The sequence below is a fragment of the Larkinella terrae genome (assembly GCF_009668025.1).
Taxonomy (GTDB): Bacteria; Bacteroidota; Bacteroidia; order Cytophagales; family Spirosomataceae; genus Larkinella; species Larkinella terrae.
On record NZ_WJXZ01000014.1, the window covers coordinates 1,450,440 to 1,506,822 of the forward strand.

Annotated in this window: 57 protein-coding genes and 1 tRNA gene (2 of these 58 only partly in view); 14 read left to right on the forward strand and 44 right to left on the reverse strand. The window is 51.1% G+C overall.

Annotated features, from left to right (window positions below; translation table 11 throughout):
- Positions 1-40 carry the end of an Ada metal-binding domain-containing protein gene (locus GJJ30_RS27560; RefSeq protein ID WP_154178367.1) on the forward strand. The gene continues 227 nt to the left of window position 1, outside the view, so the window shows 40 of its 267 coding nt (coding positions 228-267); the start codon falls outside the window, past its left edge; it ends in the stop codon at positions 38-40.
- 519 nt (positions 41-559) lie between these two features.
- On the opposite strand, the gene GJJ30_RS27565 is transcribed toward GJJ30_RS27560, so the two are convergent.
- Both GJJ30_RS27565 and GJJ30_RS27570 read right to left on the reverse strand, forming a co-directional pair.
- The gene (locus GJJ30_RS27565; protein ID WP_154178368.1) at positions 560-1,567 is read right to left on the reverse strand and encodes a c-type cytochrome; all 1,008 of its coding nucleotides are present in this window, start codon (positions 1,565-1,567) and stop codon (positions 560-562) included.
- 511 nt (positions 1,568-2,078) lie between these two features.
- Positions 2,079-2,384, reverse strand: coding sequence for a hypothetical protein (locus tag GJJ30_RS27570; protein WP_154178369.1), 306 nt, complete (start codon positions 2,382-2,384; stop codon positions 2,079-2,081).
- 206 nt (positions 2,385-2,590) lie between these two features.
- Between GJJ30_RS27570 and GJJ30_RS27575 the strand changes: the two genes are divergently transcribed.
- Positions 2,591-3,199 carry a DNA-3-methyladenine glycosylase family protein gene (locus tag GJJ30_RS27575; RefSeq protein ID WP_154178370.1) on the forward strand — a complete coding sequence of 203 codons (609 nt, stop codon included), beginning with the start codon at positions 2,591-2,593 and terminating at the stop codon, positions 3,197-3,199.
- A 142-nt stretch (positions 3,200-3,341) separates the two neighbouring features.
- On the opposite strand, the gene GJJ30_RS27580 is transcribed toward GJJ30_RS27575, so the two are convergent.
- The 9 genes from GJJ30_RS27580 to GJJ30_RS27620 all read right to left on the reverse strand — a co-directional run bounded on the left by GJJ30_RS27580 (position 3,342) and on the right by GJJ30_RS27620 (position 11,115).
- A complete protein-coding gene (locus tag GJJ30_RS27580) occupies positions 3,342-4,553 on the reverse strand; it encodes a metallophosphoesterase family protein (protein ID WP_154178371.1) in 1,212 nt (403 codons plus the stop codon).
- Between the two features lie 110 nt (positions 4,554-4,663).
- Positions 4,664-6,088: a DUF4403 family protein gene (locus tag GJJ30_RS27585; RefSeq protein ID WP_154178372.1), complete on the reverse strand. Its 1,425-nt coding sequence runs from the start codon at positions 6,086-6,088 to the stop codon at positions 4,664-4,666.
- Positions 6,089-6,114: 26 nt separating this feature from the next.
- Positions 6,115-6,288, reverse strand: a complete 174-nt coding sequence (locus GJJ30_RS27590; protein ID WP_154178373.1) for a FeoB-associated Cys-rich membrane protein — start codon at positions 6,286-6,288, stop codon at positions 6,115-6,117.
- Between the two features lie 253 nt (positions 6,289-6,541).
- Positions 6,542-7,078, reverse strand: a complete 537-nt coding sequence (locus GJJ30_RS27595) for a YfiT family bacillithiol transferase (protein ID WP_154178374.1) — start codon at positions 7,076-7,078, stop codon at positions 6,542-6,544.
- Positions 7,079-7,081: 3 nt separating this feature from the next.
- The gene (locus tag GJJ30_RS27600) at positions 7,082-8,065 is read right to left on the reverse strand and encodes a hypothetical protein (protein ID WP_154178375.1); all 984 of its coding nucleotides are present in this window, start codon (positions 8,063-8,065) and stop codon (positions 7,082-7,084) included.
- A 17-nt stretch (positions 8,066-8,082) separates the two neighbouring features.
- Entirely contained in the window at positions 8,083-8,943 is an 861-nt protein-coding gene (locus GJJ30_RS27605) for an inositol monophosphatase family protein (protein ID WP_154178376.1), read from the reverse strand.
- Positions 8,930-10,174, reverse strand: a complete 1,245-nt coding sequence (locus tag GJJ30_RS27610; RefSeq protein ID WP_170299291.1) for a lipoprotein N-acyltransferase Lnb domain-containing protein — start codon at positions 10,172-10,174, stop codon at positions 8,930-8,932. Before GJJ30_RS27610 ends, GJJ30_RS27605 begins: the two co-directional genes overlap by 14 nt.
- Complete coding sequence (rsmI, locus tag GJJ30_RS27615) at positions 10,143-10,808, reverse strand: 16S rRNA (cytidine(1402)-2'-O)-methyltransferase (RefSeq protein ID WP_154178378.1); 666 nt, start codon at positions 10,806-10,808, stop codon at positions 10,143-10,145. Before rsmI ends, GJJ30_RS27610 begins: the two co-directional genes overlap by 32 nt.
- A gap of 73 nt (positions 10,809-10,881) precedes the next feature.
- On the reverse strand, positions 10,882-11,115 hold the full coding sequence (locus tag GJJ30_RS27620; protein ID WP_154178379.1) for a 4a-hydroxytetrahydrobiopterin dehydratase: 234 nt from the start codon (positions 11,113-11,115) through the stop codon (positions 10,882-10,884).
- 139 nt (positions 11,116-11,254) lie between these two features.
- On the opposite strand from GJJ30_RS27620, the gene GJJ30_RS27625 reads away from it, so the two are divergent.
- Positions 11,255-11,339, forward strand: a tRNA-Ser gene (locus GJJ30_RS27625).
- A gap of 135 nt (positions 11,340-11,474) precedes the next feature.
- Here GJJ30_RS27625 and GJJ30_RS27630 read toward each other — a convergent pair.
- The gene (locus GJJ30_RS27630; RefSeq protein WP_154178380.1) at positions 11,475-12,461 is read right to left on the reverse strand and encodes a HEPN domain-containing protein; all 987 of its coding nucleotides are present in this window, start codon (positions 12,459-12,461) and stop codon (positions 11,475-11,477) included.
- 202 nt (positions 12,462-12,663) lie between these two features.
- Entirely contained in the window at positions 12,664-13,227 is a 564-nt protein-coding gene (locus GJJ30_RS27635; RefSeq protein WP_154178381.1) for a methyltransferase family protein, read from the reverse strand.
- Positions 13,228-13,327: 100 nt separating this feature from the next.
- Between GJJ30_RS27635 and GJJ30_RS27640 the strand changes: the two genes are divergently transcribed.
- Positions 13,328-13,756: a hypothetical protein gene (locus GJJ30_RS27640; protein WP_154178382.1), complete on the forward strand. Its 429-nt coding sequence runs from the start codon at positions 13,328-13,330 to the stop codon at positions 13,754-13,756.
- Here the strand turns inward: GJJ30_RS27640 and GJJ30_RS27645 are convergent, their stop codons facing one another.
- A complete protein-coding gene (locus tag GJJ30_RS27645; RefSeq protein ID WP_154178383.1) occupies positions 13,757-14,779 on the reverse strand; it encodes a DUF3828 domain-containing protein in 1,023 nt (340 codons plus the stop codon).
- A gap of 32 nt (positions 14,780-14,811) precedes the next feature.
- Positions 14,812-15,291, reverse strand: coding sequence for a DUF5675 family protein (locus GJJ30_RS27650; protein ID WP_154178384.1), 480 nt, complete (start codon positions 15,289-15,291; stop codon positions 14,812-14,814).
- Between the two features lie 228 nt (positions 15,292-15,519).
- On the opposite strand from GJJ30_RS27650, the gene GJJ30_RS27655 reads away from it, so the two are divergent.
- Entirely contained in the window at positions 15,520-16,074 is a 555-nt protein-coding gene (locus tag GJJ30_RS27655; protein WP_154178385.1) for a hypothetical protein, read from the forward strand.
- An 84-nt stretch (positions 16,075-16,158) separates the two neighbouring features.
- On the opposite strand, the gene GJJ30_RS27660 is transcribed toward GJJ30_RS27655, so the two are convergent.
- Positions 16,159-16,545, reverse strand: a complete 387-nt coding sequence (locus GJJ30_RS27660) for a winged helix-turn-helix transcriptional regulator (protein ID WP_154178386.1) — start codon at positions 16,543-16,545, stop codon at positions 16,159-16,161.
- A 98-nt stretch (positions 16,546-16,643) separates the two neighbouring features.
- Between GJJ30_RS27660 and GJJ30_RS27665 the strand changes: the two genes are divergently transcribed.
- Positions 16,644-17,537 (forward strand): NmrA family NAD(P)-binding protein, encoded by an 894-nt coding sequence (locus tag GJJ30_RS27665; protein ID WP_154178387.1) that lies wholly within the window; start codon positions 16,644-16,646, stop codon positions 17,535-17,537.
- Positions 17,538-17,544: 7 nt separating this feature from the next.
- Here the strand turns inward: GJJ30_RS27665 and GJJ30_RS27670 are convergent, their stop codons facing one another.
- The 9 genes from GJJ30_RS27670 to GJJ30_RS27710 form a co-directional block, all read right to left on the reverse strand.
- Positions 17,545-18,150: a hypothetical protein gene (locus GJJ30_RS27670; protein WP_154178388.1), complete on the reverse strand. Its 606-nt coding sequence runs from the start codon at positions 18,148-18,150 to the stop codon at positions 17,545-17,547.
- A 47-nt stretch (positions 18,151-18,197) separates the two neighbouring features.
- Positions 18,198-18,650: a hypothetical protein gene (locus GJJ30_RS27675; protein ID WP_154178389.1), complete on the reverse strand. Its 453-nt coding sequence runs from the start codon at positions 18,648-18,650 to the stop codon at positions 18,198-18,200.
- A gap of 121 nt (positions 18,651-18,771) precedes the next feature.
- A complete protein-coding gene (locus GJJ30_RS27680; RefSeq protein ID WP_154178390.1) occupies positions 18,772-19,407 on the reverse strand; it encodes a response regulator transcription factor in 636 nt (211 codons plus the stop codon).
- 209 nt (positions 19,408-19,616) lie between these two features.
- Complete coding sequence (locus tag GJJ30_RS27685) at positions 19,617-19,787, reverse strand: DUF1059 domain-containing protein (protein WP_154178391.1); 171 nt, start codon at positions 19,785-19,787, stop codon at positions 19,617-19,619.
- Between the two features lie 20 nt (positions 19,788-19,807).
- The gene (locus GJJ30_RS27690) at positions 19,808-20,257 is read right to left on the reverse strand and encodes a DsrE family protein (protein ID WP_154178392.1); all 450 of its coding nucleotides are present in this window, start codon (positions 20,255-20,257) and stop codon (positions 19,808-19,810) included.
- 80 nt (positions 20,258-20,337) lie between these two features.
- Complete coding sequence (locus GJJ30_RS27695) at positions 20,338-20,967, reverse strand: Crp/Fnr family transcriptional regulator (RefSeq protein WP_154178393.1); 630 nt, start codon at positions 20,965-20,967, stop codon at positions 20,338-20,340.
- Between the two features lie 180 nt (positions 20,968-21,147).
- Positions 21,148-22,227: a TolB family protein gene (locus GJJ30_RS27700; RefSeq protein ID WP_154178394.1), complete on the reverse strand. Its 1,080-nt coding sequence runs from the start codon at positions 22,225-22,227 to the stop codon at positions 21,148-21,150.
- Between the two features lie 96 nt (positions 22,228-22,323).
- Positions 22,324-23,154, reverse strand: coding sequence for a phosphatase PAP2 family protein (locus GJJ30_RS27705; protein WP_154178395.1), 831 nt, complete (start codon positions 23,152-23,154; stop codon positions 22,324-22,326).
- Positions 23,155-23,258: 104 nt separating this feature from the next.
- The gene (locus GJJ30_RS27710) at positions 23,259-24,158 is read right to left on the reverse strand and encodes a bestrophin family protein (RefSeq protein ID WP_154178396.1); all 900 of its coding nucleotides are present in this window, start codon (positions 24,156-24,158) and stop codon (positions 23,259-23,261) included.
- A 309-nt stretch (positions 24,159-24,467) separates the two neighbouring features.
- Here GJJ30_RS27710 and GJJ30_RS27715 point away from each other — a divergent pair, with 309 nt between their 5' ends.
- Positions 24,468-25,337, forward strand: a complete 870-nt coding sequence (locus GJJ30_RS27715) for a hypothetical protein (RefSeq protein WP_154178397.1) — start codon at positions 24,468-24,470, stop codon at positions 25,335-25,337.
- Between the two features lie 237 nt (positions 25,338-25,574).
- Here the strand turns inward: GJJ30_RS27715 and GJJ30_RS27720 are convergent, their stop codons facing one another.
- The 3 genes from GJJ30_RS27720 to GJJ30_RS27730 form a co-directional block, all read right to left on the reverse strand.
- Positions 25,575-25,784: a hypothetical protein gene (locus GJJ30_RS27720; protein WP_154178398.1), complete on the reverse strand. Its 210-nt coding sequence runs from the start codon at positions 25,782-25,784 to the stop codon at positions 25,575-25,577.
- Positions 25,785-25,859: 75 nt separating this feature from the next.
- Positions 25,860-26,243, reverse strand: a complete 384-nt coding sequence (locus tag GJJ30_RS27725; protein ID WP_154178399.1) for a DUF3037 domain-containing protein — start codon at positions 26,241-26,243, stop codon at positions 25,860-25,862.
- Positions 26,224-27,024 carry a HipA family kinase gene (locus GJJ30_RS27730; protein ID WP_154178400.1) on the reverse strand — a complete coding sequence of 267 codons (801 nt, stop codon included), beginning with the start codon at positions 27,022-27,024 and terminating at the stop codon, positions 26,224-26,226. The genes GJJ30_RS27725 and GJJ30_RS27730 overlap by 20 nt, the downstream gene beginning before the upstream one ends.
- Positions 27,025-27,203: 179 nt before the next feature.
- Between GJJ30_RS27730 and purL the strand changes: the two genes are divergently transcribed.
- From purL to GJJ30_RS27760, 6 genes are all read left to right on the forward strand, one after another.
- Positions 27,204-29,456 (forward strand): phosphoribosylformylglycinamidine synthase subunit PurL, encoded by a 2,253-nt coding sequence (gene purL, locus GJJ30_RS27735; RefSeq protein WP_154178401.1) that lies wholly within the window; start codon positions 27,204-27,206, stop codon positions 29,454-29,456.
- Between the two features lie 65 nt (positions 29,457-29,521).
- Entirely contained in the window at positions 29,522-30,124 is a 603-nt protein-coding gene (locus tag GJJ30_RS27740; RefSeq protein ID WP_154178402.1) for a Uma2 family endonuclease, read from the forward strand.
- Positions 30,121-30,888 (forward strand): tRNA pseudouridine(38-40) synthase TruA, encoded by a 768-nt coding sequence (gene truA / locus GJJ30_RS27745; RefSeq protein WP_154178403.1) that lies wholly within the window; start codon positions 30,121-30,123, stop codon positions 30,886-30,888. Before GJJ30_RS27740 ends, truA begins: the two co-directional genes overlap by 4 nt.
- Positions 30,889-30,961: 73 nt before the next feature.
- Positions 30,962-31,945: an XdhC family protein gene (locus tag GJJ30_RS27750; RefSeq protein ID WP_310588403.1), complete on the forward strand. Its 984-nt coding sequence runs from the start codon at positions 30,962-30,964 to the stop codon at positions 31,943-31,945.
- A gap of 13 nt (positions 31,946-31,958) precedes the next feature.
- Positions 31,959-32,546, forward strand: a complete 588-nt coding sequence (locus GJJ30_RS27755) for a nucleotidyltransferase family protein (protein WP_154178405.1) — start codon at positions 31,959-31,961, stop codon at positions 32,544-32,546.
- A 127-nt stretch (positions 32,547-32,673) separates the two neighbouring features.
- Positions 32,674-33,918, forward strand: a complete 1,245-nt coding sequence (locus GJJ30_RS27760) for a hypothetical protein (protein WP_154178406.1) — start codon at positions 32,674-32,676, stop codon at positions 33,916-33,918.
- A gap of 6 nt (positions 33,919-33,924) precedes the next feature.
- Here the strand turns inward: GJJ30_RS27760 and GJJ30_RS27765 are convergent, their stop codons facing one another.
- From GJJ30_RS27765 to GJJ30_RS27805, 9 genes are all read right to left on the reverse strand, one after another.
- Positions 33,925-35,217 (reverse strand): serine hydrolase, encoded by a 1,293-nt coding sequence (locus GJJ30_RS27765; protein ID WP_154178407.1) that lies wholly within the window; start codon positions 35,215-35,217, stop codon positions 33,925-33,927.
- Between the two features lie 108 nt (positions 35,218-35,325).
- Positions 35,326-37,776: a TonB-dependent receptor gene (locus GJJ30_RS27770; protein WP_154178408.1), complete on the reverse strand. Its 2,451-nt coding sequence runs from the start codon at positions 37,774-37,776 to the stop codon at positions 35,326-35,328.
- Positions 37,777-37,792: 16 nt separating this feature from the next.
- On the reverse strand, positions 37,793-38,566 hold the full coding sequence (locus GJJ30_RS27775; RefSeq protein ID WP_154178409.1) for a hypothetical protein: 774 nt from the start codon (positions 38,564-38,566) through the stop codon (positions 37,793-37,795).
- A gap of 240 nt (positions 38,567-38,806) precedes the next feature.
- Positions 38,807-39,772, reverse strand: coding sequence for an AAA family ATPase (locus tag GJJ30_RS27780; RefSeq protein ID WP_310588404.1), 966 nt, complete (start codon positions 39,770-39,772; stop codon positions 38,807-38,809).
- A 112-nt stretch (positions 39,773-39,884) separates the two neighbouring features.
- Entirely contained in the window at positions 39,885-41,246 is a 1,362-nt protein-coding gene (locus GJJ30_RS27785) for a peptidylprolyl isomerase (RefSeq protein WP_154178410.1), read from the reverse strand.
- A gap of 100 nt (positions 41,247-41,346) precedes the next feature.
- A complete protein-coding gene (locus GJJ30_RS27790) occupies positions 41,347-43,692 on the reverse strand; it encodes a peptidylprolyl isomerase (protein ID WP_229313458.1) in 2,346 nt (781 codons plus the stop codon).
- A gap of 121 nt (positions 43,693-43,813) precedes the next feature.
- Positions 43,814-44,494 (reverse strand): hypothetical protein, encoded by a 681-nt coding sequence (locus GJJ30_RS27795; protein ID WP_154178411.1) that lies wholly within the window; start codon positions 44,492-44,494, stop codon positions 43,814-43,816.
- A gap of 9 nt (positions 44,495-44,503) precedes the next feature.
- Positions 44,504-44,842, reverse strand: a complete 339-nt coding sequence (locus GJJ30_RS27800; RefSeq protein WP_154178412.1) for an avidin-fold protein — start codon at positions 44,840-44,842, stop codon at positions 44,504-44,506.
- Complete coding sequence (locus GJJ30_RS27805) at positions 44,839-45,921, reverse strand: agmatine deiminase family protein (protein WP_154178413.1); 1,083 nt, start codon at positions 45,919-45,921, stop codon at positions 44,839-44,841. The genes GJJ30_RS27800 and GJJ30_RS27805 overlap by 4 nt, the downstream gene beginning before the upstream one ends.
- A 35-nt stretch (positions 45,922-45,956) precedes the next feature.
- On the opposite strand from GJJ30_RS27805, the gene GJJ30_RS27810 reads away from it, so the two are divergent.
- Entirely contained in the window at positions 45,957-49,268 is a 3,312-nt protein-coding gene (locus GJJ30_RS27810) for a leucine-rich repeat domain-containing protein (protein WP_154178414.1), read from the forward strand.
- Here GJJ30_RS27810 and GJJ30_RS27815 read toward each other — a convergent pair.
- The 7 genes from GJJ30_RS27815 to GJJ30_RS27845 form a co-directional block, all read right to left on the reverse strand.
- Positions 49,265-49,768, reverse strand: a complete 504-nt coding sequence (locus GJJ30_RS27815) for a hypothetical protein (RefSeq protein ID WP_154178415.1) — start codon at positions 49,766-49,768, stop codon at positions 49,265-49,267. The genes GJJ30_RS27810 and GJJ30_RS27815 overlap by 4 nt on opposite strands.
- Before the next feature lie 113 nt (positions 49,769-49,881).
- Positions 49,882-50,919, reverse strand: a complete 1,038-nt coding sequence (locus GJJ30_RS27820) for an acetate and sugar kinases/Hsc70/actin family protein (RefSeq protein ID WP_154178416.1) — start codon at positions 50,917-50,919, stop codon at positions 49,882-49,884.
- 110 nt (positions 50,920-51,029) lie between these two features.
- Positions 51,030-52,055: a hypothetical protein gene (locus GJJ30_RS27825; RefSeq protein ID WP_154178417.1), complete on the reverse strand. Its 1,026-nt coding sequence runs from the start codon at positions 52,053-52,055 to the stop codon at positions 51,030-51,032.
- 162 nt (positions 52,056-52,217) lie between these two features.
- Positions 52,218-52,949, reverse strand: coding sequence for a vacuolar protein sorting family 37 protein (locus GJJ30_RS27830; protein WP_154178418.1), 732 nt, complete (start codon positions 52,947-52,949; stop codon positions 52,218-52,220).
- Positions 52,950-53,131: 182 nt separating this feature from the next.
- On the reverse strand, positions 53,132-54,760 hold the full coding sequence (locus tag GJJ30_RS27835) for a hypothetical protein (RefSeq protein WP_154178419.1): 1,629 nt from the start codon (positions 54,758-54,760) through the stop codon (positions 53,132-53,134).
- Positions 54,761-54,768: 8 nt separating this feature from the next.
- Positions 54,769-55,641 carry a carbon-nitrogen hydrolase gene (locus GJJ30_RS27840; protein ID WP_154178420.1) on the reverse strand — a complete coding sequence of 291 codons (873 nt, stop codon included), beginning with the start codon at positions 55,639-55,641 and terminating at the stop codon, positions 54,769-54,771.
- A 12-nt stretch (positions 55,642-55,653) separates the two neighbouring features.
- Positions 55,654-56,383, reverse strand: the 3' portion of a protein-coding gene (locus GJJ30_RS27845) for a glycosyltransferase family 9 protein (RefSeq protein WP_154178421.1). The gene runs 293 nt beyond the window's last position; the window shows 730 of its 1,023 coding nt (coding positions 294-1,023); the start codon falls outside the window, past its right edge; it ends in the stop codon at positions 55,654-55,656.

The window sequence follows — 56,383 nt, forward strand, 5'->3', positions numbered from 1 at the left end:
AAAATACCGGCAATGGAAATCGTCAGGCAACATAACCTGACTGCGAGCAAGGTCGTCTAATTATCCAATAAACCCTGTAAGGGTTGACTCTGGATAACCCCGGATGCAATCCGGGGCCAAAGATGCCCAACCACACAACAACCCTGAAAGGGTTGACCTTGGATAACCCCGGATGCAATCCGGGGCCAAAGCTGCCCAACCACGCAACAACCCTGCAAGGGTTGACCCTGGATAACCCCGGATGTAATCCGGGGCAATCGAGAGCTGATATAACCCCGAAAAGGTTGACCAATTGAGTCTTCCAGTTCTTTCAAGATTGCCGTAGTTTTGGCCGTCTCTATCCCCCGGATTTTATCCGGGGTTATCCAGGTTCAACCCTTGCAAGGTTGGATAAGCTTTTGCCAGCAGGTTGTTCCGGATTGCAAATAACGGCCAGGATGGTGAGGATAGCCAGTCCTTTTTTCATTAGGGTTGTTGGGGCAGCCCATCCCGAAAGTGGAAGTGGATGGGCTGGAATTTCGGGTGACGCTGGCGCTCGTCTGAAAACCGGTGACTGAACTTAGCGGCCAGCCGTTGCTTTCTGATTTTGGGTATTCTGCAATTCGAGTTCAGCGTTCCGCTTCGCGATGTCGTTCTGAATTTTCGGCACGGTTTTCAGGTATTCATAAATCGCCCCCAATTCACGGTTTGACAACATCGGCCGGGGCGACATCGGGCGCCGGAGGATGGTACCATCTGGCCGGACGCCGGTTTGTACCATGCGGATAAACTGCTCTTTCGTGTATTTTTTGGCAATACCGGTTTTTTCGTCGAATGTCAGGTTGGCCGTCACGATTGGTTTTCCACCATCACCAACCATTTCAATCCCACCCCCGTAATACCCCTTAGTTTTTTCCGGATGAATCTTATCCTGATCGATCAAATCCCCGGAGTGACAGCTGTAGCAATCGCCTATGGCGTCGGCGGTGTACCGTCCCAGTGCCACCGGGTCGGTGCTGTCCGGCAGAGAGACGAGTTCCGGCGAATAGGGCAGTGGTTTCATTAGCGTGTGCGTCAGAAGTTTAGAGACAAAACTGAGTTCCGACTCAGGACCTTCTTCTTTCGTTGCCTGAACCGGAAACCGGTCGGAACGCAACCAGGCTACCACGGATTTCAGGTCTTCGTCGGCCATGTGCGGATACTGGGGCATCACGGGGGCGTAGGAGCCATCGCGACGAATACCCGTGCGCAGAAAGTACATGATCTCGCCGTCGGTCCAGTTTCCGATGCCTTTTTCCTTATCCTGGGTGATGTTTTTAGAGTATAATTTGCCGAAAATGGCAGGGACCTCGTTCAGGAATTTTCCGGTTACCTGGTTCTGGTTGTTCGCGTGGCATTCCATGCACTGAATCTGCGCGATGACCTCGCCCCGGGCCACGCGGGCGGGCGTTTTTTCCACGGTAATTTCGGGGATGGTGGGAGGATCGTAAGTTGGTACGCCCACGGCGGCTACGTACGCACAAAAACCGGCCAGCAGCAAAAGAAGGCCGCCAAACACATAGCCGACAACTTTTAGGACTTTTTTCATAAGATGAACAGTAAAAATGGTGTGGAAGAATCTGTTTTAGTTAGCTGAAGCAAAATTGTAGCTCTTCTGCCTCCAACTCAATGACGGAGTGTCTGAAACGTCACAACTTTCAGATGAAGCGTCATTACCAGCTAATCATCTGATACGGAGCCGGTTTGGGATTTTTCGGCTGCGCATTCGGGTCGTGAATCGGAATGGAGAATTTGATTACTGCTGAATTAGGGGAAAATTCGTAATCGATATCGGGCTGATGATCAGTTCTTTTGCTGGTTTCGCGCAGTCAAAAACCAGTAAAGTATTGATGGCTTGCGGAGATAGAAAAGTTCTGCTGGTGGAATATCGAAGCGAGAAAGACATCATCAACCGGATCAAACCTGGATCGATCCGGTCAGTCTATTTATACGGTTTCCGAAAAAACTGGTGGGCGTATCACGTGCGGTTTCTGCACCCGGGCCACGCCCGCGCTTTTCCAACGCTTCAGGTTTACAAAGCGCGCTGGTTCAGGCCGAAATCAGGCCCGAACTATTTTGAGAGGAATATCTCCCGTTAGGTTTTTGAGCAGTTCCGCGAGGTGTGACACGGTTTGAGTCATTTCATCCTCCGATGGCGTGACGACATGCGGAATCGCTTCCAGTTTGGCAACCAGTTGCCCGCTTTCCTCAGCCAAAAAAAACTGAAAATCGCCGAGCGTCACCTCAATCTGGTGGTCGGGGGTCATTTCGACGGACTGAATAACCCGATGACCGGGATTTAACTCATACTCGTCGTTCCAGAATTGTCGAACTCTTTTATAAATCTTTTCGGCTATTGCATTCATTGGAAAATTGAAACGGATAAATCTGCGGATTGCTCCAAAACGGGACAGTGTCACGCAGGAGACTAACAGGTAGGGAACGCGCAAAGGCCCCTCTTTTGTTCTCAAATTTGGGATAGTTTTTATTTCCCAACGATCCTGATTTTTCGTAGTGCATTGAATATGAGTGTGTTGTTGAATTGCAAAATTCGCTAAAAAACCGTCTTGTTATGTCGTTGGCCCATCTCTCCAAGGATCTAATCCTGAAGAAAATTATCGAATCGACGCCCGAGCCGAAAATTGCGTTCGACTACGAAGAAGATCCCGCGAAAAACCGCATTTACCTGGCGCTGCTGGAGAGTATCGTCTCCCAACAGATTTCGGTCAAAGCCGCCGAGTCCATTTTTACCCGGTTTCTCGCCTTATTTCCGGACGGTTACCCGCATCCCGAGCAGTTGGTTGCCAAATCGGCGGAAGAGTTGCGGAGTGCCGGACTTTCGGGCCAGAAATCGGTCTACCTGCAAAGTGTGGCCGCTTTTGCCCTGGAAAATCCGATGTCCATCGCTCACCTGAGTGCGCTGACCGATGAAGAAATTGTGCAGTATTTGCTGCCCATCAAAGGCGTGGGGAGGTGGACGGTCGAGATGCTGCTGATGTTTGTTCTGAACCGCCCCGACGTGTTTCCGATCGACGATCTGGTGATCCGGCAGCGGATGATCAAAGCCTACGGCCTGACCGAAACCGGTCGTGCCCTCTACAAACGCCTTCACGAAATCGCCGAAACCTGGCGCCCCCACCGTACCCTCGCATCGCGGTATTTGTGGCGCTGGAAAGGGTGACTAGGATTGCGGTGAATTACGCTGATTTAAATGATAAAAGGATGATGAAAAAGAGAATAAAAGTGATGGCATGATTCTGTCCGGACAATCATTTTTCATCTTTCAAAACCACCTTAATCAAAGTCAATCACCGCAATCATAGTCAATACTTGGTCACTTCCGGGTGGATTTCCAGGAGTTCGGAGGATAAACCGCCGGTTTCGTCGACTTTCCAGCGTTCGGCAATGACGGTTTTGTTGGTCTGGTCGATGTAGTTGATGTCGATGGCGGGACCGTTTATCGTTAGGAGGGCGAAACCGTTGAAGCCGACATCCCGACGGCGGATGCGCTCCCGAACCCGCTGATCGTAAAACAGCAACTGCCCCAGGTGGCCGCGATCCGGCGGGTCGGTTTCGACGGGCATGCCACCGTGGCCCACACAACGCCCCCAGGCCTGGATGCCGTCCGAAAAACCGTATTTGTTGTAAAACGACAGCCGGTGTTCGTGGCCCCAAAACCACAAAACCGGTCGCTCGGCCGCGCCAAAAACCTCCTTCAATTGCCGCCCAACAACGGGATGATCGTCGCGGAACGAAGAGAAATAAGGGTGATGACTCAGGAGAATGATCCCGCGTTTATCGTCGGGATTGCCCAGTTTGACAACCTCTTTCAGCCAACTGATCTGTTCTTTCCGCAGATTGCAGTCGGGTTTGAACAACACTTCCAGAAAGGGGCGGTTCGTTGAGTTGTAGCCCGTATCGAGGCCAATGATGCGCCAGTGTTCGTTTTCCAGGCAGAAAAAACCGGCCTGCTGCGTCGCCACTTCGTGACCTTTACGGATTTTCATCTCGGGCAGCAGCTTCTTGAAATAAGCCGTTCCGTTGGAATACATCTCGTGGTTGCCCGACAGCGCCAGACTACCGTGTTTGCCGAAATGCCAGGAAGCGTCGGGATTGGTAAAATTGTCCGCAACTTCCTGCGGAGTTCCCACAAAATAGATGTCGCCGAGGTGAATGGTATAATCGGGATCGTAATCGCGGATCAAACCGCCGATCCGGTCGGATTCGGGCGTGTCGGTAGCCCAATCCGAAACCAGCGCGAGCGTTACGGTGTCGGTATAGGAATGAATCGGGTAAATTCCGTCGTCGCCGTTGCGGGGATAAAACTGGTATTCCGCTTTCGGACCAAACCGGCTTTTGAGGTAATGATAGGCAAATCCCAGCAGGTTGGTTGCAAAAAACGCGGCCACTTTGTTGGCTGCCGTGCCTTCCTTTAACCGTTTTTCGTAGAGCGCGACCTGCGTTTTTAGGTGGTTTTCAATATCGCTATGGCCTAAATCGACGTATTGCTCCGGTTCTCGTTTTTCAGATTTCATGGGTAAGGTTAGTCGGACATTGACGATCGATCAATGACCATTGACGATCGACCATTGACCATCGTCAGCCGTCAATGGTCAATGGTCAATCGTCTGTCGTCAATTTTCCTTCACAAGTTAACAACTTCAAGAATCATCGCTGCGTCAGCGTGGAGAAGAATGTATAATCCGTCGGGCCGAACGGCGATGGCTTTGGGACTCAACTGAAATTTCGGAATGTCGATCCGGGCTTTCTGACCCACTTTCGCCTTCGCAAATGCCTGTTCGATTTTAGTGGGAATCAGCGTGAAATACTCCTGAAGCGGCATTCGCATCGCGGCCTGAACCGTGTCTTTCAGCGTGTCGTGCAGCAGCCAGTCGGCCACTTTTGCCAGCGACTGTTCCGTGTGCATGTCGTAATCAATGTTCTGCATCACCAGTTCATTGCGGAGGGTGTCGAAGGCCGGTCGGCCCCGGAAATAAAGCGTCCCCGCAATGGCGCCTTTAATGTCGGTTTGCACAACCAGCGCATGATCGCTGCCATAAACATTCACTTTCTCGATGTCGACAAGGTGGTTGACAATATCAAATTTTTTGCCGGTAATGAACTGGTTCAACACCGCACTCATCTGACTGTACGGAATGCGACTCAATAAGTTGAGGTGGGAGATCATTGGCAGGAAAGCCACTTTTTGCAGGCGCGGTAGCCGGGCGTTCAAGGCGTAAACCGGTTTTGGGCCAAATATGGACTCAACGGCCAGTTTGATGCGCATGGGTATGATTATCGAAGTGGGATTCCCGCGAATGGGGCCGACCAGCACGGCAAACGGCCGGGGGCGGAGCCAGACTTCCTGGTAGGCGCGGTTGATGAGCAGCGGTTTCTGAATATCCCGCCAAATCTTTGCCAGCTCGCGATCCAGACGAAGTTCATTGAAAACCGCTTTATCGATCGCGTTTTCAATGCCGTTTTCCCGCTTTGTCAGAATGTGATTGGCCAGTTTGGTCACGGGAATGTTGATGCCCAGCACCCGGATGGCGGGTTCCGTGATCCAGCGGTAATTTTCCAGTTCGACATTGGTTTCCATGCGCCAGTCGTTGCGGACCGTCAGCGGGCTGCGAAAACGAACTTCCAGCGCACTGTAGACGCGATTGGACGTATCTTTCGGATTGTTGCTCAGGCGGAGGGGATTGCTGATCCAGATTTTCAGCGATGCGCCAAAGGTAAGCCGAGTTCCGTCAAACGCCAGCTTGATCGGGCCGGATCGTTCGATGTGAATGTGAATCGGGCGGGCAATTCCGTTTTTGATCGTGCCGTTTTCGACCAGAACGACGCCCAGCGCTTTGTTGATTTTTTCCTCTAGTTCCGTAATTTCAAACAGAACGGGCGCACTAACGTAGGAACTGTCGGCTTTCAGGGAGTCGTCGAAGTTTTCGGCAACGGGCGGTTCGGGCCTGACGCGTTTACAGGAAAACGCTCCCGCCAACAACATGGCGAGAAAGGCGGCACGAATTAAATAAAAGAAGAGATGGTTTCGTGTACTTACTTCACGCGTCATGTTAGGCCAGGAATACGTGTTATCAGTTAATTAACTGGTAACCGCCCTGATTTGTTGGCCGACGTCAATTTGGAATCCGCGCTGCACCCGCAACCCTTCGAACAACCGGCTTCTTTCCGGAACAAACTGTTCCAGGCCCGCCAGCCCAGATAAGCCAGCGCAGCGAGAAAAATGAGACCGATGATCAGTTGCTGAACCATTGAATTAAAAATTAAGAGACTGTCTAAAATTCAGATTTCCCCTTTCTTCGGTCTGCCTCCAACCCCCTAAAGGCCGGGCGGTTGGTGCCGGGCTTTAATCGGCGTCTCAAAGCCCGGCACCGGCCGCCCGGCCTTTAGGGGGTTGGGGGCAAAGCGGAAAAGGAAAATTATAAAATTTAGACAGCCTCCAAGAATTAAAAATTAAAAATAGCTCGGTATTGCCAACTTTTAACTTTTCATTTTTAACTTTTAATTACACCCAATGGTTCCGTAAAGCAAGCTGATACGCGTGCTGGTAGTGGTGTTCGCCGTGCCAGGCGTAATTGGCGATGGCTTCGGAGAGTGAAAACCGGAGTTGACTGGCCGGGTGGAAATACTGTCGCCGGAGTTCCGTTTCGGTCAGCGCGTTCAGTACCATCACCCAGCGTTGGTGTAAATTGCTCAGAATGACCAGGGAAGGTGCTACGGAAAGCGTATAGTCGGGCAGTTTGGCCCAATCCTGTTCTTCGTACGGCTTAATGGTTGGCACATCCTCGGTCAGCGCGAGTTTGGTGCGCGTGTAGGCGTTGATGTGGCTGTCGGCGACGTGGTGAATCAGCTGCCGGACCGTCCAGCCGCCGGGCCGGTAGGGTGTGTCGAGCCGACTATCTCCCCAGCGCCCGACGAGTTCAGTCAGGTTGTGGGGAAAAACCGCAATGGCCGCGATATGTTCCTGCGTCTGGTCGAACGTATACGTCTGGCCGTAGGTGAATTCGCCAATGGGGTAGCGGAGGTCGTCGTTTTCGGGCATAGCTCAGGTAGTTAAAAGACGCTTCAACCCATTTTTCAGGCGGTGAACGGATTTCAAAACTGGTGAAAACCGCTGCGCCAATTCCTGGCCGAGCCGGTGCAGCCGCAAATCGGTTCCCCGGTAATACCGGTGGATGAATTGCTTGCTCAAGCCCTGAAAATGGAGGGAGTTAAAGATACAATTTTGATTTAAAACCCGGTTATATCCTTCGTAATTCGATGACTTCCACGTCGCTTTTTTGAGGTTATTGTTATCCAGTTCAAACTCATCGGCCAGCCGATTGCTGGCAATACTAATGTTCAGATCGAAAACCTCCGGCGTCGAGTGTTCCGGTGTGGCCGACGGTTTCAGCAGATTAATCACCCGATCGGGATGGTCGGTGGCATAGAGATAGAGCAGCGCCATGTCGGAAACGCCACCGGCCTGCCTGTTTTGCTGGTGATACTGCCATTTTTCTTCCAGACGAGCCTGACTGTCGGTGGTCTGATACGTCGCCAGCAGGTAGTCGCAGAAATCGGCAATGCCCTGCCGGGTCCAGAACGAGGAATGGGCCGAAGCCAGCCAGCTATACGGATTCGCGGTCGGGTATTCGGCCAGGCAATACGCCGATTGCTGATTCGCGCTGCGGTTTTTCCAGGCGGCATATTGCCCTAGGTTCTTATACAGCATCACATCCGAATCAGCCACAAAAACCGCATCCAACTGGTGCTGTTCCATGAACGCCAGCACGTAAAACCACCGCACAAAACACAGCCGTTCGTACCATTCCGGATTGGTGGAGCGGTGGACATAGTGCCGGGAAAACCGGTCTGATTTTTCCGCATTCAGCGAAGCAATCGGCACGTGGGTGACAAACGGAAAGCGGTTTTTATTCGCATCATCCCCCAGCACATACACCGCCGACTCCGGGTTTGCCAACCGACATTGCCGCAGGCTATACTCCAGATATGACTGATAACCGGAATGGATGAAGACGATTGGGAGCATGAGAAAACCGAAAACCGTTAATAAACCGGCTGTGGGATGGGGAGGGTGCCTTCGTTGTTCCAGTATTCTTCGATGACGGCCAGGAGTTCGGGCTGCATGGCGCAACCCGCGAGAATATCACCCCGAAACAGAAACTCACCACCCCCGTTGAAGTCAGTGACAATGCCGCCCGCTTCCTGAACCAGCAACACCCCGGCAGCCATGTCCCAACTGTTCAGATTAAATTCGTAATACGCTTCAAACCGACCACAGGCCACGTAAGCCAGGTCAATGGCGGCCGAACCCATCCGGCGGATGCCGTGCGTGCTTTGAATCAGCTTGGCGAATATTGCCAGATACCGATCCAGGCGGTCGAGGATTCGGTAGGGAAAACCGGTAGCCACCATGCTTTCACTGAGGCTGGTTGCAGGCGATACCCGGATGCGTTCAGGGGTTCCACCCGTTCGCGAATACCAGGCACCACTGTCCAAACGGGCCGAAAAACATTCGTCGCGGCTAATGTCGTAGACCGCTCCGGCCAGTGGCGTTTTCCCTTCGGCCAACCCGATGCTCACCGAAAAAACCGGCAGGCCATGGATGAAATTGGCGGTTCCGTCGAGTGGATCAATGATCCAGTTCAATCCTGTTCGGTCGGCGGTTTGACCTATGGTTCCCTCTTCCGTGATAAAACCGGCTTCAGGTAGCAGCCGGTGCAGCGCGTCGACAATCTGCTTCTCGGCTTCCTTGTCGACGTACGAAACCAGGTTGTTAACATCCTTGTATTCAATTTTTTCGCGCGAAAAGAGCAGACTTTCCTGCCGGATAAACCCCCCAACGGTTCGGGCGATATCGTCGATTTTCTGACTGATTTGTGCTAAGTGGAGATCAGGACCTGGCATACGTTGTCTTTGCTGTTTGGGTGGAGGCCGAGCGATACTGGTAAAACGCGCGAAAGAGTAAGGTTAGTAAAAAGAAATTAAAACCGTAGAGGTAATCCTGGAAAAAGGCGTACAAAAAGAAGGCCACCAGGCCCACCATCGTCAACAAAAAATAGGTTCGGATGGTTTGGGAATTTCGCTGGCGCGTTACCCAGAAAATGAGCGGCAGGTGCAACGGCATGATGAACAGCAGGGCCGGGTTCCAGATCGTTACGCCGTGGTCGGTGCCGAACCAGAGGAACACCAGAAACCAGCCCCAGACGCCAACAAATCCAAACAGCAGCCGGTCGAGCCAGAAACCATTTTCCTTCCGTTTTCGCTGCCGCCGGGTAATCAGGAAAACCACCACCAGCAAAACCGCAAAGAAGAAATCCGGCGATAGCAGATACGTCAGAAATGCGTTGCTCTCGTCGGCGGTGGTGGCTCGAAACAGAAACAGGGAGTTGGCTACCAGGGGCGTTTCTTTGCCGTCGACGGTTCTGAGTCGGGCGCGTTCGGCTTCGTCGAACACGTTGTCGGGTAGGTACATCGCCTGCCAGCTGGACGCTTTCACATCCGCCGGATAGCCGATGCCGAGGTTCATGCCCATCCGCGCCCAGGTCTGGTTCGTCAGGTACTTGTTCATCCAGTCGCGGTAGGAGAGCGTAGAATCGATGACGTTCAGAAATCGCAGGCTGTCCCCGCAGGCTTTGACGAGCATGTCGCGCGGGCGGGTGGAGCAGTTGTCGTAGTAAAATTTGTAGCGGTATTCCCGGTTTTCGGGACGGTAATTGGTTTCGAGCAATTCAAAAATCCGTTGTTTCTGGGCCGCCGACAGGTTCAGAATCTGTTCTTTCACGGAGCGGTTTTCGAGCTGCGACGCGTACAGCATGTTCGGCATCGAATGCACGGAAAGGATATACGGCAGGGTGCCGCGCAGAAACTTGATGTAAAAATTACCGGTCCGGAAATCGAACGTACCGTAGTTGTAAACCCGGTCGAGACCGTATAGTGGGTCAGAAATCCAGAGCGCCGTATGGCCAAACGACGAGTACAATTCCGGCCCCGGCGAAACCGTGATCAGGCTGACTTTGGCCTGCGGGGAAAGGGTTTGGGCGGAGGTAAAATGAATAATGAATAATGAACAATGAATAATGAAAAGGGCTTTCAGGAGTCCTTTTCTATTTCCCTTGGACGACAATGACAATTTCACCTTTGATCGTTTTTTCGGCAAAGTACGTAATTATTTCCTGTATCGTACCGCGAACGGTTTCTTCAAACAGTTTTGTCAATTCGCGCGAGACGCTGGCGGGGCGGTCGGGGCCGAAGACTTCGCCAAACTGCGTCAGGGTTTTCAGCAGCCGGTGGGGCGATTCGTAGAAAATCATCGTGCGGGTTTCGTCCGCCAGTTCGCCGAGCCGGGTCTGTCGGCCTTTTTTGTGGGGCAGAAACCCCTCGAATGTAAACCGGTCGGCGGGCAAACCGGAGTTGACCAGCGCCGGAACAAAGGCCGTGGCGCCGGGTAGGCATTCGACCGGAATCTCGTTTTTAAGGCACTCGCGCACCAGCAGAAAACCGGGGTCCGAGATGGCGGGCGTTCCGGCGTCCGACACCAGCGCCAGCGTTTTGCCGGTTTTGAGCTGGGCAATCACGCGCTGCACGGTCTGGTGCTCATTAAAAATATGGTAGCTGTGGAGCGGTTTGCTGATCTGGAGGTGTTTGAGCAGCACGCCCGAGGTGCGCGTATCTTCCGCCAGAATGGCATCCACCGACCGCAGCACATTCACCGCCCGCAGCGTAATATCGTCTAAGTTACCAATCGGGGTCGGTACAAGGTAGAGCTTCATTTTTTATTGCGTGATTGAGCAGTTGGGTGATTGAGCGAAGGGCGCATAGCCACTCAATCGCTCAATCACTCATTCACTCAATGAGTTTATCGATCGCTTTCGCGAGGGTTCGGTCTTTGTCCGTCACCGTGTCGCCCGCGTCGTGGGTGCTGAGCCGGAACGTGACTTTGTTATAGGTGTTGGTCCACTCGGGATGGTGGTCCATTTTCTCGGCGATAAGGGCCACGCGGGTCATAAACCCGAAGGCTTCGCTGAAATCCCGGAACACAAAGGTTCGGGTGAGCTGGTTGTTTTCTTCTGTCCACATACCCGTACCAACGGGATTGCGCCCGTTTTGTTTGTGTGGCGGCAAGTTAGACGATCGCGCGGAAAAAAACCGGATTTTGGTGTCAGGTATTGGGAAAATAAAAAAACCGTCTTACTTTTGCACCCACATAAGTGACCAAAGAGGAATGGCGGAGTGGTCGATCGCGGCAGTCTTGAAAACTGTTGACTGTAACAGGTCCGGGGGTTCGAATCCCTCTTCCTCTGCTGAAGCCCCTGATGACGGAAGTTGTCAGGGGCTTTTTCTTGTTTACTCTCAGAAGGTTAGCTACTTGTAATACGTAATTCGATGAAGCATCCAACATTGTTGGTAAACATAAAGCAAAAGCTAGTTAGTAAGTTTTAGCATTTTTTTAAATCTAATATGAGCTTAGGCTCAATTAAAGAATGAATTAATGTCTTAGATAATAAATCATTTGCAAAGAGCTTAGCGGTGTAAACATTTTTTAAAGACTCAATTTTTGAATCTTTAAATTTAATAATATTTCCATGAGCAATATCACTTCTTAAGCTATACAGTTTTTCTATAAAAGTTTTGATTGGGGTTTCAGGGTTGTCAAAATACTTTTTTAAATCTATAGACTGGCTAAATCTATTATTTAATAAATGAATTTTAGCTGGAAGTTGTCTAGATATTGGATTACCCCTTCCATTCGTATCCTCAGTTAAAAGAAACTCAAATATAGACATAAATTCTAGGAACTTATATTGAGATTGGTTCGGAGTTTTGGAAGTATTGTAGTAGTTATAAATTGCCATTTTAATTAATTGATAACTTTCTCTTGAATTTGACATAAGGTCTTTTAGTCTTTTGTAAGAATCTCCAATGCCTTGCAACATACTCAAGGTTATTTCTATATTATATTTCATGATATCCAGCGATAAGAACTCATAATAACTTGCTAATACTAAGGGGTCAAAGTCAAAAAAAGGATTAGATATTTCTGAGCTTGTAAAACTAAATTCAGGTCCCATTAATAAGTTGTTATACAAATGACAACAAACTCTTAAGTCAAAACGCTGATCCAAATCCTTAATGTTTCTACTTGCTATAATATAATAATTCCAATTCTGGTTGTCTAATTCTTTGCCAAATCTAAAAGGATTCTCATTGTATTGATTAAGGGTAAATGATATTTCATGGAAAGCAATATACTGTTTAAAATAAGCGGTGTGTTCTATTAATTTCTCTTTTATTACATGAACTTGTTTTTCACTTGCACGTTCCAAATAATAATTTTCTGTAATTAAGAATGGAAGTTTTATGTCACTACTAATCCTGTAGGCATTTAATAAAAAAATAAAATCGTTTATTTCGACTGTTTCCATTGTTTGTTTTAGTTTGAATATTTTTCCTTAAAATGTGTTACTATTTTTGCTACTGTGAAATGTCTATTATTTTTAGTTTTTAAAGGGCTTATTACACATAAAAAGAGAGTATAGTCTTAATGAAACTTGTAATTATATGAAATTTTGATGAATATAAAATTACTATTTGAAACATTCATCATTTTGAAACATTTATCATTCTTCAAACCACAAACGGCAAAAACATCCAAGTCCGTTTTAGATATTCCCCATACTCATCCGGAAATAGCGCTAGCATCCGGTTTTCTTCTTTTCTGGCGCAGTACAGAAAATAACCGCTGTAGAGCAGCAGCCAGATCAGCCACATGAAACCGGCAGTGAGCAGGCAGCCGAACATCGCCAGCAGAATACCGGTGTAAATCGGGTGGCGAATCCGGCGGTACGGCCCCGTGGTGATCAGATCCGGTTTTTCTTTCACCGACATCGGCATGCCCCAGTTCCGGCCCAAGTGCATGCGGGCCCAGATGGCAAACGCCACCCCGGCCGCGCACAGCACGCAGCCGATGGATTGGAAAACCGGTGTGGGCGGAAAAACCGGGTAGTCGGCCAGCGGGCGATACGTAAAATGGACCGTCAGAAACAGAATAACCGCAATTGCCATGATCAACCGGGTCAGCGCGCGGTCGTCGGGATTCGTATCGTCGAGCGTCTTTTTGGCGGTCCGGCTGAAGATAAACCAGATGCTGAAAAAAATAAACCAGCAGAGGGAGATAAACAGATTATACATGTCGGGCGAAGGGTTGGACTTGCTGTAAAACGAATGGTAGAAGTCTGGGTTCCAACGCTCGTCGGCCAAACCGGGTCAATCTGAAAAAACTGCCAAGCCCGTGAAAACTGTTCTGCCCGTTGTCTGCCTGATTCTCCTGCTGTTCGGTTGCGAAAAAGCCGAAATTGGCACCGGCACCGACTGTACGGGTTACCTGACCAACCTCCTGCTGGCCGAAAATCAGATTCGGGGCGAGTGGCAACTGGCGAAAGTGATCGCTTTTATGCCGAATCAAACGGTGCCGGATGTCAGGCTCGTCATTGATCGAAACCGAATTACGGTTTGGGAAAACGGGACCCAAACGAATCGGTTTCGCTACATCATTCTGAAAAACCACTCCAAAGAGCTGCTTCTCGTGACGGATGCGCAACCCGGGAACAACGCCTGGCGGGTTCAAAGAGCCGGGTTGCAGTTATGCAAAAACCGCCTGCTTCTGGACACCGGTCGGGCATATGACGCGCCAGCGTATGATTTCCACCGCAGCCGGTAATCAGCGATTTGTTCGCTCAAAAACCAACTGGTCGGTCAGCACCCAGGTTTTGATAGTCGACGACTTTTTATCATCGGCGTCGGTTGACGTACTGATCGTGAGTTTGTTACCGGCTAAGGCCGAGTTGATCGTCTTCACGTATTCCACCTGGTCGGCGTAAAAAACCGGTTCCCGGAACTGAATTTTGGACGACGCGTCGTATTGCACCAGCCAGGCTTCGGTTTCGTTCCCGTTGTCGTAGGCCATCACCAGCACCGTCCCGCGTTCTGTTGCCAAAACCGTGTCGAGCAAACACACTTTGGCGTCGGGCGCATTCCGTTTATCTTCCGAAACGATGCTCGCCAGCCCCAGCCGCGCAATCTCGTCGGCGGAGAGGTTCGGACGGTTTTCCAGTTTCGCCATCACGTATTTCTCGTTCAGGGTGAGCGGTTTGAACGAGACGCCGGTGGTTGCGGGGCCAATGCCCATGTCGCACTCGATGCTGGTAATGAGCCATTTACCGTTTTCTTTTTTCAACGAGATGTTCCGTTCCATCGGGCTGTCGAACGATTTGCCAACGAGCGTGGCTACTACCCGATCGTCGCCCGCTTTCCGGAACCGGACGGGCGAAGTGGTCCAGAAAGCCGGTTCCCAGTCCTGCGCGCAGAAATACTTGTCGGCATCCAGACAAGACGGCACATCGTCGACGGCTTCCTTCTGCCACAACTGGCTGCATTGCTGGTAGAAAGCCAATTCCCCGGCAATGAATTCGTCGTTCACAAAACCGCTCTTTTTGAAATGCGCCAGATAGCGTTCCAGTTTCGGCTGAATGAGTTTGAGGTGGCTGCCCCGGTCGTCGGTGAAGTCGACTCGGTGGGTCGTATCCTGCGAAAATGCGGTGTACCATCGGTAAAAACCGTGCACGGCGTCGGCAATGGCGGCTGAATCGGAAGCGGTTTCGGTCGCAGCCGAGGTTGTGGAGGAGCTTTGCTGACAGGCAAACAAAATCGCGAACGCGAAAGGTAAAAGCAGGAGGGATTTCATGAGTTACGGTAATGGCAAATCCTTGAATTGGATCAGTGAACGGGTTTTTCGGCAGCCGCGAAGGCCGCAAATGTTTCCTCGTCCCGCAAAATGGTGATAAATACTTTTTCCTTCTTGATGACGGCCGAAATTTGTGAAAATAAAGCACTAAATGCCTTTCGCGAATTCAGTACCCGATCTTTCTGGCGTTCCGTACCCGGCAGGAGGCAACCCAGCGAATCGACTTCCGAATTGCCGGGATGAATGCGAATGCCGTCAAAACCGGGGACATTGACCAGCAGGGGCAGGAATTTCTTAAACTTGTTGCTGAAATTGACGGCAATCTCATACCGCCCGTTCGGAATTGCTGTTTTGCCAAACACTTTGAGCTGTTTGATTTGCGACAAGGGCATTTCCGTAGTTAATCCCCGGTCGCGGTCTTCCAGGATAAAACCGCTGACCACGCCGTTCACGGAATAGTCCGAGATTGTTGACTCTCCGGTGAAAACTTTCCGAATAACCGTTATTTCCATTGATTGATAGGGGTTTAGCTTACCAGGACCAAGGTACTGGTTTCGGTAATTGCTTTCCCTAACTTTTTAATGACCGGTTTTTGTTACCCGGCTGATCATCTGCCATAAAAACCGCCAGATTCAGAGTTCCTCAGCACGAGTAGAAAAACTTTATTTATAGGTGATTGGTTGTGCAATAAACCATAGTTTTGGGGCTTCTGTTTTATTCTATCCACCGGTTTAATTCGTATGAAAATGAAGTGTTACCTGGTCGTGACCGGCCTGTTGATGACAATGCTGCTCGGATGTTCCAAATCCGACAACACCGTAACTCCCTCCAATACCGCCGATCTGCTGGTTCGTAAATGGTCGATTAATGAACTCAATGTCAAAACCGACGCCAAATCGTATGCCATTCCTGCAACTGATGGCGGAACTTTTTTCGGCGACGACAATACCGCCACTTTTAAAAGCGACAATACCTATACGGTTGTTGAAAATGGCAAATCTGGGAATGGTGGCAGCTGGAAATTGTCGACCGACAACAAAACCCTGTCACTGACCGATATTGACAACGTAACGACTGTATTCACCGTGAACACCCTGACAAGTACGGCTATTGAATTGGCTACCAAGAGTGTGAACGTACTGAAAACCAATCCAACGGAAGAGGAGCAAAGTATTGCCTTAGCGGCCATGTTGCTGTTGTTTACGATCGATAAAGACAACGGCGGAACGATTGATTTCTCGAAGGAAACCGACCCGAAAACCGTTCAACTGATCCTGAAAGGGAAAGGTATTTAAGGAAATAGAAAATTTATTACCAATGTCGGATTTCCGGTCCGACACCTTTTTACGTTTAAACGAACGGGAAGCCGACTGCTTCTCTCAATTCTCAATTCCCAGGTTCTTGGCGTAATCCAGTCCCCACATAGCCATTGATTTCAAAATTGGTAAGGTCGCCCGGCCCCAATCCGTCAGGCTGTATTCGACGCGCGGTGGAATTTCGGCGAAGATTTTCCGGTTCAGGATCCCGTTGTGTTCCAGATCCCGCAACTCCTGCGTCAGCATTTTCTTGCTGACTCCCGGCATCGCCCGTTGCAATTCGCCAAAGCGATTGATACCCAGCGATACGTTGTGGATGATGATAGGTTTCCATTTTCCGCCAATAATCAGGTTCGTCAGCGTAACCGGACACTTCGTTAAGGCATAAGCTGATAAATCTTCTGGAAAATGTTTTTCAGTAACTAACTCATTATCAGTTTTGGTTTCCATTTTGAAACTAGGCAACTTAAAAGTGATTACTTGACAAATATAAACCATTGGCTCTAGTTTTGATCCGAATTAGTCAAAAAATAATCAGATCAACTGCCATGTACGTCATCACTGGAGCCAGCGGCAATACTGGAAAAATCATTGCCCATCAATTGTTGAATGCCGGAAAACCGGTCACCGTTATCGGTCGTTCTGCCGATCATCTGAAGGAGTTTGCCGACAAAGGCGCTGAAGTAGCCGTCGGTAATCTGGACGATGAGGCCTTTTTAACCCAAACCTTTCGGGGCGCGACGGCGGTTTACGCCATGATTCCGCCTAATTTTGTCGTCGACGATTTTCCAACTTACCAGAACCGGATCGCGGATGCGCTTTCTGCGGCTATTCGGGCGAACGGCATTCCGTACGTAGTTTCGCTAAGCAGTTTCGGGGCTCATTTGCCGGATCATTCCGGCGTGATCCTGGGAATGCACCGACTCGAACAGCAACTCGATGCGATTGAAGGAGTGAACGCCCTGCACCTGCGGGCCGGATTCTTTTACCACAATTTATTCAGCAGCGTTGGCTTGTTGAAAAATGCGGGAATTCTGGCCGGTTTTCCCATCGCTGGCGACAAGCGACTGGCATTCGTGCATCCCGCCGACATTGCGGAGGTGGCCGCCCGTCATTTACTGGCATTGAATTTTACGGGAAAGAATGTGCAGTTTGTGGCCGGACCCCGTGAACTGACGTTCGATGAAGTGGCCCGGGTGATTGGGCAGGCCATCGGCAAACCGGCATTGACCTGGACGGCGTTTCCCTACGATCAGGCGCGGGCGGGCATGATTCAGGCGGGTTTGCAACCCAGTCTGGCCGATAATTACGTCGAATTTTGCCAGTGCATCAATAACGACAGCCTGATGGCCGGTTTTGAACGAAACGCCGACAATACGACCCCGACGACGCTGGATGAATTTGTGACGAAGGAGTTTTTACCGGCTTATCAGAACGCCTGAAGGTAATTTAGCGTCCGATTCGGATGCCGTACGAAACGCCAAGCGACACCACACCACTTCCCCGGCCAAAACTCGTACAGTAGGAAGAGTTTACATCCAGAAACCGGCCCTGCGGCAGCGGTAATAGGTACCCAATACCCGGTTCGAAACGCAGGCTGGTGCGCATGACCTCGCTGGCACCCACATCGGCACCCACCAGCACGTCGGCGTGCAGCCGATTGGTCAGGTAGGCGCGGGGGCCGACGCAGAGGGGAACGCTAACGCCCATAACCCGGTCGTTGCGCATGGCGTAATTCATGTAAAGCGTGTTGAAGCCGAAACCTGAAATCGGGTTGTAACCGTAGCCCAGATACGCGTACGGATTCAGCGAACTGAAATTGATGCGGAAAACCTCAACACCCCCTTTCGCCGTGACGGCAAAAACCGGGCTGAGCGGATATTGAAACTGAGCAATGGCTCCGGCCCCAAACGTAATCGGGTTGTAGCGACCGACGCCGTGTTCCAGCGCCACGCCCCCGAAAACGAGTTTGTCCGTGGCCTGCCCGAAGGCTTTTGGCCAGTGGCCTCCCGCAAGGAGGCCACTGATCAGGAGTGAAAGGAGGTGCTTTTTCATTGGCGGAAAACGAATGCGAATGACGGCGGAAATCGGACCGGAAGCGCTTACTTTTTAGCGACAAAACTCAGCGCCAGACTTTCTTTGGTCTGCGGATCGGTTTCGGACAAATTGAAGATGATGTTGCTGCCGTCGGCATCGGCAACCAGCTCGCCGTCCACGTACAAACCGTAGGCTTCGCTGGTTTTCCGGACTTCCACCTGATCGATGTCAATGTTGGAGTCCTGCTGGCCAGTCACTTTAAGAACGAGGGAAAAAGACACGTGGTCGTCATCCGAACCGGGGCTTAGTTTGACCGTTCCCGAGATGGTTTGGCCGCTTTGCGTATACGGCATCTTGGGCAGATTGATTTCGTCGGAACCGGAGGCATACCGGAAGGACGTCAGCGTGTAAGTCCCGGCAACGGCCTTGGCGGCACTCTTGGGTTGAACATCGGATTCGGCTTTTTTACAGGCGGAAAAAACCGTGAGGGCGAACAGAAACAGTGCGAGCGTTTTCATGCGATTGGATTTGTTTTGCGAGTAACATTGGATTGACTGTGGCAAAACTACCGGTCGGAATCAGGGCCGACAATACCGCATTTGTATGATTTTTAGGCGTGGGAACCGGGCAAAAACCGCTCTATTTTCGGCCCAGATACTTGTTGACGGCTTCCACTTTGGAGTGAACCTGCAATTTTTCGTAGATATTGAAAATGTGTTTGCGAACCGTCGTTGGACTGACAAACAAGTCGTTCGCGACTTCCTTGTGGCTGTGCCCTTTCGCCAGCCGGTCGAGGATTTCCCGCTCACGACTTGTCAGCACGTCCAGTTCCTGGGTTGCCGTCGGGCTGACGTGAAATGAGCCCGCAATTTTCCGGGCGATGGTGCTGCTCATGGGCGCTCCGCCTTCGTGGAGTTCGGTAATGGCTTCCAGCAGCTTGTGGGGCGGGCTCCGCTTCAGAATATAGGCCGTAGCGCCCGCTTTGAGGGCATCGAACACGGTTTCGTCTTCGTCGTAAACCGTACACATCATAAACTGGGTCTGCGGACAGCGGGGCTTCAACTGGCGCACGCACTCGATGCCGTTCATGCCGGGCAGGTCGATGTCCATCAAAACCACATCCACCGGTTCCTCGGCCAGTTGGTCGAGTGCATCTTCCGCCGTTTCAAACGTCAGCCGGCAGACGAAACCGTCGGCCCCGTCGACCAGAATGGCCAGCGATTGCCGGATGGCTTCTTTATCTTCAACAATGGCAACGGAAATAGAGGTTTTCATCCGGCAATATTGGGCTGATTTTTACTGAAAAACCATACTGCATTTGTAGTATTTTGTCCGAAGCGGTTTTGTACTTGTAAGGTACGGATTACGGGTAGAATGTCAAAAAAATCAAAAACCGGTAGCCTGACGAACTTGTCCAAAACAAAAATGACCCGGCAGCCATCGGAACGGACAGCTTTCGGGCCATTTACGGGTGTGGCTATAACCTATTCTTCCTTGATCAGGAGTTTAACCTGCTCGGCCAATTCCGGCGTGACGGTAACGCCGTGGACCGCCGAAGCGTGTTCGGCCACTTGCTGGAGCACTTCCGTTTCGGTGGCGGCTTTGACCACGCCTGGGCAGTCAAAGCCGAGATCGCGGCAATGTACGGTTTTCATGATTGTGCGGTTTTGAATGGTTAATAAGTCAGAATTCGGTCACTGTCAGCCGCCAGTTTGACCAGCACGTTCGGCAGCGCAAACTCGGCCGGTTTATCTTTTAAATCGTCCTGCGTGATTCCCCGGGCTTTGGAGGAATTGCCGGATAAATAAAACCGCCCGTTGCCCTTGACAATCGCGTCGTAGTGCTCCCGCAGTTTTCCGGTTCCCAAACCGGTCACTTCGTTGAGCGTTTGATCCTGTAACAGCCGGACGCCATCGCCCGCCAGAAACAAACTGACCGTGTGCCCTTCCTCCAGGGCGGTTTTGGCCACCAGAAAAGCCAGCGCGGCTCGGGTCGCATCCTGGCTCTGCGTTACGTGAATAAGGAACTTCAGCTTGGGCGAATTCATGGCAAGGGGGTTCGACTGCGCATACAGCGCTGTTGTGAATAACAAGAAGACAATCAGTAGGTTAAAGCGGGTTTTCATCCTGTCTGGCGAATTGGTCAGGACAAAAGTAGAGCCGGATACCGCCAGAAAACGGTATCAAAAGTTACATAACTCAAAATTTATTTTAGCTGGATGTATCCCCGGAACAATTTGACTTTGCCCTGTTGCTCAAACCCTTTCAGGATGCGGGAAACCACGACGCGGGTGGTGCCGAGCTCGTACGCGAGATTCTGGTGGGAGATGACAATTTTCGGGGAATTTTCCTTTTGGGCCCAGTTCTTCAGGTACGTCAATAACCGCTTGTCGATCGGGTCGAACGCGACGCTTTCGAACGAACCGAGCAGTTCGTCGTAGCGGCTGCGAAAAGTCTGGATCAGAAAGGCGTTCCAGGAAGAATATTTCAATTGCCACTCGTTGACGAGCCGGGTCGGGAAAACGAAGATTTCGGACGGTTTGGTCGCGACGCCGTACGAAGTGCTGGTCTGGCTGAAGTACGCGGCCGACAGGGACATCATGCACGTCTGACCTTCCCGAACGTAGTACAGCAGAATTTCCCGGTCTTCCTTTTGCTGAAATACCCGGATCTCGCCGGTGATGACAATCGGCAGAAAGTCCAGAAACTGACCTTCCCGGACAATGGTGTCGTCTTTATTAACCGTGATGAACTTTCCGTGGGTGATCATTTCCTGCCGCAGCGCCGACTCGGTAAAGGCGCCCGGAAGTTTGGCCAGAATATCAGTTTTTTCCATTGAATCGGACAGCGAACGTTCGGTGAAGTACCGAAAATACAAACGAAATTGCCAGCGGTTTTTGCGGAAATTCGCCCGTTCAACCGCTTTCAAATATAAAAAATAATTGGACAGTTTAGGCGTATCTTCCTAATTATCTGGCTAATGCGTGGAAAGTTGGTAAAATGAAAACCGGTCTGGTTAGTTCTCTTTCGTCAATTGCAGCAATTCCTTCGGAATTCCGACGTAATAGAGATCAAAACCGCCCGCTCCGCCGGGACGATTGGAGGAAAACAGGAGCAGATCGTTCTCAAATTGCTCGGCTTTCATGGCGATGGGGCGGTATTCATCGGAGGCCGTATTGATCGTCGGGCCAAAATTGGTCGGCGCCGACCAGGCCCCGTTTACCCAGCGCGAATAGTAGAGATCAAAACCGCCAAAACCGCCCGGGCGGTTGGACGTAAAAACCAGCAGGTTGCCGATGATGTAGGGGCATTTGTCGTCGGCGGAACTGTTTAGAGCCGCAACGGGTGCGGGCTGGTTCGACGTTCCGGACTGGACCTGCAGGCTGGCGATCAGATTGTCTTTGGAAACCGGAACGGAGTACAGATCAAAAGAACCGCTGCGGTCGGAAGTGAACAACAACTGATCCCCCGATTCGGTCAACGTCGGATACGCATCCTGGTGGTTCGAATTGATCAGATTGGCTTTGAACGGACCTTCGCCTTCGTAGGCGTGGGAAGCTGTGTGGTAGGGCGTGTAGTGGACAAAGTAAACATCCAGGTTCCCCGTCGAGTCGCTGGCGTACAGAAGCACCTCGCGTTCCGGGTTTTTAAACGTCCGAACAAACGGCCCCAGTTCGTTTCCGCCGGTGTTGATGCGCCGAAAGAGGTGAAAATCGAAGTTGCCGATGTAGGTTTTGGGCGGCATATAACCGTAGGTTTCGGGGCCACCCGACATGCGATCCGCCCGGCGGTACCACTTGCCGCTGGTCTGGTCGAAGCTGACCGTCACCCGGTAATCCATAATGTCGTAGCTCAGTTTGGTGTCGGGCCGGAAGGTGTTGCTGCGATCCGACGAAAAGTAAAAATTCATGCCCGCACCCAACATCGGCGGCCCGGCCGAATTGTAATCGTTGGAAGGGGTGTTCAGTTCGGAAAAATTGGTGGGTTCGGCGGGGAGATTGGCGGTTTTGAAGTTAATCGTACGCTCGTTGTAGCTGGAAGGGCACCCCATCAGGACGCAGCTCAGCAGCGGTATCAAAACCAGAAACTTTTTCATAGGGAGACGAGTAGCGATGAGGGTTTGCGGACTACCTGACTGACCCCTAAAATACGAAAAGAGTTGGTCTGTGATTGATAAATAACTGGTGAAGCGTCAAAATGTGTAGGAAACCGCTAAGCCCCGCGCCCCGTTCCGGGAGAATTGGGGCTGAAACGACAGGCGATCGGTTTTTCGGCTCCGTTTATGCAATTCCGGAACGCCGATTCCGACGGCGGCTCCCACCAGAAAACCGGTCATGACGTCGGTTCGAAAATGTTTCCCGGCCTCCATGCGGTTTACGCCAACCAGAATGGGCGGGACTGCGGCCGCTGTAAAAATAGCGACCCGTTTCCAGCCTTTAATGTGGTAAAAATCCGTCAGCACTTTGGCTGCAAAAAACGTCGCAGTGGTGCTGAAGGAAACGTGTCCGCTGTAAAACGAATTGCTTTTGGCATTACCGGTTTTCTCGTCTATCTGAAGCCCGGGATTGTAGGTGAGCGGCCGGGCGCGCCGGATCGAAAACGCGGTACCGAAATACAGCAGGTTGTTGATGGCGTGCGCGGTTGTGTACAGGGTCAGGACGTCGAGCCCTTCTTTTCGAATTCGCTGGCTGAGAATCAGGAGGATCGGGGAGGCAATCGAAATGTTTAAAAACCGGTCGGAGCGTTTCTGGGCACCGTCAAACCGGGCCGGATCCAGAAAGGCAACAGGGCGGTCGAACGCGTTGATCTGCGCCGGATTGAGCCGGGAGACCTCGTCGGCCGTGAGGTTGGCGTAGCGATCCAGTTGGCGATAGCCGAAAATCGACGTGCCGAGCACCACCAGAGAAGCGGGCAGTTCGTACGTCCGGTAAACCCGGTAAGGGGAGCGAGTTGTGCTTTCAGTCTGCCCGAACGAAACCGTGGTATAAATCAGCAGAATAAGTGACGACAAATAGACTTTCATGAGTTGACCTCCGTAAAACGGGACAACAAGTATATCATTTTTTGCGAGATACCAGGGTAATTCATTGGGTAGAAAACGGTGATAACCGGGTGCCGCAAACGATTCTACATCGAATAATAGGCGTACGGCGCTATTTTTTCGGGAATGTTCTCAAAACCGGTCATGGTTTTCAGGTTGATCTCGATATTACGGGCGATGGTTGTCACCGGCGTATCGGTCGGGGTATTTTCGAACGGATTCTGAAGCTGAATGCCGCTTTTTTCAAGCAGGAGAAAAGCGCAGGAAATCAGGGTCACCATGGGTACATCCAGGTAAAAAAGATCGGCCTCAAAACAGAAGGGGAGAATAGCCGCAAAAAGGTAAATAAATATCCGCAGGTTGAACGTGGTCGTTCGGGGGAACGGCGTGTTTTTGATCCGTTCGCAGCGCCCCATCGAATCGGTAAGGTTGTTGAGCGTCGAGCTGAGGTGAATCATCTGAAAATCAGAAATTTGTCCCTCTTTATGGAGCCGCCTGACCGCCGTGCCGTGATCGGAAAGGAGCGCATTGGGAATGTTATCGGCGGCCAGCAGGCGTTCGACGGTGGCCTGGGGCAGAAATTCCTGCAATCGACCGCTAACCTCGTGACCGCGTAGTGTATCGCCCAGCACAAAACACCAGGCGCACTGCCGCGTCACGAACGAATGCAGCAAGGGTTGGTGGTTCGGCGCATCGGATAAAAACATTTGAAGTTGCCGGATAAAACTGCGGCTGTCGTTGACAATGGCCCCCCAGACGATCCGGGCTTCCCACCAGCGGTCGTAAGCCTGATTCATCCGGAAAGCCAGCAGCAGCGAAATGCAGGTTCCCAATAAGGAGGGAATGGCAATCGGGATGGTCAGGTACCAGAGTCGAAAATAGAATTTGGCTAGCACCACCACATTGGCGAACAGAAATACCAGCAGGGCTTCACGCCGAATTCGCCGGATTAAAAACGTGAAGGGTATCGGTTTCTCAAGCAGCATACGGTTTTTAACAAGTTACAACCAAAAACAAAGCCAGACGACCGAAGTCACCTGGCTTTTTACTATCGCTTAATAAACGGTTATTTTTTCAATCAGGTACCTTTCAGAGTATCCCCGTTTATCAGCGATTAATACATATAAAACCGGCACCGGGGAGAATTGTTTAAAAAAGTTTTAATTTTTTTTAGTCAGGTTGAATATTGCCATTTCGGACCCGTAAAATTGAATTTTTTATTTTTTTCGTAAGACAATCCAACGATTTTCCGGTTAGGTGTGTCTATGAAGATAATTTAATTCAACTATCCTGCCATGCACACTTTTTTACGATCTGTAGCAATTGTCACCCTGATTGCTGTCGCCGACTCCTGCGCCGTCAGAGACCATCTGGCCCCCGAAACAAGCTCCTGCCGAACTACCGAATTTCTGGGAGATCTTGATTATTACGTAATTCCGGATGGTGAAACCGTTCAGATTGGCCAGTCCGTCCTGGGCCTATCGGGCAATATGATTCCGGTAATCTCGATCGTCAAAGCGGGCGGAACTTCGCTTGCGGTGGGTTATCCGGAATACACCATTACCTACGAATATGATTCGGAGGGTCGGGTGAAGAAAACCGCAACCGGTGGTCGGCTTTATCGCAACGAGCGGTTTACTTCCGAGTTTTCATACGCCCCCAATCAGGTGACTGAAATTTACTCGGCCTATAATTTCCGGCCGGAACCGTACGTCGAAACCAGAGTGCATATGCTGAATGCGGACGGCATTGAAGAAAAACCGAATTTTTCGTATGCCAACGGGTTGATTACCGAGGAGCGTTATGCCAATTACACAATAAAAAATACGATTGAAAACGGAAATATTGTCAAGTCGGAAAATATTCCCGTTGATCCATCATCGGGCCAGCAGGGGTTAAAAACGTACGAATATGACCTGAGCCAACTCAATCCGCTACCGGTTTTTTATCCGATTCTTGCCGCACCGGCTCCTTTTAAACCAAACCGTAATCTGTTGCTTAAAATAACCGATGACGATCAGGTTCTGGATAATATCGGCCCCTACGTCATTGAATATAGCTATGTTACAAACGACTGGGGTTTCTTTCAAATTGAAAAGGTAAACCGTCCGAACGACAACCGGATTTCCTACAATATCAATGGCTACAAGCTATCCTGCCAGTAAATCGGTGGTTATTGAATTGGGTAAAGCGCTCTTTCGGGGCGCTTTTTCTTTTTCAACGAGCTGAGAGACTGTCTACAATTTAAAATTTTCCTTTTTTCGATCTGCCCCCAACCCCCTAAAGGGGGCTTTGAAATGCCGATTAAAGCCCGGCACCGGCCGCCCGGCCTTTAGGGGGTTGGGGGCAAAGTGGAAAAGGAAAATCTGAATTTTAGACAGTCTCTGAGACAGGATTAAAAGTTACTCTTCCCGAATCATCGCAACTCCCTTCCTGAACGACGTATAGGCCAGAAAGGTAAACAGGATAACACTGCCGATTTTGGCTACAACCGCCATCCAGCCGTAGGTGTTGATCACCCGCATGGCTTCCTCATTGGCGTAAACCTGAACCGACATATAAACGAAAGCAAAAGAGAGGAGAACCAGGCCAAAACCGGCGGCTTTTTTCATAAGAAGAAGGATTTAGATGGCTCCAATATAGGTTTTTCTTCGGATTTTTGCGGTTTTTTGATCAATCGCGTTCGGTCAATTTTGAACCAGTTGTTCAAAGAGCCGTGCCAGCTTTTCGGCGGCATCGTCACATAAACCGGTATGAACCGGCGAGGTCTGGACGATGGTGCTGCGGTTGGCCGTGAGCCACCGGAACCGGCTCGCAATCGGCAGTTGCCCAATCGGACCGCCTTCGCGACGCCCGGCGCAGATCTTCTGGAAAACCCGCAGCCGTTCCTGCAGGCCCGGAATATCGATTTCGCGGCAAAAAGCGCCCAGGCGGTTTTCGTCCAGCTCAAAAACCGTCTGCAAAAAGCCCTGCGACGGACAAAAAAGGATGACACCGACATTGAGGAATTCTTCGCGTTCGACGCGCGGCACGACGCGGATCACGGCGTACTCAAACAAGTGATTGGGCATGTTGCGCTTCGTTGACAAAGACTTCGGAATGGGCCAGCCGGGTTTCTAAAAAACGTACGTAAATCTGCCGTTGGTCCTCCACCGAATCGGCCGATGGTTCGCTCGTCAGCCACTCAGCAGGCACCAGATCAACAATGGCCTGAATGCGTTCGGGCGTCAGAATCTGGCGAAATTCGGCATCGACGGCATTGAGTTCGGTGGCCCAGGGGAGCAAAACGTGGTCTTTCACCGCAGCGAACGGCTTTTTGGCCTGCTCTTCCCAGGGCTGGCCGGAATGGTGAAAATAAAGGGCCGCGCCGTGATCGATCAGCCAGAGTTCGCGGTGCCAGATCAGCATGTTGGTATTGCGGGCCGTCCGGTCCACGTTGGTGATGAAGCAGTCGAACCAGACAATCTGGGATGCCAGCCGGGCGCTGACAGTGTTCAAAACCGGGTCGAAGGTGGTGGCGCGGGAGAGAAAGTGAAGCCCCAGATTCAGGCCACCACTGGCCCGCAGCAAATCCTGAATTTCCTCATCCGGTTCGGTTCGGGCCATCGCGGGGTCAAGAATGGCGAACACAATTTCGGGAATCCGGAAGCCAAGCGCTCGGGCGAGTTCACCGGCAATCAGCTCGGCAATGAGCGCTTTGACGCCCTGGCCCGCTCCCCGAAACTTCAGAACGTACAGAAAATCATCGTCGGCGTCCACGATGGCGGGCAGCGAGCCCCCTTCGCGCAAAGGCGTAACGTACCGGGTCACGTGGACGGTCCGGATGGGAGATTCGCGATCGTTTGGGGCCATTCTTACCAGATTATTTGGGCGGTTGGAAAAGTTACTTTCGACTTCCATTCCGAGTTTGCGGGAAATTTAGGCCAATTTTTTGAGAATTCAGGGCTGAATTACGGAATCGTTCGGCAACGACTTCGGCAGGATAACGAAAAGCCTTACCTTTGCGCCAACGAACATTCTGCTCAATCCGCATGTCTGCCGAAACGACCGATCAATTACCAACGCTCGAAACCGCCCGCAAACTGGGTCTGCTCCCCGACGAATACGACCGTATCATCGCCATTCTGGGCCGGAAACCCAACTTTACCGAACTGAGTATCTTCTCCGTCATGTGGTCGGAGCACTGCTCCTACAAAAACTCGATTGTCTGGCTCAAAACCCTGCCCCGCGACACCACCGGCGACGCACCCAGCCGGATGCTGGCCAAAGCGGGTGAAGAGAATGCCGGACTGGTCGATATTGGCGATGGGTTGGCCTGTAGTTTCAAGATCGAGTCGCACAACCACCCCTCGGCCATCGAGCCGTATCAGGGCGCGGCAACCGGCGTGGGCGGCATCAACCGTGATATTTTTACGATGGGCGCGCGGCCCATTGCCCAACTGAACTCGTTGCGGTTTGGCAATTTGTCGTTGCCGAAAACCCGGCGGCTGCTGAAAGGAGTCGTCAAAGGCATTGGCGATTACGGTAACGCGTTCGGGATTCCGACCGTGGGCGGAGAGGTCTATTTTGACGATTGTTACAACATCAATCCGCTCGTCAATGCATTTTCGGCCGGGATCGTCGAAACCGGAAAGGTCGCCAAAGCGATTGCTTACGGCGTTGGCAACCCGGTTTTTATCGTCGGTTCGGCCACGGGCAAAGACGGTATTCACGGCGCAACCTTCGCTTCGGAAGATATTTCGGACAAGTCGACCGAAAAACTTCCGGCGGTTCAGGTGGGCGATCCGTTCATGGAAAAACTCCTGCTCGAAGCCACGCTGGAAGTGATTGCCACGGGCTATGTGGTTGGTATTCAGGATATGGGCGCGGCCGGTATCATCTGCTCGACTTCCGAAATGAGCGCCAAAGGCGAACACGGCATGGACATCGACCTCGACAAAGTGCCGACGCGTCAGGTGAACATGGACCCGTTCGAAATTCTGCTTTCGGAGTCGCAGGAGCGGATGCTGGTGGTCATTGAAAAAGGAAAAGAGGCCGTTATTCGGCAGATTTTTGATAAATGGGATTTGAACTGCGAGCAGATTGGTGTCGTCACCGATACCGGTCGCCTGAAATTCCACCGCTACGGTCAACTGGTGGCCGACGTGCCCGCCGATGACCTCGTGCTGGGCGGTGGTGCTCCGCAATACAACCGCGAATACCGCGAACCGGCTTATTTCCAGGAATTTAAGAAGTTTACGATCGATAGCATTCCGGATGTAGAAACCGCCGAGATTCAGGCGGTGGCCGAACACCTGCTCTCACACCCGAACATCTGCTCGCGCCGGTGGGTGTATGAACAGTACGATTCGATGGTGGGAACCGCCAACCGGAGCACCAACGCGCCGTCGGATGCTGCCGTGGTCAGTGTGAAAGGCACCGATAAATCCATCGTCATCACGGTCGATTGCAACAGCCGCTACGTGAATGCCGACCCCGAAGAAGGTTGCGCTATTGCCGTAGCTGAAGCCGCCCGCAATATCGTTTGTTCGGGAGGGGAACCGCTGGCGATTACGAATTGCCTGAATTTCGGAAATCCTTATGTGCCAGAGGTTTACTGGCAGTTTGTGGGCGCCATCAAAGGCATGAAAAAGGCCTGCGAAAAATTCAATACGCCGGTAACAGGTGGCAACGTCAGCTTCTACAACCAGAGCTCCGACGAAGGACCGGTTTTTCCGACACCAACAATCGGAATGCTGGGGCTGATGGAACAGTCCGACAACCGCATAACGCTAGGTTTCCGCCAGCCGGGCGATCTGATTTATCTGGTGGGCGAGTCGAAAAACGACGTCGGTTCGTCGGAATACCTGTATTCGTACCGGGGCGTCAAAGGGTCTCCGGCACCGGTTTTTGATCTGGACGAAGAGTTTACGCTGCAAGCGGTTGTGAAAGGCATTATTCAGGAGAAATTAGTTGTTTCGGCGCACGACATTTCCGACGGTGGGCTGTTTGTAACCCTGGCGGAATCCGCGATGGCGGGCCAGACCGGTTTTACGATCCAGACCGACGGCGGTTTCCGGAAAGATGCCTTCCTGTTCGGCGAAAGCCAAAGCCGGGTAGTCGTATCGGTTTCGCCCGAAAAACAGGCTCAATTTGAAGGCTCGCTGGAAAAGTCCAATGTTTCGGTTCGCAAGTTAGGTACGGTTTCGGCTGGTGACTTTGTGATCGACGGTGAGACAGTTTTGTCAGTTGCCGATGCGAAGTTGCTGTATGACAATGCATTGGGTCAGAAAATGGGAGCGTGACTTTAGACGAAATAGAATTGATCAACGTGATTTCAGAGGTCCTTCGGCATTGATAACTAATCAGCATGTTTACTTCAGACAGAAAAAGAAGTTACACGGTAGAAGAATATCTTTCCCTGGAGGAAAAGAGCGAAATCCGGCATGAACTCCTTGATGGCGAAATGCTGGCAATGGCTGGAACTTCGTTAAATCACAATGAATTAATTGATCGAACAAAAGATGTTTTAAAAGTATTTTTTCGGCCGAAAGGGTGTAATGTTTACTCTGAAAGCATCAAACTGGAGGCAGGTAATGGACAGTATACTTATCCGGATATCATTCTGACTTGTCATCCATTTGATTTGCGCGGAACCCAACATAGTATTCGGCAGCCGCAGTTATTGGTCGAAGTATTGTCAAAATCGTCAGCGGCTGCCGATCGGGGAATTAAATGGCGGAAATACCGTAAAATTCCCTCACTCTTATATTACATGTTGATTGACCAATACTCAACAACAGTCGAACTTTTCAGCCGCATTGAACAAACCGATGAGTGGGTTAACAGCGTATATGAAAATTTGGATGATATTATCGTTTTGCCAAGGTTGAATTTTGAGTTCACATTAAAAGATATATATAACGGGATCGACTTGCATCCTGAGGAAGAGGACGTTCAGGAAGACGCATGAGTCAACGCTATTTTATCCAACTTTCATACCGCGGCACGGCTTACCACGGCTGGCAGTTTCAGCCCAACGGCATCAGTATTCAGGAAGTGCTGGAGCAGAAACTGAGCATGATTCTGAAAGAGCGCATTGCCATTGTGGGAAGCGGTCGGACGGATGCCGGGGTTCACGCCGAACAGCAGTTTGCTCATTTTGAACGGGAGCACCCGCTCGACCTGACGGATACGCTGATTCATGCCTTGAATTGCCTGCTGCCGCCGGACATTGCCATTCAGACCATTTTCCCAGTCGCCCCCGACGTTCACGCCCGGTTTTCGGCCACTACCCGTTACTACCAATACCGCATCCGAAAACAGAAAAGCCCGTTTCTGGATTACCTGGTATACGTTTTTCGGCCCCAACTCGACATCGACGAGATGAACAAGGCGGCCGCGCTCTTGTTTCAATACGATGATTTTGAGAGTTTTAGCAAAGTTCGGACGAAAGTGTCGCATTTTCGCTGTCTCATTCACCGGGCGGAGTGGGTAATTGAAAACGACCAACTGGTTTTTCACATCAAAGCCAACCGGTTTTTATACGGTATGGTGCGCACGCTGGTGGGAACGATGCTCGAAGTCGGGCAAGGACGAATGACGGTTGCCGAATTTGAACAGATTCTGCTGGCAAAAGACCGCACCAAAGCCGGGCGTTCGGCCCCAGCGAGCGGGTTGTTTCTGGTGGAAGTGGGCTATCCACCCGGCGTATTTGATAAGAAAAATGACGAATGATGAACCATGAATGATGAATTCGAGTAAATTGGGTAATTCATCGTTTATCATTCATCGTTCATCATTCAAAAACGTGATTAACGAATTCCAGCAACTCATCCAGGCTTATCGAAAAACCGACTTTAGCCAGCGAAAAGCCGCCCTGGCAACCGTCGTCGGGTTGAGCGGTTCGGGCTATCGCCGACCGGGTGCCCGCATGTACATCACCGATGACGGTCAATGGATTGGAGCCATCAGCGGAGGATGTCTGGAAGGCGATGCCTTGCGGAAAGCCCGTGAAGTCATGCAAACCCGTCAGGCCCGTTTGGTTACTTACGACACCTCCAACCCGGAAGGTGAAAATTTTGGCATCGGGTTGGGGTGTAACGGCGTGTTGGACGTCCTGATTCAGGCCATCGACCCCGAGGATTCGGAAAATCCGCTCGAAACGCTCGACCGGGTGATGCAGGAACGACGACCGCTGAGGTTTGAAACCACCCTGCCCGACGGCGCCGGAATCTTCGTCGAAGAGCTTAAACCAGACATTCAATTGCTGGTTTTTGGGGGCGGTTACGACGCCGTGCCGCTGGTGCAACTGGCCAAACAGCTTGGCTGGCGGGTTGTGGTTACCGACGATTGTGTGGCGCATTTGCAACCCCGGCGGTTTGGCGTTGCCGACGAAATGCTGGCCGTTCAGCGCGACGATATTCGGCAGCAAATACCGATCGATGCCTACTCGGCAGCGGTTTTGATTTCTCACAATTTCAAATACGATCGCTCGGTTTTGCGGGAATTATTGCAGACCAATATTCCCTATATTGGCCTTCTGGGGCCGAAAAAGCGCGGAGATGCGCTGCTGGACGAGGTCAGCGATCTAGTCACTACCCGCGATGAAAAACGGCTTTTCTGGCCGATTGGTCTGGATGTCGGAGCCGACAATCCGCCGGAAATTGCGCTGTCCATTCTGGCTGAAATTCAGGCGGTTTTTCGGAAAACATCGGCCCAGCCGTTAAAATTCAAGAATGCGCCGATCCATCAGCCTGTGCAATCGATCAGCACTTCCGTTGACCTGAACTGACCAGTAATTCCTCATGAACATTGGCATCATCATTTTGGCGGCAGGCGCTTCGTCGCGGATGGGTAATCAACCAAAGCAACTCATTGAATGGGAGGGCCGTACGCTGATCCGGCGGGCGGTTGATATGGCGCTGGAGACACCTTTCCGGCCTGTCGTCGTCGTAGTCGGTGCCAATAAAAACCGGATTTCTCCTGAACTGGACGGGTTACCGGTTACCATTATTGATAACCAGCACTGGCAGCAGGGGCTTTCATCTTCAATAAAAACCGGTCTGGCGGCTGTTTATCTGACCCAGAAGAACATCGACGCGGTACTGTTTTTGCTGACCGATCAACCGGGTGTCGATCGCGGTTTGTTGCTGCAATTGGCGCAGGTGTATCGGGAAACCGGTAAGGGAATCGTGGCTTCGGGTTACGCGGGCAGTTTGGGTGTTCCGGCCCTGTTCGACCGGAAATACATCAGCGAACTGCTCAGTCTGACGGGTGATACCGGCGCGAAGTGGGTGATTGCCAATCATAAAGACGATTGTGCAGAAGTGCCTTTCGAATCCGGTAAAATTGATCTGGACACCGATGAGGACGTCGAGCGGTTTTTTGGTTAAGAAATACCGCAAACTCACAACAGCTTACTATACCTAAAAAAAATTGTGCAGCAGTGTTTGCACTTTGCAAAACCTTAATAACTTTGAAACACAAAGTTCTTTTTATGGCCTTTTTAACTTTTCAATAATGCGCGAAGAAATTCTATTGAATCTGGACAATCCCCGGCAATTGGAAAAGTTGTACCGGGATAACAAACCGTCCTTCAAATCGGCTTTTAATGCCTTGTATCCCCAGCTTGGGAGCAATTCGCTGGCTGACTTCTGGTATCAGCGGCTAAACTTTGATCAGGAAGATCTCTACTGGGGAACTCCCGGCGAACGGGTTTTTGTGCTGGTTGCTTCCCTGCTGGCTGCGCTACTGGCCAAGCTGCCCGAACTTTTTTCCCTGAATGCGGAGCTGTTTTTCCAGCGGAATGCGGCCTTTATCGTTTTTCCCATACTGACCGCCTATTTTGCCTGGAAAAACCGGCTTTCTCTGAAAAACATGGGTATCCTGGCCGCCGTTTTCCTGCTGACGCTGGTGTTCATCAATGCGCTACCCCAGAACCAAACCAGCGACACTTTTGTGTTGTCCTGCATCCATTTGCCAATCTGGCTTTGGGCGTTTCTGGGTTTTGCATTTGGGGGCGGAAAGCTCAAAAATTGGGAAAACCGGCTGGGATTTCTGCGTTATAATGGCGATCTGGTTGTGATGACCGCCCTGCTGCTGCTCGCGGGTGGGTTAACGACCGCCATTACAATTGGATTATTCAAGCTGATTGGCTGGCAAATCGAGAAATTCTATTTCAATTACGTGGTTATCTGCGGGCTGGCGGCTGTTCCCATCGTGGGTACTTTTCTTACTCAGAACCAACCCGGATTGGTGAATAAAATATCTCCTCTGATTGCCAACCTGTTTAGCCCGGTGGTGCTGGTCATGCTGGTGGTTTACCTGGCCGCTACGGTTTTCTCGGGTAAGGATCTTTATCACGACCGCGAGTTTCTCCTGCTTTTCAACGTCCTGCTGATTGGGGTGATGGCCCTTATTTTCTTTTCGGTAGCGGGTACCTCTTCGCTAAGTAAGAATCCGGCTCAGATCCTCATTCTGTTCCTGTTATCGGCGGTGACCTTGCTCGTCAATGGAATTGCCCTGTCAGCCGTCCTGTTCCGGATTGCGGAGTGGGGGATAACGCCCAACCGGGCCGCCGTGCTGGGTGGGAATTTGCTCATGCTTGCCCATCTTATTTTTGTGGGAATACGGCTTTTTGGGGCGCTGACCCGCAAGACCGATCTATCGCTGGTCGGAAAAACGATGGCGGTTTTTCTGCCGATTTACAGCTTGTGGGGCGGTGTGGTCACGTTCTTGTTTCCCCTTTTCTTTGGGTTTAAGTAAAACCGCTCAGTTATCTACATCCCGGATGGTTGGCCGCTTGTCCGTTTTTCGTATTTCGTACGGAACCTCGAATTGTGACAAATCCGGGCGGTTTTTCCGTTTGCGCTTTAATTCGTACTGGTAAATCGTTTGGCCGAGCTGGTAGAGAAAGGGATGGGCCACGCTCTCGTATTCGTATTGATTATCGTTCAGAATTTCGTCTTTGTTCACGTAAATCGTCGCGGAGAGCATGTACTCGACTTTATTTCGGAAATCCGCGACGTAGGACGCATCCGTCATGAAACCGTACGCCCAGCCTACTTTATTGAATACGCGAACGCCTTCCGGCAATCTGTGATGTAAGCTGTCCTGAAAGAAAAACTTTACGTACGTGTCGTAATATTGATCCGAATCGTATTTGGGGTAATTGGTTTCGCCGGGAAACTGGGACAGATACTGATACAAAAACGAATAGTCACTGTCGGTTAATTCGAACCGCTGCCGGGCCGGAACGGATTGCGGAAACAGCACCGATTGCAGCGTTTGCTGAAAAGCTTCCAGCGGATATTTGTTACGCGTTGAAAAGTCAAACGGTTCGTTGACCAGACTGTCCCGCGCACTCAAATACGCTTTTCCGATCTTGTCGATTCGCCGGAAATCAAACGCATCCTGGTTGTGGGCGGCTGGCTGGGCGTAAATCAATGTGCCATCAGGACGGATAAACCGCACCGGATTGGTGTGCCGGTTTTCGTCGGGCGACATGCGGACAAACCGGTGCGTAATGCGGGTGTCGGCGTATCCTTTGGCGTGCAGCGTACGGTTTGTACTTTCCTGACCCACAAACTCATACAGCCGGCTGTAGGCGTCATTATCACTCACCAGAAAAGCTTTTTTGATGAAGTGAGCAATCGACGGAAAACCGGTTTCGGAGGTGTTATCCGTCCATTCCCGGGTTTGATTCCGAAACGCGCTGTCAAACTGCATGGCTGTAAACTTGTTCACATCCGGAATTTTTAACCGGTTCAGTTTTTCCAGCGAAAGCAGGGCCAGCGGCAGTTTTACGGTTGAAGCCGGATTGAAATAGGCGGTGCTATCGACGTGAAAATAGTAGTTGGTAAACGTCGGAACGTTGTTTCGGTCGCGGTTAATCTGGGTGTAAATAATTTGCAGCCGGTAGGTGTCCGGATGTTTGATTACTTCCTGAAAAACCGGGTTCTGATTCTGAGCGAGAAGGTTCGTCAGCAGGGGAGAGGTTCGGGCTTGACCATACCCAATTGTTACCACCAGACAAATGGCTACTATGGCTAAAAGTTTGTTCATGATGAAGAATGAGGAAAACCACAGGGACGGACCCGCAAGAATAAATAAAATTCTATTTCCAGCCAACGCCCTTTCTCTACTCTTTCTTCTCACCTCTTTTTTCTGGAATTAAAAATCAACCCGGTAATAGAAAACCGGTAGAAAACTCAGCTGGTATTCCCGTTTGATGAATGTTCCGTCGGGCTGGGGCGCGTAGCTCAGCGTCAGGATGTTCTGGATACCGAGGACATTGACGAGATCGACCGCAATTGTGTGGGTGAGCCGCGTCCGATTGATCTTGTAATCTACTTTCAAATCGAATCGCCGGTAATCCGGAAACTGGAGCGTATTCCGGCCTGCACTTTGGTAAATGATGTCCTGTGCTGCTTTCGATTTTGCCTCGTCGACGATTCCATACCAGCGTCCGCCGATGGCCGTGAACTTAGCTCCCACGTTTAAACTAGTTCTGCCGAAGGTAAATTCTTTCGCAAAAAGCAGGTTGTACGCGTATTTTCCATTGAAATCCGTATTCCTTAACACGCCGTCGGAGCCTTTGTATTTGGCATCGAACAACGATCCTGTTACCAGAAAATAATAACCGTCGCTGAAAAACTTCTCCAGCGTCAGCTCGGCTCCGTAGTTTCGGCCCGTTCCTTTATTGACTAGTTTACCCGGAAAAACCCGCGAAAAACTGGCTCCCGTATTCAAAATCGAGAATGAACTGCTCTGCTCTTCAACCGGTACATCGAATAGTTTCTGATAGTACGCTTCGACCTTCAACCGCAAATTGCGTCCCAGGAGCCAATCGTACGAGGTTACATAATGCCAGCTTTTGGTCAGACCCAAATCCCGATTGATGCGTTCACCACGTTTGGCGCTGTTGTGCAGATCATCGCCGTAAAAATAGATGTAGGTGGGCTGAATCTGACTGTGTAAACCGGCCGCAAAGCTGAGTTTCTGGCGGTTTGGTAAATCCCAGGCCAGGCCCACGCGGGGTTCGGCGGGTGAAAAACTGTTTTTGTTGAGCGAAAAATACAGGCTTGTCAGGCCCGCGCTCAGGGTCAAGCGGTCGGCCAGATTGACGCGCCACTGCACATACGGTTGTACGAGTAGCGCCGACTGACGCGAATCCCAGCGGGTTTGCCAGGGAGCCAACTCCACCGGCATATTGGGTGAGATAATGACGTTACGCGCACTATCGACGAAATTGACGGCATACAGGTCGGAATTCAAGCCAGCCTTCAACGTGCTGCGCGGACTGAACTTATGATTAGCCGACACGGCCAGAGAGGTTTTAGTTTCCGCAAAGCGATAATCCAGCACCTTGGCCTGATCCGTAATTTTGTACCGGTTATTCTCGACGACCGGAAGATTGTTGGCTCCGTACTGAAAAAAAAGATAGTTGTGGTACGTATCCTGAACATTGCCCGATTCGGCCAGAGTTGCGCGCAGAAAAGTCTTGCGGTTTAGCGGTTTTTCAAATGTTAAACCCACAACTCCCATGCGTGACGTATAGTATTGATCGCGATCGTTTTGGCCAAAAATATTTCGGTCCGATACTTCCTGTTTGCTGATGAGCAGATCAATTGTGCTGGTGCCGCCGAATCCCCATAACGACAGTTTAGCGTTGTTTTTCAGCGGAAAATTGAACCGAAAGGAAGCATCCTGGTAGGTTGGAATGGCCTGGGTTCCGATGTCGATACCGGCTTTATTAAAAAGCCACAGGTTGGCGTAGCGGTAGGTCACAAAATAAGACGACCCGGTTTTTTTGGAAAGGGGACCTTCCAGGGCGGCTTCCGTACCTAAAAAGCCGAATTGGAGTGTTCGCTGGTGTTTTTCGTTGTTGCCGTTGCGTAATCGGAGGTCGAAAACACCCGCAATACCGTTGCTGAATTCGGCCGGAAACGCACCGGTAAAAAAGTCGGAATTGGCCAGCATTTTGTTGCTGATGATGCTCACGGGGCCACCCGTCGTTCCCGAAATCGCAAAGTGATTCGGGTTTGGAATGCTGATGCCTTCGACCCGCCATACAACGCCACCCGGTGAATTGCCCCGGATAACGATGTCGTTGCGCGAATCGTCGGCGCCTTGCACCCCGGCAAAGTTGGAGGCCATCCGGGCGGGTTCGCCCCGGCTTCCGGCGTAGCGGTCGGCTTCGTCGACGGTAAACTGGCGGGCCGAAACGATGGCCATTTCGTTGCGGGCGTCGCCGGTGCGTTGCGCCTTTACGGTAACGCTGGCCAGCTCCGTTATGGCTTCTTCCAGGTCAACGTCCAAAATGGTTTCGCGACCCGCATCGACGATGATGTTGTTCAGCAGTGCTTCTTTGTAACCGATTCGGGAAATTTTAACAGTTCTTCGACCCACCGGCACGTTGGTCAGGCGGTAACGCCCCAATGAATCGGTGATGGTGCCGGAACCGTCGGCCGTTGCATTCAGGATTTGAACCGTGACATCGGCTAGGGGATATTTGGATTCCTTATCAGCAACCCGCCCGCGAACGGTTTGGGTTAAAGCGGTTTGTGCGTGAAGTGAAGATAGAAAACCGGTGAAAAAAAACAGGCAATAAATGTATTTCATAGATGTGTGGTGGAAATTAATTCGTGGCCGAAGCGATCAACCCAAAAAGCAGCAAGCCCACTACGGTGCCCAGTAAAGTTCGAAAAAAGCGCCTTTTTTCCCGTTTTCGTTCCGGTTGAGTCATCTCCTTATACGGTTTCATGTTTTTTGTAAGTGCCCGGCCTAAGAAATAAAAACCGCCCGCCAGCACACCGGTTCCCAGCAAAATAACCATTACGGCCGCAAACCCTTGTTCGCTACACAATAAACCGCAGGCCAGACGGCTCGCAAAAATAAAGATTGGAATGCTGGCCAGAAACAGAAGGATGTAGGCAATTTTGGTTCCGGTCGTTGGTTTGTCCTGAGCGGTTTTGTCGCCGAACGAGCTAAGAAGTTGATTCGGAGCAGGTTGGGATAACGAATCTTTCTCGCTGATGACCGTGTAGGAGTTTTCGCTGGCTACGCTGACCGATGGTTCAGGGTGCAAAACCGCCCGGCCGCAGATGCCTCCCGCAACGACATAAGCGAGAAAATTGATGAGAAATAGGAATAAATAGCTATTCTTCTGAAACCGGAACCGCTTGTACGAAACCAGATCGGCTAATAGAATGGCGTTGTAGCGGCACAGCAGTTGTCGGATTAAAACCAGAGCGCCCAGAAGCAGCGACAAATACCAGCCCGGTTGATTGGAAAGAACCGCACTGCCTAAAATGAGGCCGAGGGCAACATTGGAAAATTCCGACAGCGCGATCAGACCGGCAGCAACTCGTTGATGGCGGCTGGCGAATGCCGCTAGGACAGAGGTCGTCATTGATTAGCAGATAACCGTTTTACCATCCCGGCAGTCGATTGGAGCCGGAACAGAAAGCTACCTAGTAATCAAGTTTACCATTATTTTGTTTGCAGCGGGCAAGAGGAGGCAAGGATTTACTTTGCGGTAAAAAAGTTAAGGTTTATAGTTCCTCGTTTATGGTTGACTGGCGCATTGGATTGTAAACATTCACGCAAGTAACCACAAACGGAATACTATAAACCTTAAACGATCTAGAAACTACAACAGCCGCTTGATGAGCTGGTCGACCGTGATGCCTTCGGCTTCGGCTTTGAAGTTGCGGACAATCCGGTGACGAATGATCGGATAAGCGACGGCCCGAACGTCTTCGATATCGGGTGAGTATTTGCCGTTCAGCAGAGCGTTACACTTGGCCGCCAGAATCAGAGCCTGCGATGCCCGCGGACCCGCACCCCATTCGAGGTACGTATTGGCATCCGGCGATCCCATTTCGGTATTCGGGCGGGTTTTGTGAACCAGTTTCACGGCGTATTCGACTACATTATCAACCACCGGAACCCGGCGCACCAAATGCTGGAAGGCCAGCAGCTCGTCGCCCGTCAGTACTTTCTGCACTTGGTATTTTTCGTCGGTGGTTGTCGATTTTACGATGTCCAGCTCCGACTGGTACGAGGGATAATCCAGAAAAACATTGAACATAAACCGGTCCAGCTGCGCTTCAGGCAGCGGATAGGTTCCTTCCTGTTCAATCGGGTTCTGGGTCGCCAAAACAAAGAACGGCCGATCGAGCGGGTATTTTTGCCCGGCAATCGTCACCGCGTATTCCTGCATGGCTTCGAGCAGGGCTGACTGCGTTTTAGGGGGCGTCCGGTTAATTTCATCGGCCAGAATGATGTTCGCAAAAACCGGTCCTTTGATGAATTTAAAACGGCGTTCCTGGTCAAGCGTTTCGGAACCCAGAATGTCCGAGGGCATCAGGTCAGGCGTAAACTGGATCCGGTTGAAGCTCAGATCAAGCGCCCCGGCGATGGTCTGAATGAGCAGCGTTTTAGCGAGTCCCGGCACCCCAACCAGCAGACAGTGTCCCTGGCAAAAGATGGCTGTCAGCAAAAGCCGGACGGTTTCTTCCTGACCAATGACCACTTTACCAATCTCGGTTTTCAGTCTTTTATACGCTTCATTCAGCGCTTCAGCAGCCGCAACATCGGAATTATATTGTACCACAGCAGAGGAGTTAAGAGTTTAGAATGGTAAATTATGAATTATGAAGGATGAACGATGCATTATTGTTCGCAGTTGGCTGCATTTAATTCATCGTTCATCATCCATAATTCCTTCACGGTCCTTCGGTTTTTTGACTGCCCAGAATATGGCAGCTTTGGTATTCAGGATCAACATTGATGTAGACATCGCTGACGGCTTTTTTGAACCAGGCGTCGATGGCGGTATTCTTTTTATTATTCAGGACTATATTGGCAATTTTCTCGTAATCGTCCTTGATGCTGGCCGTGTGGGGCGCCACTTTCCGCTTGTAATACAAAAGCCGCACGGCACTTTTGCCATCTTCCAGCCGGTAATCCATCGGCGGACTAACGCTGCCCACTTTCATGGAATCCAGCGTCATGTACAGCGTGTAATCCATGTTTTGATCGAGCGGCATCAACGTGCTGTTCGATTGCTGATCGCGAATGACACCGCCCGCGTCGGCCGTGGCTTTGTCTTCCGAAAAGTCCTTGGCGGCTTTTTCAAATTTGATACTGTCGGCTACAATCAACGTCCGCAGACTGTCCAGAAACCGGCGCGGCTGGCTCAGGTCCAGGCGGTTGTAATCGGGGCGGAGCAGGATATGCCGGGCGTGGTATTCGGCACCGCGCAATTCAACGAGCTGAATCAGGTGAAGCCCGAATTCCGACTCGACAATGTCCGACATTTCACCGGGTTTCAGCTTCATGGCTGCGCCTTCAAATTCGGCAACCATCGCACCGCGTTTGGCAAAACCGAGGCTGCCTCCCTTTTGGGCGGAACCTACATCTTCCGAAAATTCGGTGGCTAGTTTAGCAAAATCTTCGCCTTTTTCAACGCGCTCTTTTAGCGCCTGCAACCGTTTCCGCAACTCTTCTTTCTGCTCTTTCGTTACTTTCGCCAGCCGGACAATGTGTCCGATTTCGACTTCAGCCGGAATGTAAGGCAGGCTGTCTTTGGGAATACTGTTGAAAAATTTCCGGACTTCGTTCGGGCTCACTTTCACGTCGTCGGTAATTTTGGTCTGCATCCGCTGGCCCAGCATCTGCTCTTTCACTTCCGAGCGCAATTCACTTTTTAAAGCCTCAATGCTTTTTCCGTAGGCTTCCACCAGGTTTTTTTCCGAACCAAACTGCTGAATCATGTACGACATCCGGCCATCCATCTGGTTTTCAATCAGTTTGTCGTCGACAGTTACGGAGTCAATTTCGGCTTTTGCCAGCAATACTTTTTGCACAACGAGACTCTCCAGAAGCTGGCAATCCCCCGGAGCTTTCTGGTTCTGCTGGGCGTACGACTGACGGGCCTGTTCCAGATCCGATTTGAGCACGTAATAATTATCGGCTTTCGCAATGATCTTGTTTAAGCTGACGCCCTGCCCCTGCGAAAAGGCCGGAAGTACCGCTGTGAACAGCAGCGCCGTCAGAATAAAGTAGGAGAGAAGGATTGATTTCATTAAAAACTTCATTCAGGTTTATTATTCAATATTAACTATTTCGACAGGATTTATCGACATGCCGAATCAAGGAATCTGTTAAATGATGTTAACGGCCGGTTTATTTGGCCAGTTTCCGAACCTCTTCTTCGTTCATTTGCACCGGATATTGCTGTTTTAACCGATCGAGCCACTGTTTTTCCAAAACCGCCTGGTAATCGTTGATCACCGCTCCCCGGGCTTCTTCAAACGTTTTCAGCCGGGCGGGATCGATTTGGTCGATTTTCACCAGGGCCACTTTGCCATCCCGCCGGATCGTCTTGGTTCCCGGTTGCCAGTCAACGGCGTCGAGATACGGGTTGGCTCCTTTGGTGAACAGCCCCTCCGTTAACTTAACCGCGCCCGGGTCTTTCGAATTCAGAATCTTCTCCACATCTTTTTTAGACGTCGAAAAGAGCTGAAACGTCACGCGACGGGCTTTCTCATTCCTGCCGGTTCCGGTGATACCCGGCCGGAATTTGCCGTGGTCTTTCTCCATAATCCGGACAATGGGAATCCGGTTGGCGGTAAGTACGCTCACCACGTTCCGAATCCGGCTGGCCGAAACGGTGTCCCGTTCCGTTCCGTCGGCCGAGCCCGAAACTTCAACGAGGTAATCCGGATTTTTAATCATCAACACCACCAGGTCAAACAGGGTTTCCCGCTGTTTCGCGTTCAAAGCGCTTTGATTGACGCCGTAGCTCAGTTCTTCGACCGACCGCCGGAGCTGATACGGACTTTTGGCCAGCATGTCCGATGCCTGTTTCAGGGTTTCGTCGTTCGGAACCACCAGAATCGAAGCCGCAGCCCGCTGATCGTAGCGGTATTTTTCCTTGTGCGCTTCGTAATAAGTCCGCTGCCCGAGCGAGTCCGTCAGGGATTTTTCCCAGACGTTCATTTCCATCACCTGTGAAAGCAGTACGCCATCGCGGATGTCGTTCATCAACGACAGGAATTCCGGGTATTTTTTCTCCAGACCGGCCTCTTCCTGCTCAATGATTTTGTCATCGACAAACCGCCGGAAAAGCCGCTCCATCTGCACCGTAGCCGAGGACGTTGGGTCCCGGCGGGGCTGCTGACGACGCACGACGGTTTCCAGAAATTCATTCGCCGTATACGGTTGTTTATTGATCAGCACAATCGGTTTTTTCTCGATGGAAGCCTCGAGTGTAGCCGGTAACTTCCATTTTCCCATCAGCAAACTGCTGTCGGCCAGCGCCAGCGTTTTCGCCAGCACGTCCGGAGATTCCGTCACCGTGTAATTTTTCCGCAGCTTCTGCACCAGCGCCTGTCGAACGATTTCCCCACGGGTGTCGGTGACAACTTTCTGCCGCAGCGCACCGGCCATTGATTCAAACGATTCGAGCGGTTGGCGCTCAATCAGCCGAACAATGTGCCAGCCGTAATTGCTCTGGAACGGTTTTGAATAACTGCCGGGTTGGGTCAGGCTGTAAGCGGCTTCCTCAAATGGCTGAACCATTTGCCCAACGCCAAAGACGGGCAAAATCCCGCCGGTGTTGCGCGACTCGCGATCATCCGAAAATTCCTTCGCCAGCATGTCGAACGGTTCGCCTTTTTCCAGACGGCTATATGCTTCGTCGATCCGCGCCCTGGCGGCTTTCTGTCCTTCGGTGCCACCGCCCGACGCAGCCGCGCTGGGGCTGACGCGCACCAGAATATGCGCCACCTGCACTTTCCCCCGGCTGGGCCGTTTGTCGAGAACTTTTACGAGGTGATAACCGGAGCGCGACCGGATCGGGGCCGAAACACTGCCCACGGGCGTAGAATACGCAGCTGTTTCGATCGGATAAACAACCTGAAAAACCGTCAGATACCCTAGATTCCCGCCGTTCGTTGCTGCGGTTGGATCTTTGGAAAACTGCCGGGCCGCCGTTGAAAAATCCAGGCCATCGAGGATCTGTTTCCGAACATCGAGCGCAGCGCGGTAGGCTTTCAGGGTATCGGCCGGGGCCGCATCGTCGGCAACCGGAAACAGAATATGCGAAACATTCACCTCTTGTTTCAACCGCTCGTAAGCTTCGGCGGTCAGGTGTTCAATGATCTCTTTATCATTGAGATACGACTGGGCCAGTTGCTTGCGGTACGTTGCAATCTCCTCCCGAAAACCTTCCGTGGTGTCGCGCCCTTCCTGTTCGGCGGCCATCACTTTGAGCTTCAGGTTGGTGTATAAATCGATGTATTCGCGAAGATCCGTCCGACGGGAAGAATCGCCGTTGATTTGATTTTTGGTGAACGACTGAAAGAACTCGTCGGTCGTAAAGGACCGGTTACCGAGTTTTAAAATAACCGGTTCAGGAGTTTTTGTAACAACCGGAGCTGAAGATTTGCAGCCTGCGAGTACACCACAGAGCAGGAAAAAACCGGTTGTCTTTTTAAAACGAATAGACGAGGTCAAAACGAATGTCAATTGGATTGTTTGTGAGATTGTTCGACAAGAGACGTGAGACAAGAGGCAACAATGGTGATAGGTTCAAAGGTCTCTTGTCTCACGTCTATCATCTTTTATCAAATCAGTAACCGCTAAGGTTTTAACGACTGGAAGCTGGCTTTATTTTCATGCGTTTTAGCTGAATATCGTACTCGACTTCATATTCAAACGAATCGCGCAGGTGCTTCCCCGAAAACCGGGCGGGCACGTGTACAACCGATTCCTTTTTCTTCCGATCAACGCTGCTATCGGTCAATTCGACGCTGCTTTGACCCAGAATGTCGTCTTTATCCAGCCGGTCGGTAAACTGAATGCCCAGGCCCGCGGCCGTCAAAGCTGCAGTAATGTATTTCAACGGCGTGAGTAATTCGGCTCCCAACTCAAAAAAACCGACCGGAACCTGAATCCAGCCGTTAATGTCCCGAATGCGTTTGATGAACTGTTGCGCCTGCGTATAATCGTCGACTTCGATCAGCACCAGCGACGCCACGATTTTCCCGCCTTTCGGGATCGACAACTGCACCGGAGCCTGATTCTGAAACGATAAAACCGCTCCTTTTTTTACCTTCTCAACACCCCAGGCGCTGGAGGAAACTCCCACCAGGCGGTTTTTGCTGTCGAAGGCCGTGAGCGACCAGGTCATCATCAGCTCATCTTTCCGGCTGATGGTTTCTTCCAGATTGATGGCTTTCAGACTGTTCAGCTTCATTTCCGCCGTTAGCGGTTTTTGGCTGGAACAGGCCGAAAAAAGCAGCAGTAATGCGAAATAAACGGATTTCATACAAAATAATCAGCCAATTTCTTCGATGATTGACGCCCCCTCCGAGCCATCGCCGTTGGTCCAGCGCCAGCGTTCGTGCAGGCGGATGCGACCGTCGGGCAGGATTTCCGGGGTGGAACGACAAACGCCGGTGCGAAAGTCGCCTTCGGTATTCAGATGCTGGTAAACCATATCCAGCACGTTGTCGGCCAGTACTTTGGCAACGAGAAAACCTTTCACCACCGAACCGCCCCAGTATTCGGCCCAAACGACCTCACCTTCCTGATGGTACCAGAACGTGGTGGCCGCGCTTACTTCCCCGTTGTCGGTATTGGCCACCGAACCAAAAATCTTCTTATCGAACGTCATTCCTCAATGGCGGGTTCCTGCTGGCTCAGGCAATGAAACGTGCCCAGTCCCCAGACGATTTCCGTCGCGTCGATTCCCACTACTTTGCGGGTCGGGAAACAGCTTTCGAGAATATCGATCGCGGTCTGATCCTTCGAACACCGGAACGTCGGCACAATAATGGAACCGTTGGTGATGTAAAAATTCGCGTACGATGCGGGCAGGCGCTGTCCTTCGCTGATCACCGGATCGGGCATCGGCAATTCAATGATATTCAGTTGTTTGCCATTGATCAACCGCATGTCTTTTACTTCCCTGTGAATTTCCTCGAGAAAAGGATAATTCTCATCGTTGGGATTGGTTTCGGTCGCTACAACCACCGTGTCTTCGTTAACAAACCGTACGGTATCGTCGATGTGACCGTCGGTATCATCGCCCACAATGCCTTCTTCCACCCACAAAACCTGCTGGACGCCATAATACTCGCACAGGTAATGCTCGATCTGGGCCTGCGTCAGGTGCGAGTTACGGTTCTGGTTTAACAGACACGCCCGGCTGGTTAAAACCGTTCCTTTGCCGTTGAATTCAACGGAGCCGCCTTCCATGACGATGCCCGGATTGACGTACGGCAACTGCCGGTAATGCGCAATTTCAACCGGAATTAACTGGTCCCGATCGTAGGGCGGATATTTGTTGCCCCAGGCGTTGTATTCCCAGTTGACGATGATTTTTTCTTTTGAAATCGGGTTGATCAAAAACGCCGGGCCGTGGTCGCGGCACCACGAATCGTTGGTTGGATTGGGCAGAAGCGTTATGTTGGATAAATCGACTCCGGCCACCAAAAGACGCATTTTAGCCGTTTGAATGACGGTTTCGTTGTGGGCGTTGATGCAAACGTGTTCGCTTTCGCTGATGGCCTGGATAAACTCAATGTACGCCGGAAACATCAGCTCCTGCCGCGCGTTCGACCAGGACGCTTCGGTGTGCGGCCAGCTGAGCCAGGTTGCCACGTGGGGATGCCATTCGGCCGGAAAGAAAAAACCGTTCTGCGCCGGGACAAAGTGCGAGTTTGCCGTATGATGTTGGGATTGTATATTCATGCAATTTTTTGATCACACCACAAAACTACAAAAATATGTCGGCTTGCAGGTTGCGAATCTTTCTGATGATTGGTTTGTGCTGGATAGTTGCGCGGGCGTCGGCCCAGGAGAAAGCGTTGACGGATGCGGAACTGGAGAGTCTGGTTATCTGGTATCCGCAGGAAAAGCTGCGGGCGGCACCTGGCCCGGGCCGACCCAATCCATATGTGTCGCCGACCGGCTACGAAAACCTGGCGGAACTGGCGGATCGAAACGATAAAACCGCTCCCGTCCGGGCTTTGCGGGTAACGATTGAAGTGCTGAAGAAAGGGAATATCGGACGGCTTGCCGAATTGAAAGACCTGCGGATTCTGAATCTGGAAGTCGATTCCCTGACTGCCACGGCTGCTCTCTGGCAAACCGTAAGCCAATTGCAACAATTGCAGCGACTAACCATTCACCAGCGGTTTCCGGGTTTTAATTTTCTGCCATTTTCGCTTTCTCTACCCAACTCACTGCAGCAATTGAAACTGCTGGAACAACTGGATATCATGCTGCCGTCGCAGGAGAAAGAACTGACGTTTACAACGCTGGCGGGAATGCCTGCGCTTCGGAAATTGACGGTTTGGGTGAATGGCAACCCGGCGGTTTTGCCCGCAGGCGTAACAAAACTGCAACAGCTTACGTCACTAAGAATTCAGAATGGACAAAACCAGCTCCAGATTCCGTCGACGCTCGGCGATCTGAAGAATCTCCGGGAACTGGATGTCAGTTACCAGCGCATCGATCCGAAAACCGACTGGTCGTTTCTCAGTCGGCTGAGTGAGCTGGAGACCTTACGGCTGGGCAGCACCAATCTCACCGTTTTGCCTGATCTCCGGAAATTAACCCGCTTGGAAACCCTTGATCTGCAGGGCAATCGGCAACTAACCATTCCCGATGGCACATTCAGTGACCTGAATACGCTCGAAAAAATAAATCTGGATAACTGTTACCTGCGGCAATTTCCGATGGCGGTGGTTCAATTGGGAAATCTGAAGCAATTGACGATCAGCAACAATCCGCTGGGCGAACTGCCATCGGCGATCAGTTCACTCAGGCAACTCAACGTTTTGCAGGCTAATAGCTGCCAGTTGCACAAACTGCCGGAGTCGCTGGGAGAACTGATTCGGTTGAAATCACTCGGGCTGTCGGGCAATCAACTGGACACCCTGAATTTTGATCTGGGGCAGTTGTCCGGGCTGGTTTCCCTGTCGATTTTCAATAATCAATTGCGGTATTTACCAGCTTCCATCGGCCAGTTGGCCCGGCTGGACCAGTTGAATTTGTCAGGTAACAAACTGGTTCGGTTGCCTGAATCGATTGGTGATCTGATCAACCTGACGAGCCTGTCGCTTTCCATGAACCAGCTGACGGAATTGCCGAAGAGCCTTGGTAAGCTGGTCAGACTGAATCGATTGGATGCAGGGCAAAACCAGTTGCAGCGGATTCCCACCGAAATTGGCCAGCTGTGGCAGCTGAGGCTTCTTACGCTTTCCGATAATAAACTGGCGCAATTGCCGGAAGGTCTGGGCAAGCTCGATTCGCTGAATTCACTCTATTTGAACAAAAATCAATTTACGACGGTGCCAGATGCATTGTTCCGGCTGAAGCGGTTGCGGGAGCTTAATCTAAGTGAAAATAAGCTGCGTTCGATTCCGGCTGGCCTGGGCGCGCTCTCCAATCTGGCATTTCTGGTTTTAGCCAACAATCAACTGACGACGCTGCCCGTTGAACTGGGGAAACTGACCAAACTACACCAGCTACTTCTTGACGCCAATCCGTTGGTGCAATTGCCCGAAACAATTGGAAATTGCCGCGAATTAATGACTTTTTTTGCGCGGAATACGAAATTGAAAGTATTGCCCGAAGGGATCACCCGACTGGACAAATTGCAAATGATCGACCTTTCCGGCAATGAACTGACCATTTTACCGGCTTCGCTCGGGAATATGATCGAATTGCGGAACCTGCAACTGGGACGGACCCGATTATTAGCGCTCCCCGAATCCATCGGCCGGTTGGCGAGACTAACCAACCTGCAGGTCGGCGAAATGGAAGAAGATACGCCAAACGAAAATACCGGTTTGCGCCAGTTGCCGGACAGCATTGTGTATTGTCAGGAACTCAACAGTTTGCAGTTGACGAACCAGCCGAGTCTGGATGGGGAAGATGTATTTACGAAAATCAGCAAGCTGCCAAAACTGCGGAATCTGACTCTGTTTCACTGCAACATTGATCGACTGCCTACGCTTGACTGGAAGAATCTCAACCTGCAACAACTGTCGCTGATGCGAAACCGCCTGGCGGAATTGCCCGTTGAAATACTGGAAGCACCTCAATTGTTCCAGATCGCGCTTTACGATAATTTGTTGCCCCAGCCCTTGAACACGAATTTCTCTTCCAAAGATGCCCTACGGCTGGCGATGAGTGAAGCCGGTTTACTGTCGCTGGATAAAATCGCGAAGCCCAATCGGGGCGTGGCCACTTCCTACGTTCAGATGGCTTTTCAGAAAGCCGGGCAGCGCAACTGGTCGGAGGCTTTCGCCAGTTTTGAAAAAGCCATTGATTACGCTTCCGACACGATGCGAATTGTGCTGTACGCCCAGCGGGCCGACATGCACGCGTTCCGGCAGGAATACCACGAGGCCATTGCGGATTACGACCGGAGCATTCAACTGACCAGCCAGTTGAGCAAAGGAGTTGCCGGACAGACCACTTTAAAACAGCAGTTTGAGCAGCCTGCAGCGCTGGCGTTGCGGGGCCGGGCAAATGCAAAGGCAAAGTTGGGTCAACTGGAGGCTGCCAGCGCGGATATTGAGCTGTCGCTTCAAAAACTGGATTTATTTAAAGCCGACCCGCAATTGACAAGTAGTTTGTTAACCGAACAGGGGCGGTATTTAACGCTGCGAAATAAGGTGAAGGAAGCGAATCTGAGTTACCGGAAAGCTATTGAGGAATACGAAAAGTTACCCTATGCCAATCCAGGTAGCAAACTGACGGTTGTTGAACTCAATATTATTGTCGGCCAGCCGGATCAGGCCCGGAGCGCTTTACAGCGGATTGATAAACGGGAATTGACCGGCGGTTTTGCCATTCTGGAAAAATACCTCGAAAGCAGTATTCAGGTTCAGAAAAGTGAAAAACCGGATTCGGAGGTTCTGAAGGAGTTGACTACCTTCCTGGCGAGTCACAACGAACGGATTATGGGCTGGAGTTTCGAGCTTTACGAAAACTGGCTGTCGCGTTCCAATTTGCCGACGGAAAAGCAGACAATTTTGCGGCAAATGACCCAACTCGCCAAGGAGCGGCTTCCGAAAATGGACTAAAACAATTTACTCCAGGCAAACCGGATGACGAGCAGTAAGCCGACAAATCCGACCACGATGTAAATGAATGGAATGTAGGTGACGGCGTAGATTCGGGTGCGATCGATGAACCAGAGAATGCCGATGACGGCGCCGATCAGCGTCATAAAGCCCGATAATTTGCCAAAACCGGGGATGTATTTGAACGGCAGCTTGCGTTTAATAAGCATCAGTGTAGCCGCCATCGTCACGATGGGCAAAACCTGCGTGATGAGGTTCATTTGCCAGATGCTTTGGCGCTCAAACAGAAATAGATAGATATTGAGCGTAAAGGCGAAAATGCCGGGAATGCAGGCCAGATACACCAGCGTCGCGTACACAAACCGCCACCGCCAGATTTCCTCCGCTTTCTCGCCCGACCAGAGATTGAGGACGAAGGCCAGGGCCGGAATCGCCAGCAGAAAAACCGCCAGCAGCGCGGGATTGGACGAAACCGAGTTGAAGAAGTCCTGTAAAGTCATGAGTGAAAAGTTGTTTCGCGGAGTTGAGCGGAGTTAAAAAGAGTTAAGCAGAGTAAAATAACTATCTTCGCTTAACTCTTTTTAACTCCGCTCAACTCCGCGAAACAACCTCTTTATAAAGTCAGCAGATAACCAATTGTAAAGTTTGCGTCCCAGTCGAAGACGAACTGGTCGCAATTGGTGCCGTCGGCGATGGCTTTGTAAATATTGACTCCGGCTTTGGTTTTGGCTTCCGTTGATTTATAGGCCGAAGGGGCGTTCAGAACCGTGTACCGCTCTTTGCCTTTCCGAACTTCTTTGGCCAGTTCAAAGGGCACCCCGCCAATGATGAAAGCGGTTTTGCGGTTACCCGACGGAATTTTCCCGGCCAGGCCTTTCACCTCATTGTACACCTTGGCATCATCTTCGCCGTTCTGGAAATACTTGGCGCCGGGGCCTTCCAGCGCAGTGGTATTCCCATTTTCTTTCCAGGAAATCTTGGTGTTCCCCGAACCGATATCGACGACAAAACCGTTGCTTTCAAAATCCTTCGGTAAAACCGCCCGCAATGCCAGACGACCTTCCTGTTCGGCGGTTACGGTATTGACCACGTAATTCAGCGACTTCAGCGCCTTGATGATCTTCTGCGTGTTCTCGGCTTTCACCGCTCCCGAGCTGACCACAAAGTGGATATCCCGACCCGCAACGCCGAAGTTCAGCATCCCGGAAATGTATTTTTTCAAGCCTTCGCGAACGTCCTGATCGGTGGCCATATTTTCCAGCACCAGGCTATTGCCAAACTCGGCTTTCTCCAGTTTCCAGGCTTTCTGGGCATCAACGGTAATAATGAACGAGTTAAAACCACTGGCGCCCAGCTCAACGACGCCTTTTAGTTTGCCGTTTTGCGGAACGGGGGGCGTATAATTGAAGGCCGATCGCGAACCCGCGTCGTCCGTTGCCTCCGTATCCGATGACGATTTAGACGCTTCCTCTTCTTTCGATTCAGAGTCTGCCGATGGCATCGAAGGCGAGTCGGACGATTGTTCTGTGGTTGGTTTCGACGCAAATTTTTTCAGCAAATCGACTCCGCCGATGTATTTTAACCCAAAGTAAATAGCGGCCAGAATCAGTGCCGTGATAATGAGCCTTCCGGCGACGGTTAAGCGTTGCATGAATTAAATGGTTAGATGGTTAATATGGTTTAATGATTGAAACATGGTTGAATGGTGAGCACCCGGTTTTATATAACCATTTAGCCATAAAGCCATTCAACCATTGTCTCCTAATCTAAAAGACTCCGGTAGCCTTCGTCTTTTGGCGGGTTTACCGGACGGGCTACGGGCGTAGGCGGGGGCGTTTCGTCCAGCTTGATGATTTTAAATTCGCCGTGGTTGTAGGCTTCCAGCAGGGCCTGACCTTTGTCCGAAAGAATGCCGTTCTGAATATCGACCGAGTTGATGAAATCCATCGACATGTCCATCGCGCGTTTCATTTCGCCCAGTTTTTTGCTCATGTCGTCCTGAATGTATTCCATCGACTCGTCGAAGTAAAACTTCTTGTCGGGATCGCCCTTGAAAATGCTAATGGCTGTTCGTAATGCGTTGGAGCTTTCCTTGACGATCTGATATTCAGCTTCTTTCAGTTTTACCTTGATCTCGGTTTCCTTGATGATGTAGTCGGCGCTTTTGTTCACCTTCTCCATGAATTCCAGCACCGTCCGCATGTTTCGCTGCAGGGGCTGCAATTTCTCGTTCATCTCCTGCAAACCGGCGCCTTCGATGGTGGCTAGTTGAGCCGCTTCCTTCATGCCCGGCCGATCGGACATGTTATTGGCTTTGTTAGCTTCAGCAAATTTTTGCTTGATCGCATCGTTATTCTCGGCGATTTTCCGGTTCAGTTTCACCAGCTGGCCCGCCAGCGTATCGATCTGGCCCTGCATGTTCCGCCGTTTGTCTTTCAGGTCGCTGACGTAGATCTTCATGATCGCGATTGGGTCGAGCTGAATGACCAGACCGGTCAGTTTCCGCATCAGCGTTTTGTATAAAAAGAAAACCGCCGTGCGTACATCTTTGCTCGTAAACAGGAAAATCAGGAAGCCCAGAACGGCGAGCAAACCCGCCAGATAAAGTGTATTTTCGGTAACCTTGATCAGAAATTCGACGATTCGGTTGAAATATACTAATCCCATTGCACCGATGGCGGCCAGAAAAAACAGGCCCGTGATGCCTTCGGGGCGGCTCCAGAACGACCGCTTTTCGCCGTCTTCGGTTCGGCCACCCAATTGTGAAAAATCAGGAGTTGATGCCATTTGTTTAGTTTAAGGTTTATTGTTTAAAGTAAACTTGGTTTACGGTTTTCAGTATTCGGTAAAGAACAATTCGAAATTCAGTGTTCGGTATTCAATATTCGCTATTTTTCAAACTGGAATGCGTCAACCAACCGAATACCGTAAACTGAAAACCGTATACTGTTATTTAATGTATTCCCCCAGCTTCAGCAAATCGCGTTTGATTTGGCCGACAAAAACCGCCAGCGTCGCATCATAATTGCTTTTGCTCTGGGTGATTTTTTGACGCTGGTCGTTTAACTCACCACCGATTTTGGCCAGCCGTTCCGTGTTGGCGTCCATTTTTCGCTGAAGTTCCAGAATCTGTTTGGCCAGTTGCTCGTTCTCCGCTTGCAATTGTTTCTGCTCGTTCGCCAGTCCGCCCACTTTTTCGGTTAGCGTCTCTTCAACGGTTTTCGAAAACGCCTGCTGATCGTTGTTCAAAGCCGTGAGGTACTGATTGGCTGAGCTAACCAGCGCCGAGACATCCGCCGAACCGCCCATCGCTTTGTAACTCGCCCAGGCCGCCTGATACTGCTGATCTTCGCTCAGGTTGAGGTTCGACAGGTTTTTCAGCGTTTCCCGGAATTCAAAATAATCCGGACCCGGTGGATTGTTCCTGTGCAACACGGACGCAAAATGATCGACAAATTTCGGGTCGACCGCGCCTTCCGGTAACGGAGCCGAAACCGGAGCTGCGGACGCCGGAGCGGCCGGAGCCGGCCCCGATTGGGGTGACGGAACAGCGACTGGATTTCCCTGATTTTGAGGAATAACCGGAGCGGTTTTGCCGGATGTCGGCTCGTCTTTGATAAAGAGATTCAGGAGTTTTTTTCCGAAGCCCTCCAGCCCGGAACTCGTTTCTTGTTCTGCCATCTTGTTTTAGGTTAAAGCTTTCGCTCTTGCGGATGAAAGACGGAACAATATTAGAAGGACGCAAGATGATAAAATAACCGTTTTAAGCCAAACGGTTTACTTATGGCCTGTAAGGACAAAAACAAGGCCGAAATAGGTGTTAATACATATTTCGGCGGTTTTCCGGAAGTCCTAAAACCCATTTACGCTTTTTTGCGGGCGCCAGCGGTTTTTTGCATCGTGGCTCGTCCCAGGTAAATTTCGTCGCCTTTCAGATTGATTGTCGAATAAAATTGGTAACCGTCCTCGATGTACCGCAGCATGACCTGTTTATGCTGACCGGTTTTTCCGTATGGTTGCGTGGCTGCCACCAGAATCTGATTGCCGTTGACGATGGCGCGCACAAAAGGTACGTTATGCGTTTTTAACTGATTGGCGTTGTATTTGTACCACGTTTTGCCGCCGTCGACGGAGCATTCCGTTTGCTCGTTCAGGTATTTTTCGCGGCCATTGAAAAGGTCGCCGTGGTGTTTGAACAAGCGCCACAGTCCGTGAATATAATGCTCGTAACAGGCGTAAACCCGGTCGTTCCCAATTTCCCGCAGGTGGGCTTCGGCCGGCGAGGGTTGATCCGATTTTAAGTCCACCATATCATCCCAGAAAAGCGCGCCATACGCCCCAGTAAACCAGTAGAAGACGGCAACACCTTCGGCAATGGCGGGCGGGGCCGCGTTTTTGGCTTTTTCACTATTTGGAAAAGCGCTGCTTTGCGTATTGAACAACCACTGCCAGGCGATCCTTTTTTTTGGTGAAAGGCGCATATTTACCTCCTGCTCACCCAGCAAAGCGCCCAGCCAATGCCGCGAACCGTCTTCGTTGTGGTTAATGGAATAATCGAATTCCGGGTAGAGAAAATAAGTGCCGGGCATCTGAAAATCAATGAAATCGGCGTAGGTTTTCCCAACCAGGGCGTCGGGCATACCGCGTTGACGCGAGCTTGCCGTGTGCTTCACCGGCATGGCCCAGAGCCAGTCGGGCGACGCCGAATAATCACGGGCGCGGGAATAACCGTAGCCATTCAACGGAACGGGCGCAATCGAGCCAACTTCGGTATACGGACTGATCCACTCCCGAATCGACTTCATCATAAAGGCATACAGATTCACCTGTTCCTGCCGGTTTAGTGGGTTGTTAAGGCCTTCATTCTCAATATCAAAAAATATTTTTCCGTAGGTGCTTTTGCGCTTGTCGGGCGGACAATCGCCAAAATTGACGCAGCCGCCACTCAACTCGAGCATCGCCCAGGAAACGCTGTTTTTGAAACCCTTATCACCCCAGGGACGAACGTACCAGGTTTCGGGTCCTTTATCACCGCTTCGAGACCAGGAAATATTGAAAGGTTCTTCAGCCATGTAGCCCTGTCCGATGGTTAAAGCCCGCTGCGACGGTTTTAACCGACTCGTCCAGCCATCCGGTTTTGGATTCCAGTCGCTGCGAAATTCGTCGTTTGACATTCTGGTTTTATCGATGGACGAAAAGCCCCGGCGAAACAGTTTCGACCAGTCCTGATCTACGTGCAGGTTGCGCCCCGCCCCGCTGAAAGTCAGGGATTTGGTAGCGGGAAGCGTAAAGTCACCAACCACGTCCGGGTTCCAATACCCTTTCCGGGTGGTCGGCGTAAAAGATTGGCGGGGCGTCGGAGCCAGTGCGGTTTGGGGTGGTAAAGCTCCGGTATGAACGGTTGTGATTGGCTCCGGGCCGTTGGTGTAGTTATAATAGTAAACGCCCCCACCCACTACTGCGGGAATCAATAGAGTCAAAAAAAGCTTCATACGATTGTTCATTCGTCTAAATACCGTTTCGTAATGGGTTGGTACGAATCGATTCGCCGATCCCGCAAATAAGGCCAGGTCGTACGGTATTTATCGGTTAAATCCAAATCAACTTCCTGAACGTGAACGACTTCCTGGTCGTGCGGGGCCAGATACAGGAGCGATCCGTGGGGGTTGGCAACGAACGATCCACCCCAGAATTTTTGCCCGCCTTCCGTTCCCACCCGATTGACGGAAACCACGTGTACACCGTTGGCGATCGCGTGGCTGCGCTGAATGGTTTGCCAGGCACTGTACTGTTCCTCGTCCACTTTGGGGTCGGTTTCCTCCGTGTCCCAGCCAATGGCGGTGGGATAAAACAGGATTTCGGCACCCATCAGCGACGTGATGCGGGCCGGTTCGGGATACCACTGATCCCAGCAAATCAGGACGCCAATTTTGGCGTATCTGGTTTCGAAAACTTTATAACCCAGGTCGCCTGGCGTGAAGTAAAATTTCTCGTAATACCCCGGATCGTCAGGAATGTGCATCTTCCGGTACTTGCCCAGATACGTTCCGTCGGCATCCAGCACGGCGGTCGTGTTGTGGTATAAACCGGCGGTGCGTTTTTCAAATAACGATGCAATAATGACGGTATTGGTTTCGCGGGCAACTTCGGCCAGACGGTCCGTGGTCGGGCCAGGAATGGCTTCCGCCAAACTGAAATTGTGGTGATCTTCCACGTCGCAGAAATAGAGCGAGCGGAATAATTCCTGCAAACAAACGATTTGAGCCCCTTTTTTGGCGGCTTCACGAACGCCCGCTATGGCTTTTTCAAGATTAGCTTCCAGGTCGGCCGTGCAGGACATCTGCACCAGGCCAATACTTACTTTTTTAGACATGTGCTGTTGGAATTAACGTTCCGGACCGGTTCGACGGGTCGATGGCCCGGTGCCACGCTGCAGTTCTTTCAGGTCAAAATCAAACGGCAATTCGTTCATGCATTTGAAATGACCCAGCGGACACCGATCGTAGCCTATTTTAGAACAAGGGCGGCAGGGCAACAGTTTGTTTTCGAGCAAAACAAAATTGGTTTTGTACGGATACATGCCCAGTTGCGGAGTCGTATTGCCCCAGATGGAGTAGATTTTTTTCTTCAAAGCCGCAGCGATGTGCATTAGTCCGGTGTCGTGGCTGAAAACCAGCGCAGACTGTTGCAGAATCGATGCCGACTGGTTGAGGTTGTATTTCCCGCAAGCGTTGTAAATCAGCTTATCTCCCAGCGCCTGCCGGACTTCCTCGCCCGCCTTAACATCTTCCTTACCACCCAGGAGAATGACAGGATAGTTGATTTTTTGACACAACTCGATCATCCGGTCAACGGGTAATTTTTTGGTATTATGTTGACCACCAATGGCGTAAGCGATAAAACCGCGACGATGAGTTGTCGGAAGCCACTCTGGTTCGACGATGTCTTTGTACGGGATGAAGTAATCCAGCCCTTTGTCATCATTGATGACCCCAAACGGTTCGACGGTTTTCATATACCGGTCGACGATGTGCAGAGGAGGCATGGAATTGATCTTGAACCGAACGTAGAGCCACTTTTCCCAGTTCAGTTTGTCGAAACTCCGTGAACGAACG

Excerpts from the sequence above, each read along its gene's own strand:
- GJJ30_RS27565 (WP_154178368.1), bottom strand. The coding sequence starts at position 1,567 with ATGAAAAAAGTCCTAAAAGTTGTCGGCTATGTGTTTGGCGGCCTTCTT.
- GJJ30_RS27570 (WP_154178369.1), bottom strand. The coding sequence starts at position 2,384 with ATGAATGCAATAGCCGAAAAGATTTATAAAAGAGTTCGACAATTCTGG.
- GJJ30_RS27575 (WP_154178370.1), top strand. The coding sequence starts at position 2,591 with ATGTCGTTGGCCCATCTCTCCAAGGATCTAATCCTGAAGAAAATTATC.
- GJJ30_RS27580 (WP_154178371.1), bottom strand. The coding sequence starts at position 4,553 with ATGAAATCTGAAAAACGAGAACCGGAGCAATACGTCGATTTAGGCCAT.
- GJJ30_RS27585 (WP_154178372.1), bottom strand. The coding sequence starts at position 6,088 with ATGACGCGTGAAGTAAGTACACGAAACCATCTCTTCTTTTATTTAATT.
- GJJ30_RS27590 (WP_154178373.1), bottom strand. The coding sequence starts at position 6,288 with ATGGTTCAGCAACTGATCATCGGTCTCATTTTTCTCGCTGCGCTGGCT.
- GJJ30_RS27595 (WP_154178374.1), bottom strand. The coding sequence starts at position 7,078 with ATGCCCGAAAACGACGACCTCCGCTACCCCATTGGCGAATTCACCTAC.
- GJJ30_RS27600 (WP_154178375.1), bottom strand. The coding sequence starts at position 8,065 with ATGCTCCCAATCGTCTTCATCCATTCCGGTTATCAGTCATATCTGGAG.
- GJJ30_RS27605 (WP_154178376.1), bottom strand. The coding sequence starts at position 8,943 with ATGCCAGGTCCTGATCTCCACTTAGCACAAATCAGTCAGAAAATCGAC.
- rsmI (WP_154178378.1), bottom strand. The coding sequence starts at position 10,808 with ATGAAGCTCTACCTTGTACCGACCCCGATTGGTAACTTAGACGATATT.
- GJJ30_RS27620 (WP_154178379.1), bottom strand. The coding sequence starts at position 11,115 with ATGTGGACAGAAGAAAACAACCAGCTCACCCGAACCTTTGTGTTCCGG.
- GJJ30_RS27630 (WP_154178380.1), bottom strand. The coding sequence starts at position 12,461 with ATGGAAACAGTCGAAATAAACGATTTTATTTTTTTATTAAATGCCTAC.
- GJJ30_RS27635 (WP_154178381.1), bottom strand. The coding sequence starts at position 13,227 with ATGTATAATCTGTTTATCTCCCTCTGCTGGTTTATTTTTTTCAGCATC.
- GJJ30_RS27645 (WP_154178383.1), bottom strand. The coding sequence starts at position 14,779 with ATGAAATCCCTCCTGCTTTTACCTTTCGCGTTCGCGATTTTGTTTGCC.
- GJJ30_RS27650 (WP_154178384.1), bottom strand. The coding sequence starts at position 15,291 with ATGGAAATAACGGTTATTCGGAAAGTTTTCACCGGAGAGTCAACAATC.
- GJJ30_RS27655 (WP_154178385.1), top strand. The coding sequence starts at position 15,520 with ATGAAAATGAAGTGTTACCTGGTCGTGACCGGCCTGTTGATGACAATG.
- GJJ30_RS27660 (WP_154178386.1), bottom strand. The coding sequence starts at position 16,545 with ATGGAAACCAAAACTGATAATGAGTTAGTTACTGAAAAACATTTTCCA.
- GJJ30_RS27665 (WP_154178387.1), top strand. The coding sequence starts at position 16,644 with ATGTACGTCATCACTGGAGCCAGCGGCAATACTGGAAAAATCATTGCC.
- GJJ30_RS27670 (WP_154178388.1), bottom strand. The coding sequence starts at position 18,150 with ATGAAAAAGCACCTCCTTTCACTCCTGATCAGTGGCCTCCTTGCGGGA.
- GJJ30_RS27675 (WP_154178389.1), bottom strand. The coding sequence starts at position 18,650 with ATGAAAACGCTCGCACTGTTTCTGTTCGCCCTCACGGTTTTTTCCGCC.
- GJJ30_RS27680 (WP_154178390.1), bottom strand. The coding sequence starts at position 19,407 with ATGAAAACCTCTATTTCCGTTGCCATTGTTGAAGATAAAGAAGCCATC.
- GJJ30_RS27685 (WP_154178391.1), bottom strand. The coding sequence starts at position 19,787 with ATGAAAACCGTACATTGCCGCGATCTCGGCTTTGACTGCCCAGGCGTG.
- GJJ30_RS27690 (WP_154178392.1), bottom strand. The coding sequence starts at position 20,257 with ATGAAAACCCGCTTTAACCTACTGATTGTCTTCTTGTTATTCACAACA.
- GJJ30_RS27695 (WP_154178393.1), bottom strand. The coding sequence starts at position 20,967 with ATGGAAAAAACTGATATTCTGGCCAAACTTCCGGGCGCCTTTACCGAG.
- GJJ30_RS27700 (WP_154178394.1), bottom strand. The coding sequence starts at position 22,227 with ATGAAAAAGTTTCTGGTTTTGATACCGCTGCTGAGCTGCGTCCTGATG.
- GJJ30_RS27705 (WP_154178395.1), bottom strand. The coding sequence starts at position 23,154 with ATGAAAGTCTATTTGTCGTCACTTATTCTGCTGATTTATACCACGGTT.
- GJJ30_RS27710 (WP_154178396.1), bottom strand. The coding sequence starts at position 24,158 with ATGCTGCTTGAGAAACCGATACCCTTCACGTTTTTAATCCGGCGAATT.
- GJJ30_RS27715 (WP_154178397.1), top strand. The coding sequence starts at position 24,468 with ATGCACACTTTTTTACGATCTGTAGCAATTGTCACCCTGATTGCTGTC.
- GJJ30_RS27720 (WP_154178398.1), bottom strand. The coding sequence starts at position 25,784 with ATGAAAAAAGCCGCCGGTTTTGGCCTGGTTCTCCTCTCTTTTGCTTTC.
- GJJ30_RS27725 (WP_154178399.1), bottom strand. The coding sequence starts at position 26,243 with ATGCCCAATCACTTGTTTGAGTACGCCGTGATCCGCGTCGTGCCGCGC.
- GJJ30_RS27730 (WP_154178400.1), bottom strand. The coding sequence starts at position 27,024 with ATGGCCCCAAACGATCGCGAATCTCCCATCCGGACCGTCCACGTGACC.
- purL (WP_154178401.1), top strand. The coding sequence starts at position 27,204 with ATGTCTGCCGAAACGACCGATCAATTACCAACGCTCGAAACCGCCCGC.
- GJJ30_RS27740 (WP_154178402.1), top strand. The coding sequence starts at position 29,522 with ATGTTTACTTCAGACAGAAAAAGAAGTTACACGGTAGAAGAATATCTT.
- truA (WP_154178403.1), top strand. The coding sequence starts at position 30,121 with ATGAGTCAACGCTATTTTATCCAACTTTCATACCGCGGCACGGCTTAC.
- GJJ30_RS27755 (WP_154178405.1), top strand. The coding sequence starts at position 31,959 with ATGAACATTGGCATCATCATTTTGGCGGCAGGCGCTTCGTCGCGGATG.
- GJJ30_RS27760 (WP_154178406.1), top strand. The coding sequence starts at position 32,674 with ATGCGCGAAGAAATTCTATTGAATCTGGACAATCCCCGGCAATTGGAA.
- GJJ30_RS27765 (WP_154178407.1), bottom strand. The coding sequence starts at position 35,217 with ATGAACAAACTTTTAGCCATAGTAGCCATTTGTCTGGTGGTAACAATT.
- GJJ30_RS27770 (WP_154178408.1), bottom strand. The coding sequence starts at position 37,776 with ATGAAATACATTTATTGCCTGTTTTTTTTCACCGGTTTTCTATCTTCA.
- GJJ30_RS27775 (WP_154178409.1), bottom strand. The coding sequence starts at position 38,566 with ATGACGACCTCTGTCCTAGCGGCATTCGCCAGCCGCCATCAACGAGTT.
- GJJ30_RS27785 (WP_154178410.1), bottom strand. The coding sequence starts at position 41,246 with ATGAAATCAATCCTTCTCTCCTACTTTATTCTGACGGCGCTGCTGTTC.
- GJJ30_RS27795 (WP_154178411.1), bottom strand. The coding sequence starts at position 44,494 with ATGAAATCCGTTTATTTCGCATTACTGCTGCTTTTTTCGGCCTGTTCC.
- GJJ30_RS27800 (WP_154178412.1), bottom strand. The coding sequence starts at position 44,842 with ATGACGTTCGATAAGAAGATTTTTGGTTCGGTGGCCAATACCGACAAC.
- GJJ30_RS27805 (WP_154178413.1), bottom strand. The coding sequence starts at position 45,921 with ATGAATATACAATCCCAACATCATACGGCAAACTCGCACTTTGTCCCG.
- GJJ30_RS27810 (WP_154178414.1), top strand. The coding sequence starts at position 45,957 with ATGTCGGCTTGCAGGTTGCGAATCTTTCTGATGATTGGTTTGTGCTGG.
- GJJ30_RS27815 (WP_154178415.1), bottom strand. The coding sequence starts at position 49,768 with ATGACTTTACAGGACTTCTTCAACTCGGTTTCGTCCAATCCCGCGCTG.
- GJJ30_RS27820 (WP_154178416.1), bottom strand. The coding sequence starts at position 50,919 with ATGCAACGCTTAACCGTCGCCGGAAGGCTCATTATCACGGCACTGATT.
- GJJ30_RS27825 (WP_154178417.1), bottom strand. The coding sequence starts at position 52,055 with ATGGCATCAACTCCTGATTTTTCACAATTGGGTGGCCGAACCGAAGAC.
- GJJ30_RS27830 (WP_154178418.1), bottom strand. The coding sequence starts at position 52,949 with ATGGCAGAACAAGAAACGAGTTCCGGGCTGGAGGGCTTCGGAAAAAAA.
- GJJ30_RS27835 (WP_154178419.1), bottom strand. The coding sequence starts at position 54,760 with ATGAAGCTTTTTTTGACTCTATTGATTCCCGCAGTAGTGGGTGGGGGC.
- GJJ30_RS27840 (WP_154178420.1), bottom strand. The coding sequence starts at position 55,641 with ATGTCTAAAAAAGTAAGTATTGGCCTGGTGCAGATGTCCTGCACGGCC.